Origin of the sequence: Ferrovibrio sp., assembly GCF_036381655.1 — a bacterium.
Lineage (GTDB): Bacteria > Pseudomonadota > Alphaproteobacteria > Ferrovibrionales > Ferrovibrionaceae > Ferrovibrio.
Map to the genome: position 1 here is coordinate 1 of NZ_DASVCJ010000072.1, position 53,308 is coordinate 53,308.

Here is a 53,308-nt window from a genome sequence, read left to right on the forward strand (position 1 = left end):
GCTCCGAAAGGCAGCTGAACGCAGTGTCGAGGCAACATGGCAACGTATCGGAAGCCTGCTGGACCGCTTCCCGCCACAGGAATGCGCAAACTATCTCAGGAACGCTGGCTATGCTTCGATCTAACGGGATTCCGGTCTAGACGCTGCGATAGACGATATAGGCGGCGACCGCGAAGATCAGGCCGGCGAAGATGCGGTTCAACAGGCCTTTATGGCCTGAGGCCCAGATCGCCATCCGGGTGCCGATCAGCCCGCCGAGAATGCCGCCGACGATGAACCAGGCCGCCACCGGCCAGTCGATCAGGCCGGAGAGGGCATAGCTGATGGCGGTGGTCAGGCCGAAACTGCCGACCGCGAACAGGGACGATCCGATCGCGTTGATCAGCGGCATGCCGCTGCCAAGCATGAGGCCGGGCACGATCAGAAAACCGCCGCCGATACCGAAGAAGCCGCTGAGCGCGCCCGTCGTCAATCCGATCGGCACCAGCCTGCCGGCGACGGCGCGGTTAAGGTGCACGTCGGGATTCCCCTGGGCCGCCTTGGGCCGCAGCATGGCCAGGCCGATCACCATCATGACGCCGGCAAACAGGAGAAGAAGATGCTGGCCGTTGGTCAGCTTGCCCAGGGCCGCGCCCAACGCCGCGCCGAGCACGCCGGAGGCGGCGAAGACCATGGCGCAGGGCCATTTTACATTGCCCTTGCGGGCATGCTGGGCGAGATTGGCGAAGGCGTTGACGGCGACCGCCAGCGCACTGGTGCCGATCGCCAGATGGGCATCGCCGATGCCGACCAGATACAGCAGGGCGGGGACCGCCAGGATCGAGCCGCCGCCGCCGACCAGGGCGAGCGAGAAGCCGACGGCCGAGCCGGCGCCAATGGTCAGCGCCGTTTGCGCCATGGATAGGGTGATCATTGTCCGCAGCGCCGCGATTAGAGGGCGTCGACCGGCGTTTTGAGGTAGCGCACCCCATTGTCCTCGGGCGGCGGCAAGCGGCCGGCCCGCATGTTGACCTGCACGGAGGGCAGGATCAGGCGCGGCATGTCGAGCGTGGCGTCGCGTTTGGTGCGCATGGCGACGAACTCGTCTTCGCCGATGCCGTCGTGAACGTGGATATTCCTGGCGCGCTCCTCGGCCACGGTTGTTTCCCAGCGAAAGGCGTCGCGTCCGGGCGCCTTGTAATCGTGGCACATGAACAGCCGCGTCTCGGGCGGCAGCGCGAAGATTCTGTGGATCGAGCGGTAGAGCTGGCGCGCATCGCCGCCGGGAAAGTCGCAACGCGCGGTGCCGTAGTCGGGCATGAACAGGGTATCGCCGACAAAGGCCGCATCGCCGATCACATAGGTCATGCAGGCCGGCGTATGACCCGGCGTGTGGAGCGCGCTGGCATTGATGCTGCCCAGCCTGAAGGTTTCGCCATCCTGGAAGAGATGATCGAACTGGCTGCCGTCGCGGGCGAATTCCGTGCCGGCGTTGAAGACCTTGCCGAAGACATCCTGCACGACGGTAATGTTGAAGCCGATGCCGATTTTGCCGCCGAGTTTCTCTTGGATGTAGGGCGCCGCCGAAAGGTGATCGGCATGAACATGGGTCTCGAGAATCGATTGGAGGGCCAGGCCCTGATCCTCGATGTAACGGATGATCTTGTCCGCCGAAGTCCGTCCGGTGCGCCCGGACGCGGGATCGTAATCCAGTACCGAGTCGATAACGATGCAATGTCCGCTCGCCGGATCCGCCACCACATGGGAGACGGTGAAGGTATCCTCGTCGAAGAAGGCTTGAACGGCGGGCTTCATGCGGGCGGTCCCTGACGGTTCACTGGGCAAGGAATCTGCGGTTCCACGGCATGATGGCGAGCAGCCGCGCCATGCCGCAGAAGCCAGTGAGACCGGCCGTCATCAGGCCGGCGCCGACAATGCCGCTGAGCAGCAGGAACCACGGCGACACCAGCCAGGCCAGCAGGGTGCCGAGCAAGGCCAGGCCGCCGGCGGCGATCTGGACCTGGCGCTGCAGATCGAGCGGCGCCCCCTCATCGCGTTCCACTGGCAGGCCGGCGCGCTTCCAGGCATCCAATCCGCCGGCCAGCAGATAGGTCTCCCTGAAGCCCTTCGCCAGAAGGCGGGAGGCATGCATGGTGGTGCGCATGCCGGAACGGCAGGTGAAGACCGCCACATTGTCCCGGTCTGCGCCGAAATCGTGGCCATCGAGGCGCGCCAGCGGCACCAGGCGGGCGCCTGCGATCCGTTCGCGCGCGAATTCCGGCGGCTCGCGAATGTCAATGAGTATGACATCGCCGGATTGCAGGCGCTGGCGCAGGGTGACCGGATCGATCTGGCGGATATTGCTCATGCCGCATCCTCTTCTCAGCGAGCTACATCAGATGCCGGCCGATAAATGTCAAGATTTTTTGTGTAGAATTTTTGCGGGTAGGGACTGCACTCCCTCTCGGATGGCCATCAGGCAGCGGCGCGGGGTCTGGCGAAAGTCGCCAGGATCGACGCAGTGAACAGGCCGGCGGCGCCGATGGCGAATAGCAGATTGTAGGAACCGGTGCGGTCGAACAGGAAGGACATCAGATAGCCGACCCCGGCCGACGACACCGCCCAGCCGCCGGTCAGCCAGCCCCAGACCTTTCGATGCGCCTCCATCCCGGCCAGTTCGGCGGCGCGCCCGGAGGCGAGCGCGGAAACGCCGGGCGTCAGGGCCCCGACGATCAGCGCCGAGGCGGTCAGCGCCGCCGGATGCTGCGAGAAGAGCGGCAGGGCGACCGCGCTGGCCTTGACGATCAGCGCCGCGATCAGGCTGCGATGAAAGTTGAGCCGCTCGGCGACCATGCCGCTCAACAGCGGGCCGCATAATGCGCCGGCGCCGAAGATAACCCAGAACAATCCGCCGGCGGTCACGCCGCGATTGAGGCCGCGGGCAATGTAGTCGGCCCAGAAGACAGTGTGCGGGATGAAGCCTGCGGCATCCAGCATATAGGCGGTCAGCAGCAGCCCGATCGGCCAGGTGAAAAGCCGCGCTGCTCCTGCCGTAAGGGCCGGGGGGGCAGCCGCAGACGCCTTGCCGTCCCATTGCCGCCAGGTCAGGGCCGCCAGCAGCAGCGTCAGCAATCCCATGCCGAGCCAGACCGGTCCCGGGCCCCAGCCCGCGAGGGCGGGAACCAATGTGCCGCCGGCGATGATGCCGGTGCCGACGCCCGTGAAGATGATGCCGTTGCTGCGGCCGCGATGGCTGACCGGGACGCGCGACAGCAGGAGCGGCACTGCGCCGACCATGAGAATCCCGCCGGCAAAGCCGGCAATGAACCGCCAGGGCACGAACCAGACGAAGCCCCAGGGCAGGGCGCAGGCCAGCAGGCTGCCGCCGGTCACCGCCATCGCCACGCGGGTCAATAGCGGCATGGGGGCGAGCCGGGCCAGAGCGGCGGTCAGGAAGCTGCCGGCGACATAGCCTGCCAGATTGGTGGCGCCGAGATAGGCGGCGCTGCTCGGTGTCAGCCAATCATGCTCGACCAGTACCGGAATGAGCGGGGTATAGCCGAATCGGGCGAAGCCGATGCCGATGAGAAGCGCACAGAGCCCTGCGAGGGCGTCACGCCAGACGGGTGCTATCATGGAGAGGGGGCACGGAAAAAGCGGCGGAGACGGCTCGTAGAATAGTGCAGTCCCGCCGCCGCTTCGATGCTCCGGTGAATTTATTTTCCGAACAGGCCTTTCAGCTTTTCGGCGGCGCCGCCGGCGGCCCCGCCGATATCGCCGGCCTTGTCCTTCAGCAGCGTGCCAAGCTGTTTCTTCAGATCGGCGGAGGCGACGCTGGAGGCTTTGGCGCTGATCGTGCCGATGATTTTCTCGGCGATCTCGGCCGGCGTCGCCCCGCCCTTGTCCTTGCCGATATCGGTCAGATGGATGACCGGCAGCGGCGCCGACAGGCTGCGGCCCTGCAGCGCGGTATGGCTGATCGCGATATTGCCGTCCCGGATGGTCAGGTCCTCGATCACCACCTTGCGCTCATTTTCACCGGCCTTGCCCCTGGACGACGCGGGGGCGGGGGAAGACGCGCCGGACTTGCCGCCGCCGAATTTCGCGGCATAGGCTTGCACATTCTTCTGGATGACATCGAGATTGCTGCCCTTCTCGCCATATTCATAGGTGATCGCCGGCTTGGTGACCGTGATGCTCTTGATGACGATCGGATTCGATTGCAGCGAGGAGATGTCGAGCGAAACCTTGATATCGCCGAGCGACATGGCCTCGGCGGTGGCGAAACCCTTCGGGTTGCCGACCACCAGACCTTGCAGGCTGCCGCTGCCTTCCGTGGGCTTCAGGTCGACGGATTTGAGCGTCACCTGCGCCTGCGTGGCTTCCGAGCCGTAGCGTTCCACGACCGCCTTTACCAGGCTGTCGATATTGGAGGCGAAATAATAGGCGGCGCCGGCAACGGCGAGCACCAGGATGGCGAAGGCGAGGGCCAGCTTCTTGATCATCAAGTCGTTCCTTTCGTTTCGCTACCTGCCGCCTCGATTATCGGTGCGGCGCTTGTGCGGACGCAATGGCTTTCGCAACCGGAACAGAGCGCGGCATTGCCGACTAGCCAGCCTGCCGAAAAGCGGTTAAAGTTGAAACTGATATATCAGATGGGAGAAAACATGTCCGGGGTCGGGTTGGCCGGAGAGGCTGCCTCTTTGGCCGAGCGGCTGAGCCGCTGCTATGCCTCTGCGGTGCATGATGTCTTGCGCGGGCTGGGGCATGATAATTGTGTCCTGCCGAACGATCTTCGTCCGCTCGATCCCCGGCTGACCCTTGCCGGCGAGGTCTGGACGGTCAGCGGCCACATCGACCGGACCCGATCCGCCCATGAGACTTTGCTGGAATGGACCGGGGTGCTCTCGAAGGCGCCTGGCGGCAAGGTGGTCGTCTGCCAGCCGCATAACCGCGAGGTTGCGCTGATGGGCGAACTGTCCGCCGCCGCCCTGCAGTTGAAAGGCGTGCGCGGCTACATCGTCGACGGCGGCTGCCGCGACGCGGCCATGATCGAACGGCTCGGCTTTCCCGTCTGGTGCAGCTTCTATACGCCGTCCGACATCGTCGCGCGCTGGGTGCCCGACAGTTTCGGCACGCCGATCACCATCGGCAGCGTCACCATATCGAGCGGTGATTGCGTCATCGCCGATCGCGATGGCGTGGTCGTCATTCCGGCGACGATGGCCGAAGCGGTCATCGCCCGCACCGAAGAGGTGATCGGCACCGAGGGGGATGTGCGGCGCAATATTCTCGCCGGCATGGACCCGCAACAGGCCTATCTGCGTTATGGCAAGTTCTGAAAGCCGGCCTGGAAGCCAGATGGATGCGCGCCTGCTTTTATTGGCCGCCGGCGACAATGTCGCCGTGGCGCGGCAGGAAATCCCCGCCGATTCCCTTGTCATGGTCGCGGGGCGGCAGGTCAGGCTGAGGCAGGCGCTGGGATTCGGCCACAAGATCGCGGTCAAACCGATCCGGGAAGGCGAGCGGATCATCAAATACGGCGCTCCGGTCGGCCGGGCCAGCGCCGCCATCGCGCTTGGCGATTACGTGCATCACCACAACGTACGCAGCGAGTATCTGCCGAACACCCGGGCGGTGGAGGCGGCATCGTGAAGGGCTGGCGGCGCGCCGATGGGCGCAAGGGCATTCGCAATCATGTCGCCGTCGCTTATCTGGTCGAATGCGCCCATCATGTCGCGCGCGAGATCGCCTGGCCTTACCGCGACACGGGCCGGGCTGGCGCCGCGCATGCGATCGGTTTTCCGGGCTGCTATCCCAATGCCTATGCGGCGAAGGTGATGCAAAGGCTTTGCACGCATCCGAATGTCGGCGCCGTGCTGCTGGTTTCGCTGGGCTGCGAGGGTTTCAACAAGCGCTCGCTGGAGCGCGCGATCCGCGACAGCGGCCGGCCGGTCATGACGCTGACGATCCAGGATGACGGCGGCACCCGCAGCACGATCGACAAAGGCCGCGCCTGGGTCGAAGCGCAGCTTGGCGAACTCGCGGCGCAGCCGGCCGAGCCGATGGCAGTGTCCGAACTCGTGGTCGGCACGATCTGCGGCGGTTCGGATGCGACATCCGGGCTGACCGCCAATCCGGCCATGGGCCGTGCCTTCGATTTCCTGGTTGCGGAGAAGGCTGCGGCGATCTTCGAGGAGACCGGCGAACTGATCGGCATGGAAGACTGGATGGCGGCGCGTGCCGTAACGCCGGAGCTGGGTGAGGAGATCAAGGCCTGTGTCGCCAAGGCGGCGCGATACTACGAAACCCTCGGTTATCCCAGCTTTGCGCCGGGCAATGCCGATGGCGGATTGACCACCATCGAAGAGAAGTCGCTCGGCGCCTATGCGAAAAGCGGCGCCTCGCCGATCAGCGGCATCATCAAGCCGGGCGATATCCCGCCGCGCGGCGGGCTTTATCTGCTCGACGTCGTGCCCGACGGCGAAGTCCGCTTCGGTTTCCCCAATATCAGCGACAACGCCGAGATCGTCGAGCTGATCGCCTGCGGTTCGCATCTGATCCTGTTCTCGACCGGGCGCGGCTCGGTGGTCGGCTCGGCCTTGGCGCCGGTGATCAAGGTCTGCGCCAATCCGCGCACCTATGATCGCATGGCCGAGGATATGGACGTCAATGCCGGCCGCATTCTCACCGGCGAGGCGGACCTGGACACGGTCGGCCGCGAGATTTTCGACCTGATCCGGCAGGTGGCCGGCGGCGCGCCGAGCAAGTCGGAAGCCCTGGGGCATCAGAAATTCATCCTCACCTACAAGAGTTTCTCGCCACTGGGTCCGGCCTGCCTGCCGGCGGTGGCATAACGACTGTCGCATAACCACAGGGAAGAGAAGAGCAGCATGCGTTTGAACGGTAAGACGGCGGTGATCACGGCCGCCGCACAGGGTATCGGGCGGGCTACGGCCATAGCGTTCGCCAAGGAAGGCGCCAAGGTGATCGCCACCGATGTGAACGAGGCGAAGCTCAAGGAGCTTGGCAGCCTGCCCAATATCACAACCCGGCGGCTGGATGTGCTGGATGCCAAGGCGATCGGCGATTTTGCCGCCGAAGTGGGCGCGCTCGACGTGCTGTTCAATTGCGCCGGATTCGTCCATCACGGCACCATCCTTGACTGCAGCGAGGCGGATTGGGATTTCGCCTTCGACCTCAATGTGCGTTCGATGTTCCGCCTGACCAAGGCCCTGCTGCCGGCCATGCTCGCAAGCGGCCGCGGCGCCTCGATCATCAATATGTCCTCCGGCGCCTCTTCGGTGAAGGCTGCACCGAACCGGTTCGTCTATGGAGCCACCAAGGCGGCGGTGATCGGTCTGACCAAATCAATCGCCATCGACTTCATCAGGCAGAATATCCGTTGCAACGCGATCTGCCCCGGTACTATCCAGTCGCCGTCGCTGGATGACCGCATCGCAGCCCAGGCCGCTTCTGCCGGCGGTGTCGAACAGGCGAGGGCTGCTTTCGTCGCGCGGCAGCCGCTTGGCCGGCTGGGAACCGCGGAGGAGATCGCGGCACTGGCGGTCTATCTGGCATCCGACGAAGCGGCATTCACAACCGGCGCGATTCACGTTATCGACGGCGGCTGGTCACTCTGAAAGGCATCTGTTTTCAAGGAGGGATAAAATGAAGCTGTTGCGTTACGGCCCAGCGGGCCAGGAGAAACCGGGCATGCTCGATGCCAGCGGCGCCATCCGCGATCTTTCGGGCGTGGTGCCGGATATCGCCGGGGCAGCGCTTGCGCCCGATGGGCTCGCCAGGCTGAAAGCGCTGGATCCGTCCAAGCTGCCGGCCGTCCCCGGCAAGCCGCGGCTCGGGCCCTGCGTCGGGCAGGTGCCGAAATTCATCTGCATCGGTCTGAACTATTCCGATCATGCCGCCGAAACCGGCAATCCGATCCCGGCCGAGCCGATCATCTTCATGAAGGCCACCTCGGCGATCACCGGGCCGAACGACGACGTGATCATCCCGAAGAATTCCAGGAAGACCGATTGGGAGGTCGAACTTGGCGTGGTGATCGGCAGCACCGCGCGCTACGTCGACGAGAAGGATGCGATGGCGCATGTGGCGGGCTATTGCGTCGTCAACGATGTGTCCGAACGCGAATTCCAGATCGAGCGCCATGGTCAGTGGACCAAGGGCAAGAGCGCCGACAGTTTCGGTCCGATCGGTCCCTGGCTGGTCACCGCCGACGAGGTGCCTGATCCGCAGAATCTAGCCATGTTCCTCGAGGTCAGCGGCCACCGCTACCAGAACGGCTCGACCAAGACGATGATTTTCGGCGTGCGCTACCTGGTGAGCTATCTGAGCCAGTTCATGACCTTGCAGCCGGGCGACGTCATCTCGACCGGTACGCCGCCGGGCGTCGGCATGGGGCAGAAGCCGCAGGTTTATCTCAAGCCCGGCGATACCATGCGGCTCGGCATCGCGGGCCTGGGCGAGCAGAACCAGAAGGTGCGCGCTTACGGCGAATGACGCGTCAAAGACGCTCCGGTTGCGGCCGGCCGACGGAGTCGAAAAACGCCTCCACCGCCGGCCGCTGCGGGATCGGCGCCACGGCGCCATAGCCGGTGGTGGTCAGCGCCGCGGCGGCATTGGCGTAGGCGGCGGCTTCCTGCGGCGCCGCGCCGCGCACGAGTTCCGCCAGGAAGGCGCCGTCGAAGCAGTCGCCGGCGCCGGTGGCATCGACACTGCGCACCCGATGCCCGGGGATGCGCCAGCGGCCGGATGCATCCGCCAGCAGCGCCCCTTCGGCGCCGCATTTGAGCACCACCAGCGGCACGCCCATCGTCCGGTAATGGTCGAGAATCCTGAGCGGATCATCCAGGCCGGTGAGCGCCGTGGCATCTTCCAGGCTGGGCAAGGCGATGTCGCTGAGCCGCAGCGCCGCGTCGATCGCCTCGCGCGCCGTTTCCAGCGGCCAAAGCTTCAGCCGGAGGTTGGTGTCGAAGCAGACGCGATTGCCGGCCTGGCGCACGATCTCGATCGCCTTCATGACCGTCTCCCGCATTCCGGCGCTCACCGCCAGGCTGATCCCGGAAGCATGCAGGATTGTGGTCTTTTTCACGATTCCCAGCGGCAGATCGGCCGGCGTCATGCGGCTGGCGGCCGAGTCCTGGCGATAATAGGTGAAGGCATGGCCCTTGTCCGTGTGAGTCACGAAATAGACTGCCGTGGGGGAATCTTCGCGGCGGCCGACCGCCGAGGTATCGACATTCTCGCTTCGCCAGAGGTCGAGCAGGAGGTCGCCGAAGGGGTCCCGGCCGAGCAAGGTGCAATAGCCGGCCTTCGCACCCTGGCGGGCGGCGGCGATGGCGCAGTTCGAGGTATCGCCGCCGAAACCGCGCAAATACTGGTCGCTGTCCCGGCCGCCGGTCTGGTTGAACTCCACCATGGCTTCGCCCAGGCAGAGGATATCAAGCTGCATGGCTGCCGCCGAACCTCCCATGACTTTCACCCTTCCTAGCCGAATCATCCATTTGGGGCAAGACAACTGACATATCAGATACTATCTTGAGGCTGTTCGAGGGCGCTGCTAGTTTGCCAAATAACAATCGACGCCAGAAATCGGAACAGGAAAAGGCCGCCATGCCTAAGACGAACGCGGTACGTGCGACGCGCATCGAGCGTCCGAAATCTCTCACCGAATTGGTCAAGGAGCATGTCCGGTCCCGCATCATCAACGGCGAATTGATGCTGGGCGAAGCGCTGTCGGAGAACGTGCTGGCGGCCCAGCTCGGAATTTCCAAGACGCCGGTCCGCGAAGCGCTGCTGCAGCTCAAGCTGGAGGGGCTGGTCGACATCCAGCCGCAGCGCGGCAGTTTCGTCTTCTCCATGGCGCCGGAAGAGGCGGCCGAGATGTGCCAGTATCGGGTGATCCTGGAATCGGCGGCCCTGCGCGATGCGCTGCACAACGACGAGGCCGGCCTGATCGAGGCGCTGGAGCAGAATGTGCGCCGCATGGCCAAGGCGGTGGCGGACGACGACATGCCCGCCTATCGCCGGCTCGATACCGAATATCATCGCCAGATCTTGAATCGCGCCGGCAACCGCTTCCTCGTGGCGGCGCACCAGCAGCTTGAAATGCGGATCCAGGCTTTGCGCGCCAGCGTCACCTCGAAGCACCGCACCGTGGAAGAGTCGCTGGCCGAGCATCAGAATATCGTCAAGCTGCTGCGCACCCATGAGAAGACCAAGGCGCTCAATCTGCTCGGCGTTCATATCCGCGCCGCCTCGCGCGACTATCAGATTCTCCTGCAGGAACAGGCGCGCGGCCGGCAACGTTAGATTTTCACGGGGAAATTTGGCGACGAAGGGCGGGCATGTGCCCGTCACATAGCGATTTAGGGAGCAAGTGATGGCCGAGAAGAAGGTGAAACGGCTGCGCAGCCGGGAATGGTTCGATAATCCGCATGATCCCGGCATGACGGCGCTCTATCTCGAGCGCTATCTCAATTTCGGCCTCACCCTGGCCGAACTGCGCGGCGGCAAACCGATCATCGGAATCGCGCAGTCCGGCAGCGATCTGTCGCCCTGCAACCGTCATCACCTGGATTTGGCCAAGCGCGTCCGCGACGGCATCCGCGATGCCGGCGGCATCCCCTTCGAGTTCCCCACCCATCCGATCCAGGAGACCGGGAAGCGGCCGACCGCGGCGCTTGATCGCAATCTGCTCTATCTCGGCCTGGCCGAACTGCTCTACAGCTATCCGATCGACGGCGTGGTGCTGACCACGGGCTGCGACAAGACCACGCCCGGCATGCTGATGGCGGCGGCAACGGTGGATATTCCGGCGATCGTGCTGTCCGGCGGACCCATGCTGGACGGCTGGTACAATGGCCAGCTTGCCGGTTCGGGCACGGTCGTGTGGTTCGCACGCCAGGAATTGGCCGCCGGCCGGATCAACTACGATCAGTTCCTCGAGATGGTGGCCTCCTCGGCGCCCAGCCCGGGCCATTGCAATACCATGGGTACGGCGTTGTCGATGAACAGCCTGGCGGAGGCCCTGGGCATGTCGCTGCCGGGCTGCGCCTCGATTCCGGCGCCGTACCGCGAGCGGGCGCAGATGGCCTACGAGACCGGACGCCGTGCCGTCGAGATCGTGCATGAGGATCTGAGGCCGTCGCGGATCCTCACCCGCAAGGCTTTCGAGAACGCCATCGTGGCGGCGAGCGCGCTGGGCGCCTCGACCAATTGTCCGCCGCATCTGGTCGCCATCGCCCGTCATATCGGGGTCGAGCTGGATACCCGCGACTGGGACGCGATCGGCTACAGGATTCCGCTGCTGGTGAATTGCATGCCGGCCGGCCAGCATCTGGGCGAGGGCTTTCATCGCGCCGGCGGCGTGCCGGCGGTGATGCGCGAATTGCTCGAAGCAGGCAAGCTGCATGCCGATGCGCTCACGATCAACGGCAAGACCATGGGCGAAAATGTGCGCGATGCGGAATGCAAGGACCGCGATGTGATCCGGCCCTATGACAAGCCGCTGCTGCCGGAGGCAGGATTCGCCGTGCTGTCGGGCACGCTGTTCGACTCCGCGATCATGAAGACTTCGGTGATCACGCCGGAATTCCGCCAGCGCTATCTGCAGCGCAAGGGGGATGAAAACGCCTTCGAAGGCACGGCGATCGTCTTCGAAGGGCCGGAGGATTACCATGCGCGGATCAACGATCCGGAATTGCCGATTGACGAGAATAGCATCCTGGTGATCCGCGGCACCGGTCCGGTCGGCTATCCCGGCGCCGCCGAGGTGGTCAACATGCTGCCGCCCGATCGGCTGGTCAAGCAGGGCGTGCTGCTGCTGCCCTGCATCGGCGACGGCCGCCAGAGCGGTACATCGGGCAGCCCGTCGATCCTGAACGCTTCGCCGGAATCGGCGGTGGGCGGCGGGCTTGCCCTGCTGCGCACCGGCGACAAGATCCGCATCGATCTGAACAGGCGCTCCGCCGACATCCTGATCCCGGCGGAAGAATTGGAACGGCGCCGCAAGGCCTGGACCCCGCCAAAGCTGGTCAACCAGACGCCGTGGCAGGAACTGCAGCGCCAATATGTCGGGCAGTTGTCGACCGGCGCCTGCCTCGATTTCGCGGTCGACTATCAGCGCATCGCCGAGACTTTTGGCGTACCGCGCCACAATCACTGAATGAACATCAGTTCTCGCCGGCGCCTTGTGTAGAATGCGCCGGCGAGACGGCGAAGGGCGAAAGATTTCGGCGCATATGAGCCTTGGCAGGGCAAAATGGGCTGGCTAAACTTATATATCAGATGCTACGGTCCTCGGCCGATCGGCATCCGACATCGCTAAAAAAAACAGCAACTGAACGACGCGTCAGGCAGGGAGGAAACAACGATGCGCAAGGCCTTGGGAATGATTTTGGCCGGGGCGGTGCTGGCAAGCGCGCCACAAGCACTGGCCCAGGAAAAACTCACGTTATGGTTCAACAAAGGCTTCTATCCGGCGGAAGACCAGGCGTTGAACAAGGTGATCGAAGGCTTCGAGAAGAAGACCGGCGTGAAGGTCGAACTCAGCCTCTATGGCGTCGAAGACATCATCACCAAGTCGATCTCGGCGGTGGAATCGGGTACTCCGCCCGATGGCGCCTTCGGCTGGACCTACGATTTCCGCACTGCCGGCAAATGGGCCTATGACGGCAAGCTCGAGGATGTCAGCGACGTCATCGGGCCGTACAAGGACAAGTTCCTGCCCAACGTCGTCGATACCGCTTATCTGATGAATGGCAAGACCGGCAAGCGGTCATACTATGCCGTGCCGATCTATCAGCAGACCATGCATGCCCATTACTGGGAGGACATGCTGAACGAAGCCGGTTACAAGGATGCGGATATTCCGCAGGACTGGCACGGCTTCTGGAATTTCTGGTGCGACAAGGTGCAGCCGGCCCTGCGCAAGAAAGGCAAGCGGGTCTACGGTATCGGCAATCCGTCCTCGGTCGAGGCGTCCGACACCTTCTTCAGCTTCCTGTCCTTCGTGAATGCCTATGACGCCTCGCCGGTCGACAAGAACGGCAAGCTGCTCATCGACGATCCGAAGGTGAAGGCCGGCATGGCCAACGCGCTCAAGGACTACGCCGCCATCGTCAGCAAGGGCTGCACGCCGCCCGGCTCGCTGTCCTGGAAGGACGTCGACAACAACGTCGCGTTCCAGAACAAGACGACGGTGATGACGCATAATGCGACCATCTCCATCGTCGCCAAGTATCTCGACGACATGAACAAGGCCAAGAACGAACAGGAGAAGGCCCAGGCCAAGAAGAATTATTACGAATTGATCAAAACGGTATCCTGGCCGAAGAAGCCCGATGGAAAGCCGCTGCCGAACCTGTTCGCGACCAAGGTGGCCGTGGTCTTTGCCGACGGGCAGAACAAGAAGCGCGCCAAGGAATTCTTCGCCTATCTGCTGCAGCCGGAAAACCTGACCCCGTATACCGAGGGCTCGCTCGGCCGGTGGTTCCCGGTGATGAAGGAGGCGGCGGAGCGTCCGTTCTGGACCTCGGAAGATCCGCATCGCAAGATCGTGTACCAGCAGTTCGTCAAGCAGCCGACGGTGCCGTTCCAGTTCGTCTATAATTACAAATTCACCTCGGTGAACGCGGAAAACGTCTGGGGCCGTGCGATCACGCGCGTCGCCAAGGACAAGATCTCGCCGGAACAGGCCGTCGACGAGATGTTTGCCCGTATCAAGCAGATCGTCGAGGGCTGAATTATCGATGACTGCTGTAACGCCGCTGGATCAGCATGTCGGCGTCGGGTTGAAGGCCCCGGGCCGTCTCCGTCAGGAGACGGTCTGGGGTCTTATCCTGATCGTGCCGTACCTGGTGTTGTTTCTCGCATTCGTGCTGTACCCGGTCGGCTACGGCCTTTGGCTCGGCAGCGATCCGAAAACCTATATCCGGCTATGGCGGGATCCGGTTTTCTTCAACGCGGTGGTCAACACCGTCGTCTTTCTCGGCGTCGCCGTGAACGTGAAGATGTTCCTGGCGTTGCTGCTGTCGGGTTTCTTCACCCATGAACAGCGCTGGATCCGCTGGCTCAGCATCGTCTTCATCCTGCCCTGGGCGGTGCCGTCCATTCCCACCATCCTGTCCTTTCGCTGGATGCTGAATGCCGAATGGGGCATGGTGAACAATCTCATCTTCCGCTATTTCCAGGTCGAAGGGCCGGTATGGCTGCTGAACCGCTGGAGCGGTCTGGCCGCGGTCTGCGTCGTCCATATCTGGAAATATCTGCCGTTCTGGACCTTGATCCTGCTGGCGGGCCGGCTCGCCATCCCCAGGGATCTCTATGAATCGGCCGATGTGGATGGCGCCGGCGGCTTGCAGAAATTCCGCTATGTCACCTTTCCGAGCATGCAGAATCTCTACATCACCTGCACGCTGCTCTCGACCATCATGAGTCTGGGCGATTTCAACTCGGTCTACCTGCTGACGGGCGGCGGGCCGGCCGACTCGACGCAGACCCTGGCCACGCTGGGCATCCGTTACGCCTTCGGCATGTCGGAAATCGAAGCCGGCGTCAGCACGGTCGTGATTGCATTGCCGGTGATGATCCCGCTGTTGTTCCTGATGCTGCGCCGCATGCGGCGGGGAGAGCAGGGATGAACCGGATATGGAAGGAGGGGCGCCTCGTCCTGGTCGCCATCCCGCTGCTGCTCTGGACGCTGATCCCGATCTATCACCTGCTGGTCATGGCGATCACCCCGAAATCGGAAACTTTCGCCGGCGAACTGTGGCCGAAACAGCCGACAATCGAGAATTTCGGCATCGTCATCCATCAGGGCCATTACTATCTCGAGCATTTCTGGATCCAGTTCGCCAACAGCGCCTTCGTCGCGGTGATGGTCTGCCTGCTGACGCTGGCCATCGCCTCCGCGGCGACGTTTGCGATCAGCCGGCTGCGGGTCCGCGGCGGCGTTTTCGTCTCGAATCTCGCCCTTGCGACCTATCTGGTACCGCCGGCCTTTCTGGCCATTCCGATGTACAAGGTGATGGCCAATTACGAACTGCTGAACACGCAATGGGCCCTGATTCTGACCATGGTCACCTTTGCCTCGCCCTATGCGATCTGGGTGCTCAAGCAGTATGCGGACAAGCTGCCGTATGAGCTCGACGAGGCCGCCCGCATCGACGGCGCCGGCCCGATGCAGATTTTCCGGCTGGTCTATCTACCGCTGATGGTGCCCTGCCTCGTCGCGGTGGGCACCTATGCCCTGTTGCTGGCCTGGAACGAATATTTGTATGCTTTTCTGATGCTGTCCTCCGAGACGGAGACCACCTTGGCGGTGGCGCTGGGCCAGTTCCTGTCGGGCGACGAGGCCCCCTGGAATCTGTTGATGGCCACCGGAATGGTTTATGCATTGCCGCCGGCGGTGATTTATTATGTTTTCCGGCGCTACATGGTGTCGGGCCTCACTGCGGGGGCGGTGAAATCGTAGGAAGACGAGACGGCGAACGAATGCCGACGGACAGGGAGTGAGACATGGCAAGCGTGAATATCGAGGCCGTGCGCAAGCGTTACGGCGCCCTCGAGGTAATCCACGGCATCGATATCGACATCCCGGATGGCGAATTCGTGGTTCTGGTCGGTCCCTCCGGATGCGGGAAATCCACCCTGCTGCGGATGATCGCCGGACTCGAGGAGATTTCCGAGGGTGTGATCCGGATCGGCGAGCGCAAGGTCAACGACGTGCCGCCGAAGGACCGCGACATCGCCATGGTCTTTCAGAATTATGCGCTCTATCCGCATATGACGGTGCGCGAGAATATGGGCTTTTCGCTCAAGCTGCGGAAAGCGGAGCGGAAAGTGATCGAAGAGCGGGTGAAACGCGCCGCCGAAATCCTCGGCCTCGGTCCGCTGCTCGACCGCTATCCGAAGCAACTCTCCGGCGGCCAGCGCCAACGCGTCGCCATGGGGCGCGCCATCGTGCGCAGCCCGCATGTCTTCCTGTTCGACGAGCCGCTGAGCAACCTCGATGCCAAGCTGCGCGTGCAGATGCGCACCGAGATCAAGGCGCTGCATCAGCAGCTCAAGACCACCTCGATCTATGTCACGCACGACCAGATCGAGGCGATGACCATGGCCGACCGCATTGTCGTCATGCATGACGGCATCGTCGAGCAGATCGGCTCGCCCATCGAACTGTACGACACCCCGGCGAACATCTTCGTCGCCGGCTTCATCGGTTCGCCGGCGATCAACCTGGTCAGCGGTGTTTTGCGGCGCAACGGCAACCGGAACTGGGTCGCGACCGAAGCCGGCATCGACCTGCCGCTTGGCGAGGTCAAGGCCGGGCAGGACGGCCAGCCGGTCGTCTATGGCATCAGGCCGGAGCATCTCGTGCCTGCCAATGGCCAGGGCCTGCCGGTGAAGGTCGAGGTGGTGGAGCCCACGGGCGCCAGCACCTTCGTCTATGCCGACCTGAGCGGCGCCCAGATCTGCGGGGTCTTCACCGAGCGGCATGGTTTTCATCCGGGCAGCACGATTCATCTGATGCCGCAGATGGATCGCGTGCACCTGTTCGACAGCAAGACCGGGCAGCGTCTGTCGGCCTGATTCCGCCATGATGATCGGCGTCGACTGGGGCAGCAGCGGCTTTCGCGCCTACCTGCTGCACGACGATGGCCGCATCGCCGAAACCCGCAGCGCCGCCTGCGGCATCACCACGTTGAGGCAGGCGGATTATCCTGCCGTCCTGCAGCGCGAGATCGGCGACTGGCTGCAGGACGACGGCAACAGGCCGATCCTGCTGTCCGGCATGGTGGGCAGCCGGCAGGGCTGGCGCGAGGCCGCCTATGTCGAATGTCCGGCCGGGCTGGCGGATCTGCCGCGACATCTGTGTCCGGTGGGTATCGACGGCGAACGTCAGGCCTTGATCGTCCCCGGCCTGGTCTGTCGCACCGCGGCCGGACTGCCGGATGTGATGCGGGGCGAGGAGACGCAAATCTTCGGCATCGTCGAAGCGGGCGAGACGGCCAGCCTGTGCCTGCCGGGAACGCACAGCAAGCATGTTGCCGTCGAAGCGGGCCGCATTACGGGATTTGCCACGGCCATGACGGGGGAGGTGTTCGCTCTGTTGCGCCGGCACGGCTTGCTGGCGGCGATGCTGCCGCCGGATGCCGCCGGTTTCGATCCGGCCGCATTCCGCTCCGGCGTCGCCCGGTCGGGCGATTCCGGCGGCCTTTTGCATCACTTTTTCGGCGTCAGGACCCGGCGATTGTTCGACGAACTTGCCGCCGCTGCCGCACTGGACTATCTCTCTGGTATAATGATCGGCCACGAAATACGTGGTACGACATGGACCGGCAGCGTCCGGATCGTTGGGGCGCATGACCTGTCGGAGCGTTATCGGCTTGCCTTCGAATGCTTGGGTATCGCGGCATCGGTGGTACCCGAACATGCTGCCGCACAGGGTCTCCATCGCATCGGCCGATTGCTGGCAGGAGGACGTCCATGATTGATGTCACCTCTTGGCTGAAGACATGCCCGATGATCGCGATCCTGCGCGGGATCACGCCCAAGGAGGCCGTGCCGGTCGGCGAAGCGCTCTATGCCGCCGGCTTCCGCATCATCGAGGTGCCGCTGAATTCGCCCGATCCGCTGGACAGCATCGCCGCCTTGGCCAAGCGCTTCGGCGACACGGCGCTGATCGGCGCCGGCACGGTGGTCGATCGCCTGATGGTCAAGCAGGTCGCCGTTGCCGGCGGGCGGCTCATCGTCGCGCCGCATGCCGACGAAGTGATCATTCACAAGGCGAAGATCCTCGATATGGTGGCCGTGCCGGGCTTCGCGACGCCGACCGAGGCTTTCGCCATGATCCGTGCCGGCGCCGATGCCCTGAAGCTGTTTCCCGCCGAAGCCTTCAGCCCTGCCATCCTGCGCAGCCTGCGCGCCGTCCTGCCGCCGGAAACCCTCGTTTTGCCGGTCGGGGGCATCCGGCCGGAGAATATGGCGGAGTGGTATGCCGCGGGCGCCAATGGTTTCGGCATCGGCTCGTATCTCTACCGGCCCGGCGTCGGCCTGGCGGAGATCGAGGAAAAGGCGCGCAAGCTGGTGTCCGGCTGCCGGATGGCTGTTGCCGCCGAGTGACGGGCGCGATCTTCCGCGCCCCGGCAGGTGACGGCCAGGGCGCGATCATGCGACAATCGCCCCATGACGGAAACCATGTTGGTGTTCGACCGCCTTGCCAAGCGGCGGCAGCGCGAACGTGCTGCCCGCATCGGGGGCGATCATGATTTTCTGCGCGCGGCCGTGGCCGAGCGGCTGCTGGACCGCCTGGACGATATCCGCCGCAGCTTCCCGCTCGCGCTGGTGCAGGGCTGCAGTGCCGACTGGCTATGGCCGCGGCTGAACGGGCGGGGGCAGATCGAAACCCTGATCTCCTGCGACAGTATCGCGGGCGGCGGATTGCATGTCGTCGGCGACGAGGAATTCCTGCCATTCGCACAGGGCAAGTTCGATCTGGTGATCGCGTTGCTCAATCTGCACTGGGTCAACGACCTGCCGGGCAGCCTGATCCAGATCCGCCGCGCACTCAAACCGGATGGCCTCTTCCTGGGGGCGATGTTCGGCGGCGCCACCTTGAACGAGCTGCGCCAGGCCTGGCTTGCCGCCGAAGCCGAGCTGGAAGGCGGCGTCAGCCCGCGCATTTCGCCGATGGCGGAAACGCTGGATGGCGCCGCGCTGCTGCAGCGGGCCGGCTTTGCACTCCCCGTCGCCGACGGCGAGCGGCTGACCGTGACCTACGGCGATGCTTTCCGCCTGATGCGCGATCTGCGCGGCATGGGCGAAACCAATGCCGCCCTGGGGCGCCGCAAGGCGGTGACGCGGCGCGCTACCCTGTTCCGCATGGCCGAGCTGTATCAGCAACGCTTCGCCGATGCGGATGGCCGCATCCCGGCGACCTTCGAGATCGTCACGCTGACCGGCTGGCATCCGCATGAAAGCCAGCAGAAACCGCTGCGGCCCGGCACAGCCGCGTATCGGCTGGCATCGGCACTCGACACGGTCGAACATCGGCTCGGCGACAAGGCCAGGCCGAAGGATTAGTCCGGCAATCAGCTCAGCAGATCGTGCAGCATCGCCACCAGCGGGATATCCGCCGGCGGCATTTCAAGCTCGCGCATCTTCGACGGGCGCACCCACTTCATCGCCTGGCCTTCGCGCGGCTGCGGCTGTCCGGCCCAGCGCCGGCAGACATAGAGCGGCATGAGCAGGTGGAAATCCTCATAGGCATGGCTGGCGAAGGCGAAGGGCGCCAGGCAGGCGGCGCTGATATCGAGGTGCAGTTCCTCATGCAGCTCGCGCAGCAGGGCTGCTTCCGGCGTTTCGTTCGCCTCGACCTTGCCGCCGGGAAATTCCCACATACCGGCGAGCTTCTTGCCCGGCGGCCGCTGCGTCAGCAGCACGCGCCCATCGGCATCGATCAGCGCCACCGCGACGACCAGCACGACCGGCTTCGACGCCAGCAATGCGGCGCCATCGCCGGGACAGAGATCGACTTGGCTGTTAACTGCGGTAGTCGGCATTGATGTCGATGTAACCGTGCGTGAGATCGCAAGTCCAGACCTTCGCCGTGCCTTTGCCTATCCCGACATCGACGCTGATGCGCACATCGCGGCCCTTGAAATGCCGCGTTGCATAAGCCTCGTCGTGATCGGGGCGGACCATGCCGCGCGCGGTGACCGGCTTGTCGCCGATCTTGATCACCAGCTTGTCGCGATCGGCGGGCTCGGCCGATTTGCCGACTGCCATGACGATGCGGCCCCAGTTGGCGTCGCCGCCGGCGATCGCGGTCTTGACCAGCGGCGAATTGGCGATCGCACGGGCGATGATGCGCGCCGAGCCGTCGTTTTTGGCGCCTGTCACCTCGATGGTCACCAGCTTCTGCGCGCCTTCGCCGTCGCGGGCGATGAGCTGCGCCAGCTCTGACATTACCTGCACCAGCGCGCGCCGGAAATCCGCCAGCCGCTTGTCGGACGGCTTGGAATGCGCCGCATTCCCGGCCGCTCCGGTCGCAAACAGCAATACGGTATCGGAGGTCGAGGTATCGCCATCCACGGTGAGGCAGTTGAAGCTCTGGTTGGCGGCCGCCTTCAACAGCGCCTGCAGCGTTTCCGCCGCGAGCTTTGCATCGGTGACCAGAAAGGCCAGCATGGTCGCCATGTCGGGCGCGATCATCCCCGATCCCTTGGCGATGCCGTTGATCGTCACCTTGCGGCCATCGATTTCGCAGGTCACCGTGGCGAGCTTCGGGAAGGTATCGGTCGTCATGATCGCCTTCGCCGCGGCAAGCCAGTTGCCGCCGTCCAGCCCGGCTTTCAGCTTCGGCATTTGCGCGACGATCTTCTCCGCCGGCAGGATCTGGCCGATCACACCGGTGGAGGCGAGATAGACCTCGCTGGCGCGGCAGCCGAGCGTCTTCGCCGCGCCATCGGCCGTGGTCTTGACCGATTGCTGGCCGGCCTTGCCGGTGAAGACATTGGCGATGCCGGCATTGACGACGAGCGCGCGGGCATTGCCGCCAGACAGGATCTTGCGGCACCAATCGACCGGCGCCCCCGGCATGGAGGAGCGGGTGAACAGGCCGGCGACCCGGGTGCCTGGCGCGAACTCCATCATGACCAGATCGTCGCGGCCCTGGTAGCGCATGCCGCTATGGGCGGTCGCCAGACGGGCGCCGGCAACAGGCGGCAGGACGGGCAGCTTGGACGGCGCCAAGGGCGAGACGGGATGCGCGGCCATGACGGAATTCTCGGCTGGTTATTTCTTCTTGGAGGATGGGGCGTCCGGCGCGATGGCAGGCAGCTTCTTGCCGCTTGCGCTTGGCCATTCATAGGTTTCGACCTTGGCCGATTTGCGCAGGTCGTCGACGGTCTTCTGGATCACCTCGTCGGCCATGATCTTGTGGACCTGATCGCGCACCTCGTCGAAGCTGGGCGGCGGCGACTGGCGGCGCTCCTCCACCTTGATGACATGCCAGCCGAACTGGGTGTGGACCGGCTTGTCGCTGACCTGACCTGGCTGCAAAGCGAACGCGGCTTCGGCGAATTCCGGGACCATCTTGTCCTTGGTGAAGAAGCCGAGATCGCCGCCGGTCGCCGCCGTCGGCCCGATCGAACGCTTCTTCGAGACTTCGGCGAAATCCGCACCCTTCTTCACCTCGTCCAGCGCCGCCTGGGCATCGGCCTCGGTCGCGGCGAGGATATGGCGGGCATGAACTTCTTCCTGCGGCGGCTGCGCCTTGATCAACTCGTCATAGCGCGCCTTCATCTTGGCATCGGTCACTTCCGCCGTGACCTTGCGGTCGAGATAGGCCTGCTCGAGCACCTGCTCGCGGACGGCCTTCAACTGCTGCTTCACCTCCGGATCGTCGCCGAGCTTGGCTTTCTCGGCGGCCTCGCCCAGTAGCCTGCGTGCCGCCAATTCGTTGATGATCCCCGGCGCGAGCTGATCGAGCGGAATCTGGTTCATCGGCGAGGGCAGCTGGCTATAGAACTCGACCACGGCGGAGCGCGTAATCGGCTGCCCATTGACGCGGGCGACGACGGGATCGTCGTTCTTGCCCTTGGCCGGCTGAGCCTGGGCCGCAATGCTGAAGGCCGCAACCAGGGCGGCAATAAGGACGGGTTGGAAGCGATTGATCACGGCATGCTCGCGAGTTGTTCAAGGCCGCCGAGCATACGCTTTTTCCATGTCCCGACAAGCGGCGGCCCGGCCGGATCGGGCGCCCTGTCAGGCTTTCCCGGCGGCAATGACGTCCAGTTCCTGACGCAAATCCTCGATCAGGCGGCGGCTCACCGCCAGGTTGGCGGCTTCACGCTCGAGCACCAGCCGGAAGGCCTTCAGTTTGATGGCCTGGCGATCCAGCGGGATATCCGCCGTTCTGGCGCCGGCGGCGTCGTAAACGATGTCGATCAGGCGGTCGATGGCATGCAGCCGGCCCCAGAGATAATCGTTCTCGCGATGCGCCCGGCTGAAAAAGCCGCCGAAGCGGCCGAGGTTGACGCCTTTCAGGGTATTGCCGCGCCGGATGGCGACGGCATCCTCGGGGCTGATCCGGTCGATGCGGATTTCGTTGAATTCGCCCAGGTCGCGCCAGTTGGTGATGGTAAATGTCAGCACGTCCCAGAACGGAAAGCCGATATAGCTGACCAGCAGGTCGCGCCGCGCCGGCACACTCCAGTCCGCCGGATCGAGCTCGGCGAACAGGGCGTCGAGCTGGCCGGTGGTACGGTCGAGATCGATATCCATGGCCAGCTGCTCGATCACGGCGTCGATCGCCGCCAGGTTGGCCGTGGCGAAGCTGGCGGCATCCGAGGCCAGGTCCTCGGCGTCGCGCAGGTCGATGCGGCGGAAGAACAGCTTCGTTGCCATCTCCTTGGTGCCGGGCTTGAAGCCGTTGCCGCCGTCGAATTGCCGCAGCGCCTCCTGTGCATCGTAGAAGGCGCGCTTCAGCGCATCCATTTTCTCGGCTTTCAGGCCACGATGCTCGGGATCGCCCAGCTTGCCGTAAAGCTGATTCAGGCGCTGCACCAGGAAGCGCAGGCGGCGCTGGCGGAAGGCGACATCGAAACGCAGCAAAAAGCGCACCCAGGGCGGGAGCAACTCGGGCGGCGTGCCCGGCGGCGCCCGGTCGAAGCGCGGCGCCGTGTGGCAGACCTGGCGGTCTTCCGCCCAGCGGAGCATCACCAGACGGGCCCAGCGCGCCTCGTTGGAATGCTCGCCGAAGCGGCAGGCCCGGCAGATCAGCTTGGTGACCGAGTCGAGCACGGCGCCGAGCTTGAGGCGGACATAGCCTTCATAGGCGAAGCCGGCCTCCTGCACGGCGCGTTCGCTCGCCTGCATGCGCCATAGCCGGATTTCCATTTCGCTCAGCGCCGCATCGAGATTGCGCGGCGCGCTCTCCGCCACCAGCTGCACGATCTGCGGCTGGGTGGCGTCGATCACGCCGCGCAGATGCCGGACCCGTTCGTTGAAGCGGTTTACCCAGATCAATTCGTCGGCGATCGGCTCGTTGCGCGGAATATCGCTCAGTGCGCCTTTGAGGACGCGGAAGAAACCGGGCATCCGTCCGGTGGGCGGCGGTGCGGGCCGCAGCGGCTGCGGGTCGATATAGACCAGCCTGCGATCCACCTCGCGATAGGCCGGCCGGCCGCGGATCGCCTTCATCGCGGCGGCGAACGGCTTGTTCGTCAGGACGCCGCCATCCAGGAAGGAGGTATTCGCCGGATTCAGTTCGGCGCGGTAATAGTCCTGAAAATTCTTCTCCAGGAATTGCTGCTTGCGTTCCCAGATGCGGCCCTGTTCCTGCAGCAGGCGGTCGATGTCGCCAAGCTGTGCCGGCGGGAAGGCGCCGGGAAACGCCGAAGTCGCGCGCCCGGCGAAGGCGAGCGCCGGGGCGTCGGCGTATGTCAGGTCCGACTGCTCTTCGCCGCTGGCGAAGCGGCGATAGCTGAAGCGCAGCATGTGGCGGTGCTCGCGATCATGCACGAAGGGCGGATCGTGGATCGGGATATGCTGCAGGTAGCCGTAGAAATCTGTCAGCGTGACGAACAGATCGAGCGTCAATTGGTTCGGCATCAGCGAGGCGCCGGGCGTCGCCGGATCGCCCATGGCCTCCAATCCGGCCAGCAATTGCCGCGCCAGATGCTGGCCGTCGAAGGGCGGCTCGAACCAGCGCGAGCGGGTGAACAGCGAAATCTTGTCGCGCACCTCAGTATCGAGCAGGACGCGGCCCAGCCGCGAGCGCGACGCGAGCCACAGCAGCGGCCGCATATAGAACTTGCTGGTACGGCCGGCCTTCTTCTCCGGATCCAGCAGCCGCGAGACATCGGATTCGCGCAGCCACAGATCGCGGAAATGCTCGATGCGCAGGTCGTGCGCCAGGGCGCGCGCCAGAATGATGCCGTTGATCCCGCCCGCCGATGCGCCCGAAATGACGTCGACCACGACACGCAGATCGATATGCTGCCCCAGTTCTTGCAGCAATTCGAAATAGGCATGCTCGCTGTCGTATTCGGTATCGCCGGCGCGTATGCCGTCGGCAAAGCGGGCGCTGGCGCGGGCCGGCCCCTTCGGCAGCGAATGATAGGCCTTGGAGGCGCGCACCAGTTTCAGGATTTCTTTCACCACCCCATGCATGTAGATGGCAAGCGAAACCCCGCCGAAACAAACCAGCGCGAGGCGCAATTCCTTTTCCTGCACCGGGTCCCCCCAAGGTGAGCGTATGCCAAGTCTGCCGTGGCAGGCGGCGCTGCTCAAGGCATAGCGATTCTATCCGGCCGGAACCAACATTTTGTTGACCGCTGCCGCCAGGCAGGCATCGCCTTCTGGCATCAGGCCGGCGAAATTCGGCCAGGCATGCGGCAGGCCATGCCAGATCTCCAAGGTCACGGCCACCCCGGCGGCCCTGGCTTTTTCCGCCAGCCGCAGCGAGTCGTCGCGCAGCAGTTCGCTGTCGCTGGCATGGATGATCAGCGGCGGCAGGCCGGAAAGATCGCCGAACAGCGGCGAAAGGAAGGGATCGGCCTTGTCTGTCTTGCCGGCATACAAAGAGGCGGCGAAGCGGACCTGTTCGGGCCGGAACCAAGCGCAGCTTTTGATATTGGTGGCCATCGAAGCGCCGCTGCAGGTCAGGTCGGTCCAGGGCGAGAGCAGCATTGCGCCGGCGGGCAGCGGCAGGCCTGCTTTCTTGCAGGCGAGCATCAGCGCAAGCGCCAGGCCGCCGCCCGCCGAGTCGCCGCTAAGCCACATCCGGTCCGGCCAGTAGCCCTCAGCCAGCAGCCAGCGCCAAGCCGCCAGCGCATCCTCCAGGGCCGCCGGGAAGGGATGTTCGGGCGCCAGGCGGTAATCGAGGGAAAACACCGCCATGCCGAGCAGCTTGGCCAGTCGGGCCGTGATGGCGCGGTGCGTTCGCGGGGCGCCGCAGAAGAATCCGCCGCCATGAAAATAAAGCAATGCGTGGCCGTGCCGCGGCTTGGCCGGACGCAGCCATTCGCCGCGGGCCGGGCTTTTTGTCCGCTGCGCCGTCACGCCCGGCGGTAGCCTGGAGCGGGTAAGGGCGAACATCAGCGCCCGCAGGAGCGGAATGCCGGTCCGGCCGACATGGCGAGGCTTGACCAGCCGCCGCAGGCCGTGAGCAATCAGGCGGGCCTGCATGCTGGGCATCGGCTTCGTTTGAATTGCTCCTTTCATGGCCGAAGCTTAGCCAGCCCCTTATCCGGCGACAATCGCAGCGCCTTGCCCAGCGGTTCGCTGCGTCGTACACCCGACGGGTCATGTCCGATCTCGATCCACACTTCGCGGCCATCGCCGTCGACCGCGCCGGCCACGAACTTCGCCGCGGCCGCCCCGTGTTGCTGACCCTGGGACAGGGCGCGGCCCAGGCCCCGGCCCAGGCTCAGGCTCAGGCTCAGGCTCAGGCGCTGGTCCTGTCCTCGGAAACGCTCACCGAAGCGGCCCTGGCCCGCTATGCCGGGCCCGGCGCTGAAGCGGCTTTGGTGCTGACGGCGGCGCGCGCCGCCGTCCTGCATGTCGGGCCGACGGGATACGATCCCATTTTGCTGCCGCTGGCCGATTTGCCGGCCACTGCGGACGAGAAGGCAGCGCTGATTCGCGATCTCGCCGATGCCAGCCGCGATCTGGCGGCGCCGTTGCGCGGACCCTTCACGCGCCTGAAGGCTGCGCCGCCGCAGACCGCCCGCCTGGCCGTGAAGCTGGCCAAGACGGCCTTCCTGCTGCCGTCGGTGGTGCATATTCCGCTCGCGGCGGAGGCCGCCATTCCCGCCGAGGTGCAGGCCGTCGCCGGCGAAGCCGTGGCGGCTTACGATCTTGCGGCGGCGGAAACGCTGGTTCCGGTCAGTCAGGCGCGCCTGCCGGTCGCCGATGCCGAACATGCGCGGCTTTACGCCTTCCGCCCGGCGGATGGGCGGCAGGAGCATTTCGCGCTGGTGATCGGCGAGCCGGATGCGACCAAGCCGGTCCTGGTCCGGCTCCATTCGGAATGCTTCACCGGCGATCTGCTCGGCAGCCTGCGCTGCGATTGCGGCGAACAGCTCCGCGGCGCCGTGCGGACGATCGGCGAGGCGGGCGCCGGAATCCTGCTCTACCTGGCTCAGGAGGGCCGCGGTATCGGGCTGGTCAACAAGCTGCGCGCCTATCAGCTCCAGGATCAGGGTTTCGATACCGTGGAGGCCAATCAGCGGCTGGGCTTTGCGGCCGACGAGCGCTGGTTCCTGCCGGCCGCCAGGATGCTGCGGCTGCTTGGCTTCAGCAGCGTCCGGCTGCTGACCAACAACCCCGAGAAGGTCAAAGGCCTGGAGGCCTGCGGGATCGCGGTGGCCGAGCGGGTGCCGCATAAATTTCCGCCCAATGCCCATAACGAGGCCTATCTGGCCGCGAAGCGGAAGAAGTCGGGGCATTATCTCTGACCGGCCCCGGCAGGAATTGCCGGGCTGCCGAAACTGCCGCCGTAACTCTATGACACTTTTAGGCTAAATTCTGGCCTGCCGTTTGCATCCTCTCTCCTGATTGGCGCCGGTTCGGCGCCTGTTGGGGTGAGTGCCAGTGGAAGATTTGAGGCTCAATTACGCGCGACCGGGTCCGCTATTCCCTGAGACGGCCAATGTGGCCGCGACGGCGAGTGCGGCGGCGGCGAACGAGTCAGCCCATCCCGGCCTGTTCGGGCCGGATGGCTTCACCTTCAAGGATTTCCTCGACATCATCAATCCGCTGCAGCACATCCCCATCGTCTCCACCGTCTATCGCGCCATCACCGGCGATACGATCGACGCCGGCTCGCGGCTCGCCGGCGGGGCCCTGTTCGGCGGCCCGATCGGACTGGCGGTGTCCCTGGTCAGCGGGATCGTCGAAGAGGAGACCGGGAAGGATCCGGGCGAACAGGCTCTGGCTCTGCTGGGGATCGATCTGGGTGGCGACAAGCAGCCGGCCGCGGCAATCGCGTCGGCCGATCAGCAGCCGCAGCCGGATCGCGTTCCGCCCGAACTCGTTGCCGCCCTGCAGCCGCCGCCGCGCCAGGATCTGAAGATGTCGGTCAAGATGGCCGATCAGGCCGAGGCCGAGCAGGATAAAGCGGCCGAGCGCCAGCCGGAGGATGCTGCCCCGGATACAGACAAGAACAAGAATGCGGCCGCAGCGGCCGCCGCAGCCCCTGCCTTCCAGCCGGCCGCTCAGCCCGAGCAGGTCTCGGCGGACGATGCGCTGGCGATGATCGCCGCCCGCGCCCGCGGTCGGCAGCCGGCTGCGCGCGCGAGAGCTTCGGCAAGCAATCCTGCGCCGCAGATGGCCGATGGCCGTGCTTGGTTTCCCGCCTTCCCGCAGGGTGGCGGCGGCGCACCGGTGCGCGGCGTTGGCACCCAGCCGGTCACGCAACAGGCCGTCGCCAGCAAATTCGGCGTGAGGCCGGGCGGCTATCAGGGCGCGGCATTCCGTTCCGATCACCCGCCGCCGGCCGACTGGACCGAGCGCGCCGCCGCGGCCTACCAGAAATACTTCGACATGCAGGAGCAGCGGAATAAGCAGCCCGGCAGGGTGGACGTAACGTTCTAGGGCTTGCGCGCCGGCGCTGAATGCCGCCTCATCGGCGCATGAGCGAAATCGTCGTTTCCTCCAATGGCTGGCTTCGCTTCGGCGGCCTCGAGTTTCGCTGCGCGCTCGGCAAGGCCGGATGCAAGCCTGAGGCCGACAAGCGCGAAGGCGACCGCGCCACGCCGCTTGGCCGCTATCCGCTGCGCCGGGTTCTCTACCGGCCGGACCGGCTGGCGGCCGCTCCCGCGACGCGGCTTCCATCCGCGCCGCTGCGGGCCGATGACGGCTGGTGCGACGATCCGGCCGATGCGGCCTATAATCGGATGGTGAAATTGCCCTATACCGCCAGCCACGAGAGACTCTGGCGCGACGATCATCTCTACGACGTGGTGGCCGTGCTCGGCCATAACGACGATCCGCCGATCCCCGGGCTTGGCAGCGCCATTTTTCTGCATGTCGCCCGGCCGGATTATGCCGGCACGGAAGGCTGCGTTGCGCTTGCTTTGCCCGATCTGCTGGCCCTGCTAAAGGTCGTGCCGGCGCATGCCGCGATGCGGATCGTCGCCGCCTGACGATTCTTGACGGAAATCAATGCATTCAGGGGTTTAGACGAGAGTCTTATTTTGCCCTGCCGGTCTCTGCTATAGATCGGTGGAATAAGAAGCCGGGAGGAAACGATGGCAAGCCGTTACGATCAGGTCTATGCCGCTGCCATGGCGGAGCCGGAGAAATTCTGGGCCGAAGCCGCGCAGGATCTGCATTGGTACAAGACATGGGATCGCGTGCTGGATGCCAGCACCCCGCCATTCTTCCGCTGGTTCCCCGGTGCCGCGACCAATACCTGCTACAACGCGCTGGACCGCCACATCGATGCCGGGCATGGCGAGCGCGCGGCGCTGATCTACGATTCCCCCATCACCAACACGATCCGCAGCTATACCAACCGCGAACTGCGCGATTCCGTCGCCAAGCTGGCCGGGGCGATGAAGGCGCGCGGCGTGACCAAGGGCGATCGCGTCATTATCTACATGGCGATGACGCCGGAGGCCGTGATGGCGATGCTGGCTTGCGCCCGCATCGGCGCGATCCATTCCGTGGTGTTCGGCGGCTTCGCGCCGCGCGAGTTGGCGACCCGCATCGACGACTGCAAGCCGAAGATGATCATTGCATCGTCCTGCGGCCTGGAGCCGGGGCGCGTGGTCGAATACAAGCCCCTGCTCGATCAGGCGGTCGAGATTGCCGCCCACAAGCCGCAATGCTGCCTGATCTTCCAGCGGCCGATGTATCAAGCGCCGCTGCAGAAGGGACGCGATTTCGATTTCGCAGAAGAAGTGGACAAGGCCATTGCGGCCGATTGCGTGCCGGTCGCCGCCACCGATCCGCTTTACATCCTTTACACCTCCGGCACGACCGGCATCCCGAAAGGCGTCGTGCGCCACAATGGCGGCCATATGGTCGCGCTGTACTGGTCGATGAAGCATATTTACGGCATGCAGCCCGGCGAGGTGTATTGGGCGGCTTCCGATGTCGGCTGGGTGGTGGGGCATTCCTACATCGTCTATGCGCCGCTGCTCTACGGCTGCACTACGGTGCTCTACGAAGGCAAGCCGGTCGGCACGCCCGATGCCGGCGCCTTCTGGCGGGTGGTCGAGCAGCACAAGGTGGCGGCGCTGTTCACCGCGCCGACGGCTTTCCGCGCGATCAAGAAGGAAGATCCGAAAGCGGAGCTGCTGAAGAAGTACGATATGACGGATTTCCGCACGCTGTTCCTCGCCGGCGAGCGCGCCGATCCCGATACGGTGCATTGGGCGGAGGATCATCTGAAGCGGCCGGTGATCGATCACTGGTGGCAGACCGAGACCGGCTGGCCGATTGCGTCGAATTGCGTCGGCATCGAGCTTCTGCCGATCAAATACGGCTCGCCCACCAAGATCGTGCCGGGCTATGACGTTCGCGTGCTCGATGACGACGGCAATCCGGTCAAGACCGGCGATATCGGCAATATCGTCATCAAGCTGCCGCTGCCGCCGGGTTGCCTGCCGACGCTCTGGAACAACGACGAGGGCTTCAAGAAAAGCTATCTCAATCGTTTCCCCGGCTATTACAACACCGGCGATGCCGGCTACCTCGACGAGGATGGCTATATCTTCATCATGAGCCGCACCGACGACATCATCAATGTCGCCGGCCACCGGCTGTCGACCGGCGGCATGGAGGAGGTGCTGGCCTCGCATCCGGATGTCGCCGAATGCGCCGTGGTCGGCGTCGCCGATCAGTTGAAGGGGCAGGTGCCGCTCGGCTTCGTCGTGCTCAAGGCGGGTGTCAGTCGGCCGGAGGAGCAGATTCTGCAAGAGCTGGTTCAGCTCGTGCGTGAAAGGATCGGGCCGGTCGCCGCTTTCAAGCAGGCGGTGGTGGTGAAACGGTTGCCCAAGACGCGCTCCGGCAAGATACTGCGCGGCACGATGCAGAAGATCGCCGACGCGCAGGAATACCGCATGCCCGCCACTATCGACGACCCCGCCATCCTTGGGGAAATCTCGGAGGTGCTGCAGCCGCTCGGCTATGCGAAGCGGCCCTGACGCGTGGCGTTGCAGCGTTTCCGGGCGTGGCTGGCGGCATTCGCGGTTTACCGCGACCCGCGCGTGCTGGCGATCGCGGTGCTGGGCTTCGCCTCCGGCCTGCCGCTGGCGCTGACCGGGCAGACGCTGCAGGCATGGCTCACGGAATCCGATATTTCGCTGCAGTCGATCGGATTATTCGCCCTGGTCGGCGTGCCCTATACGCTGAAATTCCTCTGGGCGCCGCTGGTCGACCGCCTGCCGCTGCCGGTCCTGACGCGGCTCTTCGGCCGCCGCCGCGGCTGGCTTGTCCTGTCGCAGCTCCTGCTGATGCTGGCGATCGCGGCTCTGGCGGTAAGCAACCCGGCCGAGGCCCTGGTGCTGACGGCCATCTGCGCCGTCGCCGTCGCCTTCATGTCGGCGACGCAGGATATCGTGATCGATGCCTGGCGCGTGGAAATCCTCGAGGAACAGCAATTGGCGGCGGGGGCCGCCGCGATCGTCTTCGGCTATCGCGTCGGCATGCTAGTCTCCTCGGCCGGCGCGCTTTATCTGGCGACGCTATTCGCCTGGCCGCTGGTCTATATCGCGATGGCGGCCCTGCTGGCCGTGGGGACGATAACCGTCCTGATGGTCGGCGAGCCGGCAGTGAAACCGCGCGGCGATGCCGAGAGACGGATCGCCGGGGCGCAGGCCTGGCTTGCCGGCAAGCCGCATCTTTCCGGCGCTTTTGCCAAGCTGGCGGCTTGGCTGTATGCCAGCATCGCCGGGCCATTCCTGCAGTTCATGACCCGCAGGGGCTGGGTCAGCATTCTGCTCTTCGTGATGCTGTTCAAGCTGGGCGACAGCCTGGCCGGCGCGCTGGCGACCAGTTTCTATCTCAATATCGGTTTCACCAAGGCCGAGATCGCCGAGGTCAGCAAGCTCTACGGGTTCGCCGCCACGATGATCGGGTTGTTCCTCGGCGGCTGGCTGATGCAGGCCGTCGGGCTGTACCGCTCGCTGTGGATCTGCGGTTTTCTGCAGATGGGCTCGAACCTGCTGTTTGCCGTCCTGGCGATGCAAGGCCATGATTTGTGGTTCCTGGCGCTGGCCGTGGGATTCGAGAATCTCGCCGGCGGCATGGGCACCGCAGCCCTGGTCGCCTATCTTTCGGCGCTGTGCGACATTGCCTATACGGCGACGCAATATGCCCTGCTGTCCTCGCTGAGCGCGGTGGCGCGAACCGTCCTGTCCTCCTATGCCGGCTTCGTGGCTGCGCCGCTCGGCTGGCCGGTCTTTTTCGTCTTCACGACGCTTGCCGCGATCCCGGGATTGCTGCTGCTGGCCTGGCTGACCCGCCGCGGCGCCGCGACGCGAATCGCAACCGTGACGCCGGAAAAGGCTTTGCTGGCCGAGGACTGAAAGCGGCGCCCGCCGGAACAGCGGGGCGACAGGGGATTGGCGCCGACCCCCAATATATAGGCGGTCAGCTTGCCAAAACACCGCAATATATTTTATAGCGGATGTGATTCAGTAAATCTGTCATATAGTTGACACCTTTGCTACACAGAGTATGGCCATAGTCGGAGCATGAACATGCAACTGCCTCTCTCCGTTCCTTCGGCTGTACCTGCGTCCCGTTTGCCACGGAGTGGCTGGCAGTGTGTTTCCGCCGACGGACGCTTTGAGGTGCGCCTGACCCGTAGCGCGGAGGACATCGCTGCAGCCCAGCGGCTGCGCTATCAGGTCTTCTACGAGGAGATGGCGGCGCGGCCGTCGCCCGAGATGGCGCGCCTCGGCCTCGATTTCGACCAGTACGACACGCTGTGCGATCATCTGATGGTGTTCGACCGCGCCCGGCCGGATGGCGAACAGGCGGTCGGCACCTACCGGCTGCTGCGCCGGGAGGTGGCCGAAAAGCATGGCGGCTTCTACTCGGCGTCGGAATACAACCTGCAGCCGATGCTGGACTATGTCGGCGCCGCCGGCGGCCTGCTCGAACTGGGCCGGTCCTGCGTGCACCGCGACTATCGCACCAATGCCACGATCCAGCTGCTCTGGCGCGGCATCTCGACCTACATTGCCGATCATGGCATCAGCTTCATGTTCGGCTGCGCCTCCTTCGCGGGCACCGATCCGCAGGAGCATGCCCTGGCGCTGAGCTATCTGCATGCCCATCACCTGCCGCCGGTAGAGTGGCGCGTCCGGGCCTTGCCGGAACGCTTCGAGGCGATGAATTTGCTGCCGCCGGACCAGATCAACCCGCGCGCGGCGCTGCATGCCTTGCCGCCGCTGATCAAGGCCTATTTGCGCCTTGGCGCCTATATCGGCGATGGCGCCGTGGTCGATCGCCAATTCGGCACCACGGATGTTTTCATCCTGCTGCCGGTCGAGCGCATCGCGCCGAAATACCACAATCGCTTCTCGCCCGACGAAGGCCTGGTGCAGACCGAGTATCACGCCTGAGTCTTCGCGCCTGAGCGCGGTCCCCTTCGGCAGGGGGGAAGTATTGTCGGTGACGGCGGTCTTTCCGTAACATGGTTCCCGAGGAAACTGTTCCGGGACCGAAAATGAATCTTGCCAATCTCCTGCATCGCGCCGCCAAAGCCTGGGGCGCTCGTCCGGCTCTGTCGACCGGCCGCGACATTCGCCTGTCCTATGCCCAGATGGGCGCGCGCGTGCCAAAGCTTGCCGCCGGACTGATCGCCGCCGGGCAATTGCAGCCGGGCGATCGCGTCGCCTTGCTGCTGAAGAACAGCCCGGAATACTGGGAACTGCTATTCGCGATCTGGCATGCCGGCCTCGCCGCGGTTCCGATCAATGCCAAGCTGCATGCCCGCGAGGTGGCGTGGATTCTCGATAATTCCCAGGCCAGGCTGGCCGTGGTTTCCGCCGCCCTGGCCGAGGATCTGCTGCCGCTGACCAAGGAGATCGCCAGCCTGCAGCGGGTGATGATTGCGCAAGAGCGCGATTTCGCCAGGCTGTACGATGCCGAGCCGATGCCGATGGCCGAGGTGGCGCCGACAAGCCTGGGCTGGCTGTTCTACACCTCCGGCACGACCGGCCGGCCGAAGGGCGCCATGCTGACGCATGCCAATCTGTGGTCGGCGACGATGAACTATTTCGCCGATGTCGATCGCGTCGATCCCGTCGACAGCATGATCCACTGCGCGCCGATCAGTCATGGCTCCGGCCTTTACGGCCTGCCGCATGTCGCCCGCGGCGCCAACCAGGTGATCCCCGCAAGCGGCGGTTTCGATCCGGCGGAAACGCTGGACCTGATCGCCCACTGGAAGAATTGCAGCTTCTTCTTCGCGCCGACCATGGTGCACCGGCTCGTCCATGCGCCGCAGATCACGACGGCGAAGACCGACAACCTGAAGACGCTCGTCTATGGCGGCGGGCCGATGTATGTCGCCGACCTGCTGGAGGCGATGGGCGTGCTGGGGCCGAAGCTGGCGCAGATCTATGGCCAGGGCGAGGCGCCGATGACGATCACCGGCATGGACAAGGCGATGCATGTCGATGATGGCCATCCGCGCTATCGCGAGCGGCTCGGCTCGGCCGGCATCGCCCGCACCGATGTCGAACTGCGCGTGGTCGATGCCGAGGATCGGCCGTTGCCGCCGGGCGAGATCGGCGAGGTGATCTGCCGCGGGCCAGTCGTGATGGCCGGCTATTGGCGCAACCCGGAGGCGACGGCGCAGACGCTGCGTGGCGGCTGGCTGCATACCGGCGACATGGGCAGCATCGACGAAGACGGCTTCCTTACCCTGAAGGACCGCTCGAAGGACATGATCATCTCCGGCGGCAGCAACATCTATCCGCGCGAGGTGGAGGAGGTGCTGCTCAAGCATCCCGAGGTCAGCGAAGTCTCGGTGGTCGGCAAGCCGCATGCCGATTGGGGCGAGGAGGTCGTCGCCTTCGTCGTCGCCCGCGACGGGGCGAACGTGACGGCCGAGGCGCTGGATGCGCTTTGCCTCGACCACATCGCCCGCTTCAAGCGGCCCAAGCAATACCGCTTCGTGCCGGCTCTGCCGAAGAACAATTACGGCAAGGTGCTGAAGACGGAGTTGCGGGCGATGCTGCAGAAGGAGTGATCGCTGCTGACGTCATGGCGCACTAGGCGCGCCATGACGTCTATCAAGCGGTTCCAGGCGCGCCTTTCGACGTCGAATACTCGAAATGCAGCGGCTGGCCCCGGTGCAGCAGCGGGAAGATCGCATGCGCCGCCGCCGCCGCCTCGGCGAAGCCGGTGAGGATCAGCTTGAGCTTGCCGCGATAGGTGGCAACGTCACCGATGGCGAAGATGCCGGGCTGGCTGGTTTGGCAGGTCGCCGGATCGACCGGCAGATGATGCAGCGCCAATTCCATGCCCCAGGTGGCGATCGGGCCGAGATCGCTCTTCAGTCCGAAGAAGGCGAGCAGGGCATCGGCCGGCAGGCGGCGCGTCTCGCCGTCCAGCGATCTGACCGTCACCGCCTCGAGCCTGCCGCTGTCGCCGGCCAGGGCGTCGAGCTGGAACGGCACGACGATATCCAATCCCTTGCCGTCCAGGGCGCGCAGCCTGGCAACGCTGTCCGGGGCGGCGCGGAATTGATCGCGCCGATGCACGAACGCGATGTGGTCGGCGATGCCGTGCAGCGCCAGGGCCCAGTCCACCGCGGAATCGCCGCCGCCGGCAATGACGATACGCCGGCCGCGGAAATCCTCCGGCCGCCGCACCAGGTAATGCACGCCGCGGCCGTCGCTCTGGCCCTCGTAAGCCTCGATGCCGGCCAGCGGCGGACGGTTCGGACCGAAGGCGCCGGCGCCGGCGGCGATGATCACCGCGCCGGCCTCGATGACGGCGCCTTTCGAAGTGGTCAGCCGGAAGCCTTCGCCCAGCCGCTCCAGCTTCTCGACGCGCTGGCCGAGATGGAAGACGGGCTTGAGCGGCGTCGCCTGCTGCTCCAGCCGCTCGACCAGTTCCGCGCCGGAGATGCGCGCGAAGGCCGGGATGTCGTAGATCGGCTTCTCCGGATAGAGCGCGCTGCATTGGCCGCCGATGGCGTCCAGCGCATCGACGACATGGCAGCGCATGCCCAGCATGCCGCATTCGAAAATGGCGAACAGGCCGACCGGACCGGCGCCGATCACGGCAACATCTGTCTTATGGCTCATGGTTTCTCCGGGACAGGCATGAATCCGGGGGCGGGGTTTTGTACCGGCTGGACGGGGCGCGTGCCAGTGGCGGCGCCGGCGCCAGTCCGTGGCCAGAACCGGGAGCGACCAGCGTATTTGGTATTGAACATATATAGAACAATATGCCTAAAGTCAAGCTTTGGCACCGCAGAGCCGGGAACCGCCCCTGAGGCCGGGCGGTTTCTGGAAGGATCAGGATCGGACCCATGGCCAAGCAGACTCTCGCGACCTATCGCCGCAAACGCGACTTCTCTCAGACTGGCGAGCCGAGCGGGACCGGCAAGCGCCGCCGCCTCAACCCCGGCGGCCTGAGCTATGTGATCCAGAAACATGCGGCGCGGCGCCTGCACTACGATTTTCGGCTGGAATATGACGGCGTGCTGAAATCCTGGGCGGTGCCGAAGGGTCCGTCGCGCGATCCGAGCGTTAAGCGGCTGGCCGTGCAGGTGGAGGATCACCCGATCGATTACGGCGATTTCGAGGGCACCATTCCGAAGGGCCAATATGGCGGCGGCACGGTGCAGCTGTGGGACCGCGGCACCTGGGAACCGGAAGATCCGCAGCATGTCGGGGAGGCGCTGAAGAAAGGCCGGCTGACATTCGAGCTGCACGGCGAACGCCTGAAAGGGCGCTGGAATCTGGTGCGCGGCGGCGGCCGCTATGGCAAGGACGGCAAGAAGAACTGGCTGCTGATCAAGGGTCATGACGATTTTGCCGCCGAGAATGGCGAAGCCGATCTGGACAAGCTCGACCGCTCGGTGAAGACCGGCCGCAGCATGACCGAGATCGCCACCGGCAATTCCGCCGTCTGGCACAGCAATCGCGCCAAACAGGCAGAGCCGGCGAAACCGGCGCGCAAAGCGAAAGGCAAGGCCAGGCCGCCAGCGCGCCGCCGCGGCAATGGCGGCAAGACCGCCGCAATGCCCGGCTTCATCGCACCGCAGCTTGCAACATTGCAGGAAGAAGCGCCGAGCGGCGAGGGCTGGGGCCATGAGATCAAGCTCGACGGCTATCGCATACAGCTGCATGTCGAAAACGGCGACTGCATCGCCTATACCCGCAGCGGACTCGACTGGTCGAGCCATTTTCCCGAGATCGTCGCGGCGGCAGCGCAGGCGCTGCCCGATTGCATTCTCGATGGCGAGATTGCCGCGCTCGACGGCGAGGGCCGCTCCGATTTCGCCGCCCTGCAATCGGCGCTGGAGCGCGACGCTACTGCGCAACTCGTCTATTTCGCCTTCGATCTGCTCCATGCCGGGGGCAAGGACTGGCGCGGCGCGCCGCTGGAACAGCGCAAGGCGGCCCTGCAGGATCTGCTGGCCGGGCATGAAGGCCGCATCCGTTTCAGCGAGCATCTGGTCGGCGATGGTCCCGGCATCCGCCGATCGGCCTGCGAAATGGGCCTGGAGGGCCTGGTTTCCAAGCGCCTGAGCGCGCCGTATCGTTCGGGCCGCTTCAGCTCCTGGATCAAGAGCAAATGCCGCAATCGCCAGGAATTCGTCGTCGGCGGTTTCATCAGGCGCAAGGGCGGCAATCCGCTGACCGGCCTTGTCGTCGGCACCTATGACGGCGATGTCCTTCGCTATCGCGGCAGGGTCGGCACCGGCTACAATGCCCGCATCGCCGCCGATCTGCTCGGGCGCCTGGGCAAGCTGAAACGCAAGACATCGCCATTCGCGAGCGCGGGCGCACAGCCGGAGAAGCCCGGTGAAATCGAGTGGGTCAGGCCAGAGCTGGTGGTCGAAGTGGAATTCGCCAGCTGGACCAGCAGCGGCGTGCTGCGGCAGGCATCGTTCAAGGGATTGCGCGAGGACAAGGCGGCGCCGGAGGTGCGAACCGAGATGCCAACCAGGGTTGCGGCCAATGCATCAGGAGCGGCGAAAGCAGGCGCCGGCAAGGCGAAAGCTGCTACGGTGAGCAATCCGGAAAAACTGCTCTGGCCGGCGGATGGCGTGAGCAAGCAGGATCTGGCCGATTACTACGCGCGCTTCGCCGATCATCTGCTGCCGCATCTCGTCGGCCGGCCGATCTCGCTGATCCGCGCGCCGGATGGCATCGAAGGCGAGACCTTCTTTCAGCGCCACTACGCGAAGGGCATGCCCGCGGGCATCCAGCCGGCGAAGGTGCGCAACGAGAAGCAGCCCTATCTGATGATCAAGCATGCCGGCGGCCTGCAGGCCCTGGCGCAATATGGCGTGGTGGAAATCCACCCCTGGGGCGCGAAGTCCAGCAACATCGAGAAGCCCGATCTTCTGATCTTCGATTTCGACCCTGACGAGGGCCTCGGCTTTGCCATGATCAAGCGGGCGGTGCTGGCCATGCATGGGCATCTGGAAAGCTTCGGCCTGAACAGCTTCGTAAAGCTGACCGGCGGCAAGGGGGTGCATGTCGTTGCGCCGCTCAAGCCCGGCGCCGACTGGGAGATGGCGAAAGGTTTCACCAAGGCGATTGCCGAGAATTTCGCCGAGGCCGATCCGGACAATTTCACCGCGACGATGAGCAAGCGCCGGCGCAAAGGCCGCATCTTCGTCGATTACCTGCGCAATGCGAAGACCTCGACCGCGGTGGCGCCGTGGTCGCCGCGCGGCCGGCCGGGCGCGCCGATCGCCGTGCCGGTGACCTGGGAATTCTTCGCCGGCCTGCGCCAGCTTCCCGTCTATTCCATGACGCGGCTGCAGGAGGTCGAACGGCATTTCGATGCCTGGAAGGACTTCAATGCCTGCCGCGCGACGCTGACCAAAACGATGCTGAAAAAGGCAGGGCTAGGCTGATCGCCGGTCCGCCGCGGCCGGGCCGGGCCCGGCCATCAGGTTGTCCACTTCTTCCTTTTATGCGGCGCGATTGGCGCGCAGCTTGTTGTGCAGCAACGCGGCCAGCCGCTCGATGCCTTCGCGGATGCGCTCCGGCTCGCCGAGCGAAAAGCTCAGGCGCGCGGTATTGCGCTTCTGATCGTTGGCATAGAAGGCCGCGCCGGGCACGAAGGCGACCTGAATGTCCCTGATCGCTTCGGCCAGCAATTCGGTCGCATCGATGCTCTCCGGGAATTCCAGCCAGATGAACATGCCGCCATCCGGCCGGGTCCAGGTCACATCCTTGGGAAAGCTCTTTTCCAGCGCTGCCAGCATGGCATCGCGCCGCTCCTTATAGGCCTTGCGTAGCTTGGCGACCTGGCTGGCATGGCAGGTACGGGCAAGTCCGTCGGCGATGATCTGGTTGGCCGTGCTGGAATGAAGATCCGAAGCCTGCTTGAGCAGCACCAGCTTGTTGATCAGCGTGGCATCGCCGCAGATCCAGCCGATGCGCAGGGCGGGAGTAAGCACCTTCGACAGGCTGCCGACATAGATCGCCAGCCGGCGGCCGTCATTGCCGGGCTGGCGCAGATAGTCCGCTTCCAGCGCCGAGAAACTGGCGATGCGCGGATTCTCGTAGCGCAGTTCCTCGTAGGGGCAATCCTCGATGATGGCGACGCCGTAGCGATGCGCCAGCGCCAGAATCGCCTTGCGGCGTTTTAGCGAGGTGGTCACGCCCGACGGGTTGCAGAAATCCGGTGTGAGATAGCAGAATTTCGGCTTCTGCCGGAAGGCCGCTTCCAGTTCGGTCAGCACCACGCCGTCCGTGTCCATCGGCACCGAGATGAAGCGCGGCCGGAAAGTGCCGAAAACCTGGATGGCGCCCAGATAGCTCGGCGCCGACATCACCACGGCGTCGCCGGGCTCGATGAAGGCGCGGCCGAGGAAATCCAGCGCCTGCTGCGCGCCGGAGGTGATCAGAACGCGCTCGGGCGCGGCGTCGATCTCGTTGGCCTGCAGATAGCCGGTGATCCATTGGCGCAACGGCAGATAACCTTCGCTGATCGAATACTGGAACGCCTCGCGCGCCTTGGCCGGATCGGCCAGCAGCGCCTTGTAGGCATTGTCGATGGCATCGAGCGGAAAGAAGGCCGGATCGGGGATGCCGCCGGCGAAGGAGATGATCTCAGGTCGGTCGATCAGCTTCAGGAGTTCGCGGATTTCCGAGGCGCGCAGTTCGGCAACGCCTTGCGCGAAGGAGGGAGAGGCGGGATTGGGCATGACGACAGGGCTCAAGCATTTCCAGGGGAGGGCGGCAGGATAGCGAAGCGCCGGTTCGCCCGGAAGGGCCAAGATGGACGGGCAGCCATGCGAAAAGCGGGATGCCCCCTCGGGCGCTCCCGGGGCATGGCAGGGAATCAAGAGTATGCGTGAACGGCCGGGACGGGCCCGGCCATGCGCCTCGATTTTCTAGGTGCGGTAGCTCGGATCGATGCGGTCGAGCTTGCGCAGCAGCGCCGGCCAGGCGAGCGCGCCGCCCAGGCCCCGCGTGACCTCCTTCGCCTGGGCCATGATGCCGTCGACGATCGGCTTGGAGACGTGCCGCAGTTTGCCGCCGCCGGCCTGTGCCATGATCTGCATGGCGCAGGCCCGCTCCAGGCTGTAGATGTTCAGGAATGCGTCGGCAACCGTCGCGCCGATGGCCAGCGTGCCGTGATTGCGCAGGATCATCACCTTGCCGTGGCCGAGATCGGCGACGAGGCGCTGCTTTTCGTCCGGGTTCAGCGCGACGCCCTCGTAATCGTGATAGCTGATCTGCGCCAGCGGAAACAGAGCGGTCTGGCTGATCGGCAGCAGGCCCTCCTCCTGTGCGGAGACGGCAACGCCGGCATTGGTGTGCAGGTGAATGACGCAGCCGGCATCGGGCCGCGCCTCGTGCACCGCGCTGTGGATGGTGAAGCCGGCGGGATTGATCGCGTTCGGGTCGTCGTCGATCACCGTGCCGTCGAGGCCGACCTTGACCAGATTGGACGCCGTCATCTCCTCGAACATCAGGCCGTAGCGGTTGACCAGGAAATGATCGTGGCTGCCGGGCACGCGGGCGGAGATATGGGTGAAGATCAGATCGTCCCAGCCATACAGCGCCACCAGGCGATAGCAGGCGGCGAGATCGATGCGCGCCTGCCATTCGGCGTCCGAGCAGGAATTGCGGCGGTCGAACGGAACCACTTTCTCCGACATGAGCGTTTCTCCCTGGTGTTTGCCGCCATCTTACGGCAAGGCGGGCCGCCTGTCGCGCGGCTTAAGCTTCGCCGCCGGTGAACAGGATCTTGCCCTTGCGGCCTTCGCGCGCTGCGTGCGCCAGCGCTTCCTTGTAGCGGCTCAGCGGGTAGGTCGCCTCGACGGGCACATGGATGCGCCCGTCGGCTACCATCGCGGCGAGGTCGGCATAGGTCTTCTGGATTTCCTGAGCCGCGGCCGAGGCAAACCAGCGCACCAGCCAGAAACCGCGCAGGCTGACGTTGCGGAAGACGGTTTCCGCCGCATCCACCATGCAGGGCTGGCCGGACAGCAGGCCGTAATTGACGATCACGCCGCCCTCGGCCAGGGCATGGCCGATGCGGCGCGTGCCTTCACCGCCGATTGCGTCGATGCCAAGCTTCGGCGCGGCTTTCTGGCCGGTGATCGAATGCACGCGCGCGCCGAGATCGGGACCGTCGAGCAGCACCGCATCGGCGCCGAGCGCCTTGAGTTCCGCTTCCAGCCCCGGGCGGCGCACCACGTTGAGACTGCGCCAGCCATGCTGCTTCGCCAGCACGATCAGGCTGTGGCCGACGCCGGAATTGGCCGCGTTCTGGATCACCCAGTCGCCCGGGCTGAGCTGCACGAAACCGGTGAGCATGGCCAGCGCGGTGGCCGGATTGACGGTCAGCATGGCAAGCTGCAGCGGATCGGCCGGCAGCAGGGGAAACAGCCGCGCTGCCTTGGCCTTGACGCTGCTGCGCCAGTTGCCGCGGCCGGCGAACAGCATCAGCACGCGATCGCCCGGTTTCAGATGCGCCACGCCGGCGCCGATTTCGCGGACGATGCCAACGCCTTCGCCGCCGCCGATCACCGGCAATTGCGGCCGTTCGACGCCATAGCGGCCTTCGAGCTGCAGCAGATCGGCCGGGTTGATCGCCGCCGCCTCCATGTCGAGGATCACTTCGCCTTCGCCCGGAGCGCCGGGATCGGGCAGCTCGATCAGTTCGGCCACTTCATGCGGCACGCCGAAGCGCGAGAATTGAATTGCCTTGACCATGTGCTGCTCCCCGTTTCGCTTTTCAGATCGCATGTCGCTTCAGATTGCGCGGCCGGCCTGCTCCCAGTAGGGCGCGCGCAGCTTGCGCTTGAAGATTTTGCCCGAATCCTCGCGCGGCAAGCCGGTGACCACCTCGACGATCTTCGGCACCTTGTATCCGGCGACATGCTGGCTGAGGAAATGCCGCACCGCCTCGGGCGAGGGCGGCGCGTGAACGGAATCCGGCTCGACATAGGCGCAGAGGCTTTCGCCGAATTCCTCGTCCGGGATGCCGAAGACGGCGCAATCCTTCACGCCCGGCATGCCGATCAGCACGGATTCGATCTCGGCCGGATAGATGTTGACGCCGCCAGAGATCACCATGTCGCGCTTGCGATCGCAAAGATAGACGAAACCGTCCTCGTCGACCCAGCCGATATCGCCGACGCTCACCAGATCGCCGCGGCCGACCTCGCGGCGCTTGTCATCCAGGTTATGATAGGTGAAGTCGGGATAGTACGACGCCCGCATGTAAAGCTCGCCGATTTCGCCGGGCGGCAATTCGCGGCCATCGTCGTCGAAGACTTTCAGCGTGCAGCCCGGTTGGATGCAACCGACACTGCCGGGCTTGCGGCGCGCATCGGCCGCCGAGAGCCAGACGCAGATGCCGGTCTCGGTCGAGCCGTAATACTCGTTGATCACCGGGCCCCACCAGTCGAGCATGGCGAGCTTGACCTCGCGCGGGCAGGGCGCGGCGCCATGCACGGTGTTGCGCAGCGAACTCAGATCGTATTTGCGCCGTACGTCCTCGGGCAGTTTCAGCAGCCGCACGAACATGGTCGGCACGATATGCATGTGGCTGACCTTGTGCCGCTCGATCAGCCGCAGCATCTCTTCGGCGTCGAAGCGCGGCTGCAGCACGATGCTGGCGCCCTGGCGCGCCGCCGTCAGGCCATAGGAATTCGGCGCCGAGTGATACATCGGGCCGTTCATCAGCACGACCTTCTCCTCGTCCGCCTTCAGGCCGTAGACGACTCCGGCGGCGGCGGCATTGGCTGCCGCCTGTTCCGGCGTCGGCCGCTGGCGGCGCACGCCTTTCGGCCGTCCGGTGGTGCCGGAGGTGTATATCATCGAATTGCGCGGCGGCGCGGCGCTGGTCAGCGGCGGCTGCGTGCCGAGCCAATCCTCCCAGCGCGTCAATCCGGCGGCCTCGGCGGGGATGCCAGCGGCGATGCCGTAGGCTGCGGCGATCTCGGGCGGCGTCGGCACGACGAAGACATGCACGCCCTCGGGGACCGCGCCGGCGATGCGCGGCCAGAGATCGCCATGCACCACCAGCACCTTGGCGCCGGAATCGGTCAGGATGTAGTTGGCTTCCTCGGCGGTGAAATGCCAGTTGATCGGGGTCGCGTAAGCGCCGGCATGCGCGGCGCCGAGTGATGCCTCGAAGAAGGTGAAATCGTTGCGCATGTATAGCGCGACGACATCGCCGGCGCCGATGCCGAGCTTCTGGAAGCCGCCGGCGGCCCGGGCGGCGCGCTGCTGCAGATCGGCCTGCGAAAGCCGGCGGTCGCCGGAGATCAGCCAGGACATGGCCGCCTCACTCGGCCGCGATGCTGGTGCCCGCGCCCGCCAGGCCGAGTTCGGCCCGGGCGGCGTCGTACTCCCGCTTCAGCCGCGCCACCAGATCGGCCACGCTCGGGATGTCGTCGATGCTGCCGACGCCTTGGCCGGCGCCCCAGATGTCGCGCCAGGCCTTCGATTTCGAACTGCCGCCCGAGCCGAAGCTCATCTTGCTCTTGTCGGCCTCCGGCAGGTTGTCGGGATCCAGTCCCGCCTTGGCGATGCTGGGTTTCAGATAATTGCCGTGCACGCCGGTGAACAGCGAGGAATAGACGATGTCGCTCGCCGCGGTGTCGACCAGCATCTGCTTGTATTCCGGCACTGCGTTGGCTTCCTGCGTGGCGATGAAGCGCGTGCCCATATAGGCGAGATCGGCGCCCATCGCCTGCGCCGCCAGGATCGAACGGCCATTGGCGATGGCGCCGGACAGCACGAGCGGGCCGGAGAAGAAGCGGCGCACTTCCGAGACCAGCGCGAAGGGGCTCAGCGTGCCGGCATGGCCGCCGGCGCCGGCGCAGACCAGGATGAGGCCGTCGACGCCCGCCTCCAGCGCCTTCCTGGCATGGCGGATATTGATCACGTCATGCAGCACGATGCCGCCATAGGAATGCACGGCATCGACCACCTCGTTCGGCGCCCGCAGGCTGGTGATGATGATCGGCACCTTGTATTTGACGCAGACTTCCAGATCATGCTGCAGCCGGTCGTTGGTGTGATGCACGATCTGGTTTACCGCGAAAGGCGCGACCGGCTTCTCGGGGTGCTTGGCGCGGTAGTCGTCCAGTTCGGTGGTGACGCGTTGCAGCCATTGCTCCAGCATCTCGGCCGGCCGGGCGTTCAAGGCCGGGAACGAGCCGACGACACCGGCCTTGCACTGGGCGATCACCAGTTCGGGGCCGGAGACGATGAACATCGGCGAGGCGATCACCGGCAGGCTGAGGCGGCCTTGCAGGACGGCGGGAATGGGCATGGGCATTTCCTTTCGTTTCTTAAAATGATCAGGCGCGCCGGCGCTGCCGCGCCGGGGCGGTTTGCGGTTGAGGCGCCGCGCCGCGCGCCAGCAGCCGCATGGCGGCGCGATACAGCGTATCGAAGCTCAGCCGGCCGCCGAGCCGGCCGGCAAGATGCAGCGTGAGCAGGCCATGCGTGGTGGCCCAGAAGATATGGCCGAGCACCTCCGGATCGCCTTCCAGCTCGCCTTCGGCCACCAGATCCTCGATATAGGCCGAGACGGTGCGGCGCGAACGCGCTTGGGCGCGGGCGAGATCGGGGAAGTCGGCCGGATCGCATTGCAGGGCCTCATGCAGCAGGCGGTAGCGGTCCGGGTTTTCCAGCGCGAAGCGGATATAGGCCTTGCCGACCGCGCGGCCGCGCTTGCGGGCATTGCCGTTGCTCCTGGCCGCGGCCTCCAGCGCGGCGGCGAAATCCAGCAGGGCGGCGGTGCGCACCGCGGCAACGATCTCGTTCTTGTCGCGGAAATAGCGGTAGGGGGTCATCGCGCTGCAGCCGAGGTCTTCGGCCAGTTGGCGCATCGACAGGCCCTCCGCGCCATGGCGCGCCATGCGCTTTTCGGCGGCGGCGCAAAGCCGCGTGCGGAAGGCTTCGATCTCGGCCTGCGACAGAACCCTGGGCATAGATATACAGTGTAAATTGATGACTCGGATTTACAAGCGGATTTTGCCGCCATCGCCGACGCGGGCAGTGGAGGCCGACATAACCTGAAAATTACCTCGCGGCTTCCGGCGATTACCGGAAAATAATTCAGTATTCCGGCAATGCCGCGTTCTGATGGCAGGCATCGGACGGAGTCGGACATGATGATGCAATTGAAGCGGCGTATTCTAAATCTCGGCGGCGTCGACAGCACGGTGCCGGCCCATCCGCAGCTGGAGGCGTTGCGCCGTTTATGGATGGAAAAACGCGGCGACCGCCCGGCTCCCGGCCGGGCCGATTTCACGATCGAGGATCTGCGGCCGTGGTTCGGCCATCTGATGATCCTCGACTGCCTGCCCGGCGGGGATTTCCGCTACCGCCTCTATGGCAGCGATCTTGCCATGCAATTCGGCTTCGACCTGACGGGCCGCGACGTGTCGGAGGCCAGCCGTATGATCGGCGAGAAGCCGCTGGAGGAATACCGCGAGGTTCTTTTCTCGGGCAAACCGCTTTACGTCTCGCGCTCCAGCCCGTCCTCCCACAAGCATCTGTGCGTCGACAAACTGGCCCTGCCGCTGGCCGACGGCAGCGCGATCACGAAAATCCTCGGCGCCATCTATCTGTCTGAGCAGATCTGACCGATCATCCGGCGGCAAAGCTCGCGGCGCCGAATTCCCGTATCATCCGCTCGGCCCAGGCCGCCATGCCAAGCCGCCGGAATTCGGCAATCGCCTGATCGGCGTAACGGCGGGCCAGCGCCGGCTGCCCGGCTTTGCGTTCGATCATGGCCAGATCCAGGGCGCATTTCGCTGCCAGCGGCGCCATGCCGAGATGCTGGGCGCGCTGTTGGGAATCCAGGATATCGGCGCGGGCAGTCTCGATGTCCTGGCCTGAAGCCAGGGCAATCGCGCCCCGCAGCCGGATCGCGTAGCACGCATAGCCCAGCTCGTATTCCTGCCTTGCCAGATCGATCGCCATCTGAGCGTATCGCGCCGCTTCTGCGGCATCGCCGGCCAGCAGGCAGCTTTCCCCCAGGCGCGTATACCAGCGCGACCTTCCGGCCGAGATGCCGATGTCTTCGGCGGTGCGCACTGCCCGGCGCGTAAGCTGCAGGCTTTCGTCATGATTGCCGAGATAGGCCTGCAGCAGGCCGAGCTGGGAGGCGACGACCGGGATCATGAAGGGAATGTCGCGTTGATCGGCAATGCCGAGCGCCTCGGCGGTCTCGTCGCGGGCACGCTCGTAGTCGCCGCGGATCAGCAGGACGAAGCCCAGGGCGGATTTCGAGTAGACCTGATCGAAAGGCCGCTGATGGCGGCTTTCGGTTTCGCTGACATGGGCGAATTTCTCGGCCTCCTCGAAATGCCCCAGCTCCGCCAGCGACAGCGCGATCCAGCGTCCCGTCATGACCAGCGGCAGGCTGGGCAATCCGAGGCTGGCCTGGGGATCCAGCGCCGACAGGATCGCCAGATTGCGCTTGAGTACCGCGACCGATTTGCGGAAGTGGCCAAGCGCGTGCAGGGCCTGGCCGAGATAGATATGCGGCGCAACCAGCAGACTGGGATTGGCGGTTGCCCCGGCCAGGCGCAGCGCGGTCAGGCACAGCTTGCGCGAACTGCGCGGATTCTGCGTCAGGTAAGCATGGCCGGCCATGAAGCCGGTGATCTGCGCCAGACGGCTGCGGTCGCCGAGGCGGAGGGCGGCTGCATGGACGCTGTTCAGGATCTGGCCGACCTTCTCCATATGCAGCAGCGGGACATGCGCCGCGCGCAATTCGAGCTGCACGTCGATCGCCTCGGCCAGCCGCAACCCCTCCGGGTCGGCCCGCGCCAGGGCGGCGATCGCATTCTCGAACAGCCGGACGGCTTCGCGGTTGGCCGACAGATAAAGCGCCCGGCGGCCGGCTGCCCGGCAATATTCGACGGCTTTCTCCCACAGGCCGCCGCGGAAAGAATGATGCGCCAGTTGCTCGATGGCGGGCGGCGATACGCGGTTGCTGCTCAGGATATTGAACGCGAGCGCATGCAGTTCGCGCCGGCGGCGCTTCAGCAGGCTGGAATAGCAGACCTCCTGAATAAGGGCATGGCGGAATGCAAAAAGCGGCTTGGGGAAATACGCGACCTGCCGGATCAGTTCGTGCGCCTCCAGAACCCGCAGGCTTTCACGCAGGCTGTCGGCCGGCCTGCCGGCGAATTCGGCCAGGATGTCGGGCGGAAACTGCTCTCCCAGCACGCTCGCGGAGAGCAGCAGGTCCTTGAGTGCGGGCGGCAGGCGATCGACGCGCTCGGCGATCATCGCCGTCACGGAGGCCGGCGCATCGAAGCGGCCCGGTTCGCGCAGCAGCCGCCGCGCGCCGGCCTCGCCGCCAAGAATGCCGGCATCGACCAGGGTCCGGATCGTCTCGCGCAGGAAAAGCGGATTGCCCTGACTATGGTTGGCCAGCAAATGCCGCAGGCCGGGCGCGATGGTCTTGGCGACCAGCCGGTCGATCAGTTCATCGGCCTCGGCTGAATTGAGGCGGTCCAGGCGAAGCGTGCGATAGGCCGGCCGGTCGCTCCAGGCGGGATTGAAATCCGGCCGGAAGGAGGCGAGCAGGAGGATCCGGTGCTGCGCGATCGCATCGGCCAATATGCCGAGCAGATTGAGCGTGGCGGAATCGGCCCGCTGGATATCCTCGATGATCAGCACGAGTGGCCGCTGCTCGCTTTCCTTCAGCAGCAGGGTGCGGACCGCCGCTATCGTCATATGGCTGCGGATGTCGGGATTGAGCAGGGGCCAGTCCGGCGGTACGGCCCCGGTTTCCAGCAGGTCGGCCAGCGGCGCATGCAGCTCCAGGGAGGCGGGCCCAAGTTTCTCCAGATGACGCTGGACGGCCTCATGGCGCTGCGCCGGCGGCATGGCCGCCAGCCCGAAGATCGACGACAGCAGATGCCGTATCGGATGAAACGGCACGGTGCCGGCATAGCGCTCCAATGTCGCACGGAAGACCGGAATCGAGGCACCCTGGAGTTCCAGGAAGCGTTCTATGAAGCTGCTTTTGCCGACGCCGGCTTCGCCGACGATGCCGACGAAGCGGCCCTTGCCCAGCAGCGTCGACCGCAAGGCGCCGGCCAGTTCCGCCAGTTCGGAGGCGCGGCCGACGAAGACCCTCTCGACCGCTTCGCTCGCCGGGGCATGCTGCTGCCGCGGGCCGCGCAGCTCAAAAATCTCGAGCGGCTCTTCCAGTCCCTTGACGGCCACCAGGCCGAGCGAATGCGTCTCGATTTCGTGGGCAACAAGCTTCTGTGTCGCCGCGGTCATGACGGCTGTGCCCGGCAGCGCGGCGTTCTGCAGCCGGGATGCGATATGCACCGCGACGCCCGTGGCGTCGTATTCCATGCTGAGGTCGTTGGCGGCCTGCCCGACCACGACCAGGCCGGAATGCAGGCCGATGCGCACGTTGAGATTGGGCGTGGAGGCCCAGACCTGCTGGATGGATTCGACGATGCGCAGGGCGGCGTGGCAGGCGGCGACGGCATGATCTTCGCGCGCCGAAGGCGCGCCGAACAGCACCATCAGCCCGTCGCCCAAGGTCCGCACCACGGTGCCGCCGCAGGAATGTACCGCCGCGGTCATGACGCCGAGCGCGCGCGAAAACAGATCATGCGCTTCCTCGGGGTCGGAATCGCGGATCGCGGCGAGTGAGCCGATCATGTCGACGAACATGATGGTCAGCAGCTTGCGCTCGGACGGGCGCAGCGGCGACGGGGCCGCGCTCTCGCCCGGAGGGCCGTCCACGGCGGCGCCGCAGAAGCCGCAGAAGCGCGCCTGCGGCGCACAGGCCTGCCCGCATTGCCGGCAGACGAGCGGCGCAGATTGGCCGCAGCTGCTGCAATGCCGGGCCGCGGCCGGCATAAGCGCGCCGCATTCGGAACAGAACCTCGATCCGCTCATTCTCCGATCCACGCCCGGAACGTGACGATCGGACCAGCTACTCTCTGGCCAGACTTAAGTGACAACTCTACTCACTGGCCGCTCAACCCGGTGGCCACTCAACAGATCGCCTCCACCAGGCAGGCGACCGCCACGGCGCATTGCGACGCGACGACCGTCTTCGGCTCGCCCCATGCGCGTTCTGGGGCATGGCGTGCAATGCACATGCGGATATCCCGTTTGTCATGCGGTCCGCTCTCCGTCACTTTGATCGCCTTGATCAGGCAGGACCGGTTAGGCGGCCGCAGATCGGATTTCGGGCCGAGCACGGTCCAATCGGCAGCGACGAGATCCTTGCTGCCGAGCACCAGTTTCGCCGCGACCGACAATGTTACGGCCTCCTTGCCGGCGGCCGCGCCTTTCACGCTGCCGGCAACATGGAAATGGCCGAAGGGCGCATAGAATGCACCGCTCCAGGCGGCGTCGGGCCCCGCCTTGAACTCGGGCGCGACGATGCTGAGATAGAAAAGCTTGCCATCCGTTCTCTTGGCGGCGCCGGTGAATTGTGCGGCTGGCGGCTTGAGCTTCTCCGGCGGTGCGCCAAGCAGGTATTGCATCACGTCCAGGCCGGTCCTGCTGAGTTCATCGATCGCGCCCAAGGGCAATGGGCCGGGGTCGTCGCAGTCGCCGCTGGGGGCCACAAACATGCACGACATGCTGGTCTTTCCTCTGTGAACGTTGGTGCGAAACGCGGAAACGAACGCGGGAAAGGCAGTTGCTGTCTGGTTCTTCGCGCCTGATTGGCTGCATGCCCGGCATTCGCCGGGACGAACCGATCGCTTCTCCCTGGTTTTTTGAATCGATCTAATCAGGCGCAAAGGCGATCTGTTTGTGCAACTACAGACCGGATAGCAGCAATCGTTAACGCCAAGCTGTGATCAAACGGTGACAGCCGGAACAAGCATGTTTCACGCGCCGGGGGGCAGCGCGCGAAAGCAGCGTGCGGGCAACGCGCAGCACGCGATGATAGCCGCGGGCGGTAAGCTGCATGGCGGCGGCTGCCTTGCTCAGCAACTCGCGGCCGGCGGCATCCGGCGTTGCTACGCGTTCCAGCACTTCGCCGTCGGCCTCGGCATTGGTGCGGATCGCCTTGGCGCCGTTCGCTGGAGCGGCATAGCGCGCCCGCTGGATATCGCGCGCAGCGGCGACGCGGCGGGCCACTTCGGCGCTGCCTTCGCGCGGCCTGGCGCGCAGTCCGCCGCCGATCAGCGCCGCCATCGCGGCGTTGTGATGCGGCGCGCGAAACGGCCGGCGCCGGGTCAGCCTGCCTTCGCCGAGCAGGCCGGTCAACGAGGCGATCATGCTGGCCTCGAGGATCTCGTTCGAATCGAGCGGCGGCAGGATGCCGGGCAGGCGCTGCGCCAGCATCGACTTGCCGGCACCCGGCGGCCCGATGAACAGGAGATTATTATGGGCACCGGCCGCAGCGACCTCCAAGGCCCGCTTCGCCGTCTCCTGGCCCTTGATGTCACGCAGATCAGACCGCGATCCTCGGCATGCGCGGCGATCGCCGCCGGCAGGATGCCGCTGACCGCGCTGATCGCGCCATCAAGCCCGAGTTCGCCCAGGGCCACGAAGCCGTCCAGCGCATTGGGCGGCGGCACGCCCATCGCGGCCAGCAGGGCAAGCGCAATCGGCAGGTCGAAATGGCTGCCTTCCTTCGGCAGGTCGGCCGGTGCGAGATTGACGGCGATGCGCTTGGGCGGCAGCGCCAGGCCGATGGCGCCGAGCGCGCCGCGCACCCGCTCGCGGCTTTCGCCGACCGCCTTGTCGGCAGGCCGACCACGGCAAATGCCGGCAGGCCATTGGCAAGCTGCACCTGCACGTCGACCGGCATCACCTCGATGCCCTGGAACGCCACCGTTCTACAGCGCGCGACCATTGCCAGCCTGCCTCATCCCCCGCTTCTCCCGTTTTGATCCCTACGCTGTCGCCTGGAGATTGCAACATCATCCGCGCCTGCACGCGGGAGGAATATTCCTGCATGCAGATCGTGGGCTTGCGCCGACCGGGACATCGCCGCCGGCCGGCAACCTCCGCTTGCTTGATCGCCCCACCGATCCGGGCTAAACCTCTGCCGCACCCTTTGGGGAGTAGCCTCCCGCCGGCCGTCGGGCCAGAGCGGGGGAGGCGTCAACAGACTAGGCGGCACGACCAGCATCTGCTGCCTTGGCGCTTCCGGCCGGACATTCTTCGATGTCGCGCCTGGCGAGACCTTAGGCTTGCACCATCGGCACCCGGACCGGGCGGCGATGGGCAGCCTTCGGTATTGCCGCCGTCCGGTCCATGTGAACTGCCCCGTGCCCAGCCTCTCCGCCTTCGCTCCCTTCCTGACCACCACCGGCATCGTTGCCATCGCCGAAATCGGCGACAAGACGCAATTGCTCAGCCTGCTTCTGGCGGCCCGGTTCGGCCGGCCGCTGCCGATCCTGGCGGCCATCCTGCTTGCCACCATCGCCAATCATCTGCTTGCCGCCTGGCTCGGCGTCTGGATCGACGATCTGGTCGGCGGCGCCGTGCTGCGCTGGGCGCTGGCGGCGTCGTTTCTGGCGATGGCGGCATGGACGCTGATTCCCGACAAGCTGGAGGATGACGAAGCCTGCGTGAAGCGCGCCTGGGGCGCCTTCTGCACCACGCTGGTTGCCTTCTTCCTGGCCGAGATCGGCGACAAGACCCAGATCGCCACCACGGCGCTGGCGGCGCGCTACAGCTCGGTGGCGATGGTCGCGATGGGCAGCACCCTGGGCCTGTTCCTGGCCAATGCCCCGGCCGTGCTGCTGGGCAAGCAGGTGATTGCCCGGCTGCCCATGACCCTGGTTCGGCGGGTCGCCGCGGCAGCCTTCGCCATCCTGGGATTGGTGACTGCAATCGGATGGTGACGAAAGCGCGCCGGCGTGGATAATGGGCGCACGATTCTGCTCCCGATCCCGCCATGGCGAAGGTCAACGGAAAAACCTACAAGAAGGCCGAAATCGAGACGCTGCTGAAGGCCCTGCAGCGACAGACGAAGCAAGCGCGCAAGATGGCGGAGGAGGCGATCGCCTTGATCACCCACTCCGCCTACGAACCCTATTACGATTATCGCCAGGCGCTGACCGAAATCGAAGGCGTCATCGTGCTGATCGAAGATCGCATGGCGAATGCCGAACCCGAAGCCGTGGCGCAGCTCAAGGACTATCACAGCGGCCTCATGGTCGATCTGCTGCGCATGAAGATCGACGTCATGCTGCGCATCTTTCCGGCGCTGGAGGATGCCGAAGTCCTGCCGATGGGGACGCAGCGGGTCTTCCTGACCGCCATCTGGGAACTCAAGGAGACCGTGGATCGCATCGATCGCGAGCATATCGAGGGCATCCTCGACGACGATTCCCGCAAGCGGCTGACAGTGGCGGAGACCATCCTGCGCGAGGTGGCGGAACGGGCGCCGTCGCTGCTGGAATTGGCCGAGCAGGAAGCCAAGGCCGAATAATCATAATTCCGATCAAAATCGTCGCAGTCGGGTTGCGGATGCCGATTGCGCCATTGCGCGCGCCGCCGAGTCCGAGTAGAAGGGCGGCGGGACACGCCCCCCCAACGGGGCGCTTCTATCTGGAAGGATAGCGATATGGCAAAGCCTGCTGCGCGGCCGAAATCCGCGCATTTTTCCTCCGGCCCTTGCGCCAAGCGCCCCGGCTGGACCCCTGAAATCCTCAACAACGCCCTGGTTGGCCGCTCGCACCGCTCGAAAGAGGGCAAGGCGCGGCTGGTCGAGGCGATCGAGCTGCATCGGAAAGTGCTCGGCATCCCGGCCGACTACAAGATCGGCATCGTGCCGGCTTCCGATACGGGCGCGGTCGAGATGGCGCTGTGGTCGCTGCTCGGCGCACGCGGCGTCGATGTGCTGGCCTGGGAAAGCTTCGGCTCCGGCTGGGCTTCCGACATCAACAAGGAACTCAAGCTGGCGGATGTCCGCACGCTGAAGGCCGGTTATGGCGAGATCGTCGATCTGAAGCAGGTCGACTGGAAGCGCGATGTCGTCTTTACCTGGAACGGCACGACCTCCGGCGTGAAGGTGCCGAACGGCGACTGGATTCCGGACGACCGCGAGGGTCTTGCCATCTGCGACGCCACTTCGGCGGTTTTCGCGATGGACCTGCCCTGGTCGAAGCTCGATGTCGTCACCTGGTCGTGGCAGAAGGCGACCGGCGGCGAGGCGGCGCATGGCATGCTGGTTCTGAGCCCGCGCGCCGTGCAGCGGCTGGAAACCTATAAGCCGGCATGGCCGCTGCCGAAGATCTTCCGCCTGGTCAAGGACGGCAAGCTGATCGAAGGCATCTTCAAGGGCGACACCATCAACACGCCGTCGCTGCTGTGCGTGGAGGACCAGATTGATGCGCTCAAATGGGCGCAGAAGATCGGCGGGCTGCCGGCGCTGATCGCTCGCTCCAAAGGCAACCTCGCCGCGCTGGAAAGCTGGATCGCTGAGTCGAGCTGGGCACGGTTCCTGGCCGAGGATCCAGCGGCGCGCTCCAATACCAGCGTATGCCTCAAGATTGTCGATCCCGATGTGGCCGCCCTGCCGGCGGCGGACCAGGCCAAGTTCGCGTCGGCCATCGCCGACCTGCTGGAGCGGGAGGGCGTCGCCTATGACATCGGCTCCTATCGCGACGCGCCGGCTGGGCTGCGCATCTGGTGCGGCGCCA

Annotated in this window: 47 protein-coding genes and 1 pseudogene; 26 read left to right on the forward strand and 22 right to left on the reverse strand. The window is 65.2% G+C overall.

The features are described from left to right. Positions 1-136: 136 nt before the first annotated feature. The 5 genes from VF194_RS16410 to VF194_RS16430 form a co-directional block, all read right to left on the reverse strand. Positions 137-913 (reverse strand): sulfite exporter TauE/SafE family protein, encoded by a 777-nt coding sequence (locus VF194_RS16410; RefSeq protein WP_330892271.1) that lies wholly within the window; start codon positions 911-913, stop codon positions 137-139. 17 nt (positions 914-930) lie between these two features. Next, a complete protein-coding gene (locus VF194_RS16415; RefSeq protein WP_330892272.1) occupies positions 931-1,794 on the reverse strand; it encodes an MBL fold metallo-hydrolase in 864 nt (287 codons plus the stop codon). A 19-nt stretch (positions 1,795-1,813) separates the two neighbouring features. Further along, a complete protein-coding gene (locus tag VF194_RS16420; RefSeq protein ID WP_330892273.1) occupies positions 1,814-2,347 on the reverse strand; it encodes a rhodanese family protein in 534 nt (177 codons plus the stop codon). Positions 2,348-2,454: 107 nt separating this feature from the next. Continuing rightward, complete coding sequence (locus tag VF194_RS16425; RefSeq protein ID WP_330892274.1) at positions 2,455-3,615, reverse strand: YbfB/YjiJ family MFS transporter; 1,161 nt, start codon at positions 3,613-3,615, stop codon at positions 2,455-2,457. 80 nt (positions 3,616-3,695) lie between these two features. Then, positions 3,696-4,484: a hypothetical protein gene (locus tag VF194_RS16430; RefSeq protein WP_330892275.1), complete on the reverse strand. Its 789-nt coding sequence runs from the start codon at positions 4,482-4,484 to the stop codon at positions 3,696-3,698. Between the two features lie 162 nt (positions 4,485-4,646). On the opposite strand from VF194_RS16430, the gene VF194_RS16435 reads away from it, so the two are divergent. From VF194_RS16435 to VF194_RS16455, 5 genes are read left to right on the forward strand one after another with little or no spacing between them, the layout of a single operon-like run. Beyond that, positions 4,647-5,321, forward strand: coding sequence for a hypothetical protein (locus VF194_RS16435; protein ID WP_330892276.1), 675 nt, complete (start codon positions 4,647-4,649; stop codon positions 5,319-5,321). A 19-nt stretch (positions 5,322-5,340) separates the two neighbouring features. Further along, the gene (locus VF194_RS16440) at positions 5,341-5,634 is read left to right on the forward strand and encodes a UxaA family hydrolase (RefSeq protein ID WP_330892277.1); all 294 of its coding nucleotides are present in this window, start codon (positions 5,341-5,343) and stop codon (positions 5,632-5,634) included. Beyond that, positions 5,631-6,836: a UxaA family hydrolase gene (locus VF194_RS16445; RefSeq protein WP_330892278.1), complete on the forward strand. Its 1,206-nt coding sequence runs from the start codon at positions 5,631-5,633 to the stop codon at positions 6,834-6,836. Before VF194_RS16440 ends, VF194_RS16445 begins: the two co-directional genes overlap by 4 nt. Before the next feature lie 36 nt (positions 6,837-6,872). Further along, positions 6,873-7,622 (forward strand): SDR family oxidoreductase, encoded by a 750-nt coding sequence (locus tag VF194_RS16450; protein ID WP_330892279.1) that lies wholly within the window; start codon positions 6,873-6,875, stop codon positions 7,620-7,622. A 28-nt stretch (positions 7,623-7,650) separates the two neighbouring features. Continuing rightward, positions 7,651-8,499, forward strand: coding sequence for a fumarylacetoacetate hydrolase family protein (locus tag VF194_RS16455; protein ID WP_330892280.1), 849 nt, complete (start codon positions 7,651-7,653; stop codon positions 8,497-8,499). Positions 8,500-8,503: 4 nt separating this feature from the next. Here VF194_RS16455 and VF194_RS16460 read toward each other — a convergent pair whose 3' ends face one another. Then, the gene (locus VF194_RS16460) at positions 8,504-9,451 is read right to left on the reverse strand and encodes a sugar kinase (RefSeq protein WP_330892281.1); all 948 of its coding nucleotides are present in this window, start codon (positions 9,449-9,451) and stop codon (positions 8,504-8,506) included. 161 nt (positions 9,452-9,612) lie between these two features. On the opposite strand from VF194_RS16460, the gene VF194_RS16465 reads away from it, so the two are divergent. The 9 genes from VF194_RS16465 (at position 9,613) to VF194_RS16505 (ending at position 19,086) form a co-directional block, all read left to right on the forward strand. Further along, the gene (locus tag VF194_RS16465; RefSeq protein WP_330892282.1) at positions 9,613-10,311 is read left to right on the forward strand and encodes a GntR family transcriptional regulator; all 699 of its coding nucleotides are present in this window, start codon (positions 9,613-9,615) and stop codon (positions 10,309-10,311) included. Between the two features lie 70 nt (positions 10,312-10,381). Next, the gene (locus VF194_RS16470; protein ID WP_330892283.1) at positions 10,382-12,166 is read left to right on the forward strand and encodes an IlvD/Edd family dehydratase; all 1,785 of its coding nucleotides are present in this window, start codon (positions 10,382-10,384) and stop codon (positions 12,164-12,166) included. A gap of 207 nt (positions 12,167-12,373) precedes the next feature. Continuing rightward, positions 12,374-13,744 (forward strand): ABC transporter substrate-binding protein, encoded by a 1,371-nt coding sequence (locus tag VF194_RS16475; RefSeq protein ID WP_330892284.1) that lies wholly within the window; start codon positions 12,374-12,376, stop codon positions 13,742-13,744. 7 nt (positions 13,745-13,751) lie between these two features. After that, positions 13,752-14,642, forward strand: a complete 891-nt coding sequence (locus VF194_RS16480) for a sugar ABC transporter permease (protein ID WP_330892285.1) — start codon at positions 13,752-13,754, stop codon at positions 14,640-14,642. Then, the gene (locus tag VF194_RS16485; protein WP_330892286.1) at positions 14,639-15,475 is read left to right on the forward strand and encodes a carbohydrate ABC transporter permease; all 837 of its coding nucleotides are present in this window, start codon (positions 14,639-14,641) and stop codon (positions 15,473-15,475) included. The genes VF194_RS16480 and VF194_RS16485 overlap by 4 nt, the downstream gene beginning before the upstream one ends. A gap of 44 nt (positions 15,476-15,519) precedes the next feature. Next, a complete protein-coding gene (locus tag VF194_RS16490) occupies positions 15,520-16,593 on the forward strand; it encodes a sn-glycerol-3-phosphate ABC transporter ATP-binding protein UgpC (protein ID WP_330892287.1) in 1,074 nt (357 codons plus the stop codon). A 7-nt stretch (positions 16,594-16,600) separates the two neighbouring features. After that, complete coding sequence (locus VF194_RS16495) at positions 16,601-17,494, forward strand: 2-dehydro-3-deoxygalactonokinase (RefSeq protein ID WP_330892288.1); 894 nt, start codon at positions 16,601-16,603, stop codon at positions 17,492-17,494. After that, entirely contained in the window at positions 17,491-18,126 is a 636-nt protein-coding gene (locus tag VF194_RS16500; protein WP_330892289.1) for a 2-dehydro-3-deoxy-6-phosphogalactonate aldolase, read from the forward strand. The genes VF194_RS16495 and VF194_RS16500 overlap by 4 nt, the downstream gene beginning before the upstream one ends. Before the next feature lie 63 nt (positions 18,127-18,189). Further along, positions 18,190-19,086 (forward strand): methyltransferase domain-containing protein, encoded by an 897-nt coding sequence (locus VF194_RS16505; RefSeq protein ID WP_330892290.1) that lies wholly within the window; start codon positions 18,190-18,192, stop codon positions 19,084-19,086. A gap of 8 nt (positions 19,087-19,094) precedes the next feature. On the opposite strand, the gene VF194_RS16510 is transcribed toward VF194_RS16505, so the two are convergent. The 5 genes from VF194_RS16510 to VF194_RS16530 form a co-directional block, all read right to left on the reverse strand. Beyond that, the gene (locus tag VF194_RS16510; protein ID WP_330892291.1) at positions 19,095-19,565 is read right to left on the reverse strand and encodes a (deoxy)nucleoside triphosphate pyrophosphohydrolase; all 471 of its coding nucleotides are present in this window, start codon (positions 19,563-19,565) and stop codon (positions 19,095-19,097) included. Beyond that, complete coding sequence (gene argJ / locus VF194_RS16515; RefSeq protein ID WP_330892292.1) at positions 19,546-20,781, reverse strand: bifunctional glutamate N-acetyltransferase/amino-acid acetyltransferase ArgJ; 1,236 nt, start codon at positions 20,779-20,781, stop codon at positions 19,546-19,548. Before argJ ends, VF194_RS16510 begins: the two co-directional genes overlap by 20 nt. A gap of 18 nt (positions 20,782-20,799) precedes the next feature. Next, positions 20,800-21,684, reverse strand: a complete 885-nt coding sequence (locus VF194_RS16520) for a peptidylprolyl isomerase (RefSeq protein WP_330892293.1) — start codon at positions 21,682-21,684, stop codon at positions 20,800-20,802. 87 nt (positions 21,685-21,771) lie between these two features. Continuing rightward, a complete protein-coding gene (locus tag VF194_RS16525) occupies positions 21,772-24,243 on the reverse strand; it encodes a patatin-like protein (protein WP_330892294.1) in 2,472 nt (823 codons plus the stop codon). A 69-nt stretch (positions 24,244-24,312) separates the two neighbouring features. Continuing rightward, a complete protein-coding gene (locus tag VF194_RS16530) occupies positions 24,313-25,197 on the reverse strand; it encodes an alpha/beta hydrolase (RefSeq protein WP_330892295.1) in 885 nt (294 codons plus the stop codon). Positions 25,198-25,316: 119 nt separating this feature from the next. On the opposite strand from VF194_RS16530, the gene ribA reads away from it, so the two are divergent. The 7 genes from ribA (at position 25,317) to VF194_RS16565 (ending at position 34,225) form a co-directional block, all read left to right on the forward strand. Beyond that, positions 25,317-26,468: a GTP cyclohydrolase II gene (gene ribA, locus VF194_RS16535; protein WP_330892296.1), complete on the forward strand. Its 1,152-nt coding sequence runs from the start codon at positions 25,317-25,319 to the stop codon at positions 26,466-26,468. Positions 26,469-26,664: 196 nt separating this feature from the next. Next, positions 26,665-27,606 (forward strand): hypothetical protein, encoded by a 942-nt coding sequence (locus VF194_RS16540; protein WP_330892297.1) that lies wholly within the window; start codon positions 26,665-26,667, stop codon positions 27,604-27,606. A gap of 38 nt (positions 27,607-27,644) precedes the next feature. Further along, positions 27,645-28,157 (forward strand): L,D-transpeptidase family protein, encoded by a 513-nt coding sequence (locus VF194_RS16545; protein WP_330892298.1) that lies wholly within the window; start codon positions 27,645-27,647, stop codon positions 28,155-28,157. 105 nt (positions 28,158-28,262) lie between these two features. Further along, positions 28,263-30,164 (forward strand): propionyl-CoA synthetase, encoded by a 1,902-nt coding sequence (locus VF194_RS16550; RefSeq protein ID WP_330892299.1) that lies wholly within the window; start codon positions 28,263-28,265, stop codon positions 30,162-30,164. A 3-nt stretch (positions 30,165-30,167) separates the two neighbouring features. Continuing rightward, complete coding sequence (locus tag VF194_RS16555) at positions 30,168-31,547, forward strand: AmpG family muropeptide MFS transporter (protein ID WP_330892300.1); 1,380 nt, start codon at positions 30,168-30,170, stop codon at positions 31,545-31,547. A gap of 267 nt (positions 31,548-31,814) precedes the next feature. Then, positions 31,815-32,591, forward strand: coding sequence for a GNAT family N-acetyltransferase (locus VF194_RS16560; RefSeq protein ID WP_330892301.1), 777 nt, complete (start codon positions 31,815-31,817; stop codon positions 32,589-32,591). A gap of 104 nt (positions 32,592-32,695) precedes the next feature. After that, entirely contained in the window at positions 32,696-34,225 is a 1,530-nt protein-coding gene (locus tag VF194_RS16565; protein WP_330892302.1) for a long-chain fatty acid--CoA ligase, read from the forward strand. 43 nt (positions 34,226-34,268) lie between these two features. Here VF194_RS16565 and VF194_RS16570 read toward each other — a convergent pair whose 3' ends face one another. Continuing rightward, positions 34,269-35,288 (reverse strand): NAD(P)/FAD-dependent oxidoreductase, encoded by a 1,020-nt coding sequence (locus VF194_RS16570; RefSeq protein WP_330892303.1) that lies wholly within the window; start codon positions 35,286-35,288, stop codon positions 34,269-34,271. Between the two features lie 227 nt (positions 35,289-35,515). On the opposite strand from VF194_RS16570, the gene ligD reads away from it, so the two are divergent. Next, entirely contained in the window at positions 35,516-38,080 is a 2,565-nt protein-coding gene (gene ligD, locus VF194_RS16575) for a DNA ligase D (protein ID WP_330892304.1), read from the forward strand. Positions 38,081-38,137: 57 nt separating this feature from the next. Here ligD and VF194_RS16580 read toward each other — a convergent pair whose 3' ends face one another. The 6 genes from VF194_RS16580 to VF194_RS16605 all read right to left on the reverse strand — a co-directional run bounded on the left by VF194_RS16580 (position 38,138) and on the right by VF194_RS16605 (position 44,635). After that, positions 38,138-39,379: a PLP-dependent aminotransferase family protein gene (locus VF194_RS16580; protein ID WP_330892305.1), complete on the reverse strand. Its 1,242-nt coding sequence runs from the start codon at positions 39,377-39,379 to the stop codon at positions 38,138-38,140. A gap of 189 nt (positions 39,380-39,568) precedes the next feature. Beyond that, positions 39,569-40,339 (reverse strand): class II aldolase/adducin family protein, encoded by a 771-nt coding sequence (locus VF194_RS16585; RefSeq protein ID WP_330892306.1) that lies wholly within the window; start codon positions 40,337-40,339, stop codon positions 39,569-39,571. 61 nt (positions 40,340-40,400) lie between these two features. Further along, positions 40,401-41,399: a zinc-dependent alcohol dehydrogenase family protein gene (locus tag VF194_RS16590; RefSeq protein ID WP_330892307.1), complete on the reverse strand. Its 999-nt coding sequence runs from the start codon at positions 41,397-41,399 to the stop codon at positions 40,401-40,403. Positions 41,400-41,438: 39 nt separating this feature from the next. After that, the gene (locus tag VF194_RS16595; RefSeq protein ID WP_330892308.1) at positions 41,439-42,971 is read right to left on the reverse strand and encodes an acyl-CoA synthetase; all 1,533 of its coding nucleotides are present in this window, start codon (positions 42,969-42,971) and stop codon (positions 41,439-41,441) included. A 7-nt stretch (positions 42,972-42,978) separates the two neighbouring features. Beyond that, on the reverse strand, positions 42,979-43,971 hold the full coding sequence (locus tag VF194_RS16600) for a nitronate monooxygenase family protein (protein ID WP_330892309.1): 993 nt from the start codon (positions 43,969-43,971) through the stop codon (positions 42,979-42,981). 28 nt (positions 43,972-43,999) lie between these two features. Next, positions 44,000-44,635 carry a TetR/AcrR family transcriptional regulator gene (locus VF194_RS16605; RefSeq protein WP_330892310.1) on the reverse strand — a complete coding sequence of 212 codons (636 nt, stop codon included), beginning with the start codon at positions 44,633-44,635 and terminating at the stop codon, positions 44,000-44,002. A 180-nt stretch (positions 44,636-44,815) separates the two neighbouring features. Between VF194_RS16605 and VF194_RS16610 the strand changes: the two genes are divergently transcribed. Continuing rightward, positions 44,816-45,292 carry a PAS domain-containing protein gene (locus VF194_RS16610; protein WP_330892311.1) on the forward strand — a complete coding sequence of 159 codons (477 nt, stop codon included), beginning with the start codon at positions 44,816-44,818 and terminating at the stop codon, positions 45,290-45,292. Between the two features lie 4 nt (positions 45,293-45,296). On the opposite strand, the gene VF194_RS16615 is transcribed toward VF194_RS16610, so the two are convergent. The 4 genes and pseudogenes from VF194_RS16615 to VF194_RS19875 all read right to left on the reverse strand — a co-directional run. Continuing rightward, complete coding sequence (locus VF194_RS16615; RefSeq protein ID WP_330892312.1) at positions 45,297-48,587, reverse strand: ATP-binding protein; 3,291 nt, start codon at positions 48,585-48,587, stop codon at positions 45,297-45,299. Between the two features lie 98 nt (positions 48,588-48,685). Next, positions 48,686-49,444 carry a hypothetical protein gene (locus tag VF194_RS16620; protein WP_330892313.1) on the reverse strand — a complete coding sequence of 253 codons (759 nt, stop codon included), beginning with the start codon at positions 49,442-49,444 and terminating at the stop codon, positions 48,686-48,688. Positions 49,445-49,487: 43 nt separating this feature from the next. Next, the gene (locus tag VF194_RS19870) at positions 49,488-50,063 is read right to left on the reverse strand and encodes an ATP-binding protein (RefSeq protein WP_414656117.1); all 576 of its coding nucleotides are present in this window, start codon (positions 50,061-50,063) and stop codon (positions 49,488-49,490) included. 98 nt (positions 50,064-50,161) lie between these two features. Beyond that, positions 50,162-50,368, reverse strand: a pseudogene (locus VF194_RS19875) (magnesium chelatase domain-containing protein); the annotation flags it as partial. A gap of 558 nt (positions 50,369-50,926) precedes the next feature. On the opposite strand from VF194_RS19875, the gene VF194_RS16630 reads away from it, so the two are divergent. The 3 genes from VF194_RS16630 to VF194_RS16640 all read left to right on the forward strand — a co-directional run. Then, positions 50,927-51,505 (forward strand): TMEM165/GDT1 family protein, encoded by a 579-nt coding sequence (locus VF194_RS16630; protein WP_330892314.1) that lies wholly within the window; start codon positions 50,927-50,929, stop codon positions 51,503-51,505. A gap of 53 nt (positions 51,506-51,558) precedes the next feature. After that, entirely contained in the window at positions 51,559-52,095 is a 537-nt protein-coding gene (locus tag VF194_RS16635) for a hypothetical protein (protein WP_330892315.1), read from the forward strand. 135 nt (positions 52,096-52,230) lie between these two features. After that, the coding region (locus tag VF194_RS16640) for a phosphoserine transaminase (RefSeq protein ID WP_330892316.1) at positions 52,231-53,308 on the forward strand (1,078 nt) is incomplete at its 3' end.

Coding starts and splice junctions, on each gene's coding strand:
- VF194_RS16595 (WP_330892308.1), bottom strand. CDS start 42,971: ATGTCCTGGCTGATCTCCGGCGACCGCCGGCTTTCGCAGGCCGATCTG.
- VF194_RS16435 (WP_330892276.1), top strand. CDS start 4,647: ATGTCCGGGGTCGGGTTGGCCGGAGAGGCTGCCTCTTTGGCCGAGCGG.
- VF194_RS16545 (WP_330892298.1), top strand. CDS start 27,645: ATGAGCGAAATCGTCGTTTCCTCCAATGGCTGGCTTCGCTTCGGCGGC.
- VF194_RS16615 (WP_330892312.1), bottom strand. CDS start 48,587: ATGAGCGGATCGAGGTTCTGTTCCGAATGCGGCGCGCTTATGCCGGCC.
- VF194_RS16485 (WP_330892286.1), top strand. CDS start 14,639: ATGAACCGGATATGGAAGGAGGGGCGCCTCGTCCTGGTCGCCATCCCG.
- VF194_RS16590 (WP_330892307.1), bottom strand. CDS start 41,399: ATGGTCAAGGCAATTCAATTCTCGCGCTTCGGCGTGCCGCATGAAGTG.
- VF194_RS16475 (WP_330892284.1), top strand. CDS start 12,374: ATGCGCAAGGCCTTGGGAATGATTTTGGCCGGGGCGGTGCTGGCAAGC.
- VF194_RS16425 (WP_330892274.1), bottom strand. CDS start 3,615: ATGATAGCACCCGTCTGGCGTGACGCCCTCGCAGGGCTCTGTGCGCTT.
- VF194_RS16465 (WP_330892282.1), top strand. CDS start 9,613: ATGCCTAAGACGAACGCGGTACGTGCGACGCGCATCGAGCGTCCGAAA.
- VF194_RS16460 (WP_330892281.1), bottom strand. CDS start 9,451: ATGCAGCTTGATATCCTCTGCCTGGGCGAAGCCATGGTGGAGTTCAAC.
- VF194_RS16490 (WP_330892287.1), top strand. CDS start 15,520: ATGGCAAGCGTGAATATCGAGGCCGTGCGCAAGCGTTACGGCGCCCTC.
- VF194_RS16500 (WP_330892289.1), top strand. CDS start 17,491: ATGATTGATGTCACCTCTTGGCTGAAGACATGCCCGATGATCGCGATC.
- VF194_RS16455 (WP_330892280.1), top strand. CDS start 7,651: ATGAAGCTGTTGCGTTACGGCCCAGCGGGCCAGGAGAAACCGGGCATG.
- VF194_RS16410 (WP_330892271.1), bottom strand. CDS start 913: ATGATCACCCTATCCATGGCGCAAACGGCGCTGACCATTGGCGCCGGC.
- VF194_RS16635 (WP_330892315.1), top strand. CDS start 51,559: ATGGCGAAGGTCAACGGAAAAACCTACAAGAAGGCCGAAATCGAGACG.
- VF194_RS16505 (WP_330892290.1), top strand. CDS start 18,190: ATGACGGAAACCATGTTGGTGTTCGACCGCCTTGCCAAGCGGCGGCAG.
- VF194_RS16550 (WP_330892299.1), top strand. CDS start 28,263: ATGGCAAGCCGTTACGATCAGGTCTATGCCGCTGCCATGGCGGAGCCG.
- argJ (WP_330892292.1), bottom strand. CDS start 20,781: ATGGCCGCGCATCCCGTCTCGCCCTTGGCGCCGTCCAAGCTGCCCGTC.
- ligD (WP_330892304.1), top strand. CDS start 35,516: ATGGCCAAGCAGACTCTCGCGACCTATCGCCGCAAACGCGACTTCTCT.
- VF194_RS16495 (WP_330892288.1), top strand. CDS start 16,601: ATGATGATCGGCGTCGACTGGGGCAGCAGCGGCTTTCGCGCCTACCTG.
- VF194_RS16600 (WP_330892309.1), bottom strand. CDS start 43,971: ATGCCCATTCCCGCCGTCCTGCAAGGCCGCCTCAGCCTGCCGGTGATC.
- VF194_RS16580 (WP_330892305.1), bottom strand. CDS start 39,379: ATGCCCAATCCCGCCTCTCCCTCCTTCGCGCAAGGCGTTGCCGAACTG.
- VF194_RS16585 (WP_330892306.1), bottom strand. CDS start 40,339: ATGTCGGAGAAAGTGGTTCCGTTCGACCGCCGCAATTCCTGCTCGGAC.
- VF194_RS16415 (WP_330892272.1), bottom strand. CDS start 1,794: ATGAAGCCCGCCGTTCAAGCCTTCTTCGACGAGGATACCTTCACCGTC.
- VF194_RS16570 (WP_330892303.1), bottom strand. CDS start 35,288: ATGAGCCATAAGACAGATGTTGCCGTGATCGGCGCCGGTCCGGTCGGC.
- VF194_RS16610 (WP_330892311.1), top strand. CDS start 44,816: ATGATGATGCAATTGAAGCGGCGTATTCTAAATCTCGGCGGCGTCGAC.
- VF194_RS16530 (WP_330892295.1), bottom strand. CDS start 25,197: ATGCAGGCCCGCCTGATTGCTCACGGCCTGCGGCGGCTGGTCAAGCCT.
- VF194_RS16450 (WP_330892279.1), top strand. CDS start 6,873: ATGCGTTTGAACGGTAAGACGGCGGTGATCACGGCCGCCGCACAGGGT.
- VF194_RS16605 (WP_330892310.1), bottom strand. CDS start 44,635: ATGCCCAGGGTTCTGTCGCAGGCCGAGATCGAAGCCTTCCGCACGCGG.
- VF194_RS16420 (WP_330892273.1), bottom strand. CDS start 2,347: ATGAGCAATATCCGCCAGATCGATCCGGTCACCCTGCGCCAGCGCCTG.
- VF194_RS16510 (WP_330892291.1), bottom strand. CDS start 19,565: ATGCCGACTACCGCAGTTAACAGCCAAGTCGATCTCTGTCCCGGCGAT.
- VF194_RS16480 (WP_330892285.1), top strand. CDS start 13,752: ATGACTGCTGTAACGCCGCTGGATCAGCATGTCGGCGTCGGGTTGAAG.
- VF194_RS16440 (WP_330892277.1), top strand. CDS start 5,341: ATGGATGCGCGCCTGCTTTTATTGGCCGCCGGCGACAATGTCGCCGTG.
- ribA (WP_330892296.1), top strand. CDS start 25,317: ATGTCCGATCTCGATCCACACTTCGCGGCCATCGCCGTCGACCGCGCC.
- VF194_RS16470 (WP_330892283.1), top strand. CDS start 10,382: ATGGCCGAGAAGAAGGTGAAACGGCTGCGCAGCCGGGAATGGTTCGAT.
- VF194_RS16430 (WP_330892275.1), bottom strand. CDS start 4,484: ATGATCAAGAAGCTGGCCCTCGCCTTCGCCATCCTGGTGCTCGCCGTT.
- VF194_RS16565 (WP_330892302.1), top strand. CDS start 32,696: ATGAATCTTGCCAATCTCCTGCATCGCGCCGCCAAAGCCTGGGGCGCT.